Here is a 55346-nt window from a genome sequence, read left to right on the forward strand (position 1 = left end):
GGAGCGGCACGCTTGTACTGGACGTACCAGGGTGCTGCGACAACGCGGCGAGGCGCCGTGCCGGGCGGCGCGGGGGCGTGCCCCACTTCCCCGAGGCCGCTTAGAGCGAGGAAGCCCATGCCGCACACGGATCTCTCCGCAGTCGAGGACGACGTAAGAGCCTGGTTCGACCAGTACGTGAGCACCTTCATCGGCCTCGCATCCGCCGGCCGGACCGACCCAGCCCCGCTGCTCGGCTACTTCGCCGTACCGATCACCATGACCACCAGCGCCGCCCATGCGGCACTCACCTCCGGCGAAACACTCAGCGCCGGACTCGCCAACGAGCTGCAGTCCCTCCGCGACGCCGACTACGGGGGCAGTACCGCCCTCGATCGCGAGGTCCGCGCCCTGAACCAGCGGTCCGCGCTCATCGAGGTGACCTGGGTGCGCAACGACAGCGTCGGTGCCGAGTTCCAACGCGTACGCGTGCTGTACCTCGTGGCCAAGACGGATGCCGGATGGCGCACCACCGCCTCCGTGATCCTCTCCCCCTGACACGCCGGGTCCCGGCTGCGGCGCCGGAGTGCCCTGCCGACGCCCCCGCATCGTTGCGTCTTCACCCGGTCGCCGTGTCACCGTGCCGATGGGCCACCCTCCACTCGCCGTCCTCGCGGCGGTACACCTGGGTGGCCCGCAGGGTATACGTGCGCGGCTGTCCGTCGACGGAGGCGGAGGTGTGCTCGAGGCCGGCCGTATAGGCCATGTCACCCACGACGTCGTACACCTGCAGTTCGAACACGTACGACGTGCAGTCGGAGAAGCTCGTCCCGAGGGCGGTGAACAGCTCGTCGAGCTCCTGCCGACCGCTGGCGTTGCGCCACGCCCCCAGGACGCTCACCGGCTCGTTGCGTGACCACAGCGCCCGGCGGGGAGCGGCGTCGCCGTTGTGCAGCGCCCGCTCCGCCACGTACAGGGCGGTCTTGACCCACACCAGGAAATCTTCGCGGTCACCCACACGTTCATCATGCACCCGCGAACGTGACGGGGACCCGCGCCACGGGCTTGCAGATCATGAACACGTTGTTTTGATCTTGTCGTCCGTGCCGCTCTGGGCCTGGACCCTGACCTGGAGGGCAGCGCCGGTTGTGGGGCGGCGTTGTCGCGGGTGGGATGGCGATGCCGTGTGTCTCGAGAAGTCGCCGGTTCTTGAGGAGAGTGCGATGCATGGCGGTGCGGCTGGGGAGGCCATCCCCTCCGCAATCCGCCCTCGCTGTCATCATGGCGGGCGTGAGTTCCTTCGACGCGATACCCAACACTGACCAGGTACACGAACGTTGGAGTGCCCGCGAGGCGCCCTTCGGAGACTTCATCATGTTCTCCGACGGCTCGCTATCAGTGATGAGCCTCATGCGGTTCTCCCTGCCCGACCGACGAGATGCCCCCCGGGCCGAGGACTGGCAGTGGTGGGAGCTCCTACGAGCCGCCGCGTGGACCCCCACAGACTGGATGAGCATCGACAGTACCGACGCCTCGTGCACCTACCTCGGAAGCCGTGCCCTGAGCGGCGAGGGACTGGACCACGGAAGTATCGGCTGGGTCGCCCTGACCCGGGACGACGACGAAGGCACCCTGGAGTGGCTGGCAGTCTCCTGCTCCTCCAACCCGTTCACCGAGGTCACCTTGGACGCGACCTCGGTGACCGCCACCAGTACCGCAGGCCGCATCTGGACCTTCCCCCGAGACGCCCCGCAACAGGTGAGGATCACCGAGGACCCCACCTACCCCTGGCCCCGCCGTTGACGCACGGATCGCCGCCGACGGTGCCCGCCCGACGGACGCTCCAGTAAACGAGCATCACCGGGGGCACCATCCCCGTCTCCGGCAGCATGCGCTACCGCCACGCGGTCTTCGCCGCTGACCCGAAACCGGCCGGAGCCGCTGCTCAAGGTCAGCGAGGAGTGAGGGGGCAGAACTCGTTGCCTTCCGGGTCGGCCATGACCGTCCAGGGGACGTCGCCCTGCCCCACGTCGGCGAGCGTCGCGCCGAGATCCTTCAAGCGCGCGACCAACTCCGCCTGATGGGCGGTCGAGGTGGTGGCCAGATCAAGGTGCACCCGGTTCTTCGCGGTTTTGGCTTCCGGGCGGGCGACGATGTCGATGCAGACGGCCACGGGGTCGGGGTAGGCGAAACCCACGGGTTCGAGGTTGGTCACACCGGGTCCCTCGCTGTCGACACCCCAACCGAGTGCCTCCGCCCAGAACCGACCGAGCACGGAGTCGTCCTGGGCCTTCATATTGATCTGCACGAGTCTTGTTGCCATGCGCAGATCCTAGAAGCTGCCGCGATCAGACATGTGCTCGCCCCGTACTGACCGTGGTGGCCCTCGTCGAGACTGCGCGAGTCCTTGTGAACGAAGGCGAGACCCGACCACGCCGCCTGCATCCGACCGGCCAGCGGCACGGAGCCCGAACTCAATCGGATGCTGATCAAGCCCCGCGCCCCTGACCGGCCGACTCGGCCCGCACAGGCCACGGGCGGGCGGAGATGAGTGTCGGTCCGTCCGTCTTCCTCCAGCTCGCTGGCGAGCGCGGCTGTCCCGAGGTGGTCGTAGAGACGAGTCGGGATCTATGGTCACCGTGCGGGTGCCGCTCGTTCCTCGGGACGACTGGATTGCTGACCACCGGCAGCGTTTGCAGCAGGTGACGAATCGCTGGGGTCCGATGCTGTCAGCGTAGAGAGACAAGCCGCCGCCAGCAGATGAGTGCGCATCCGAGGGCGAGGAAGGCTTCATGGATGTCGTCGCGGGTCTCCCAGCGGATCCGGAGGCGGCGGAACCCGTGCAGGTGGACGAAGGCTCGCTCGACAACCCGGCGTTGAGTGCCGAGTCCGGAGCACGTGCTCGGTGCCGCGTCGCGCGATCAGCGGCTTCACTCCGAGCGCGCGGACGAGGCGGCGGTACTTGTCGTGGTCGTAGCCGCGGTCACCGAGCACGACGTCGGGGCGGCGCCGGGGCCCGCCGCGCTTGCCCCTCACGGGCGGCACGGCCTGAAGCAGTGGGATGAGCTCAGGAGAAGGGCTGTTCGTCCGTCGGGCACGTCGTCCCCGGCGGCGGGAGCGTGCCGTCGACGAAGTAGCGGCTCTCGTAGGCGTTGACGCAGCTGCTGGCGTTGTTGAACAGGGCCGTGTGACCGTAGCCGTCGTGGGTGAGGAGACGGGCACCGTCCAGTTCCTTGGCCATGGCCTCGGCGTCCGCGTAGGGGGTGGAGGGGTCGTACCTGGTGCCGACCACCAGGACGGGGTGCGCGGTGGGCGTGTTCCACGGGCCCTCGTACCGGTTGGCCGCCTCGGCCGGCCAGGTGGCGCACGGTTCTCCGGACCAGGTCCAGTAGCGGCCGGCGTCGCCCGCCCGTCGCGCGCTGTCCTCCTCCAGCCCCCGGTACACGGCGGGATCGCGCGGGTTGGGGCTGTCGCCGCACCACACCGCCATGGCCTGCTCCTCCCCGAGGTACGGGGAGGGATTGGCGACGGGGGGCGGGGCGGGGAACACCGGCGGCTTCGGCGCCTTGCCCCGCCACAGTTCCTGGAGGCGGGCGGCGAGGTTCGTCCAGCCTGGGTCGACGATGTAGAGGCTGCTCACCGTGTCGGCCACCGTCGCTGCGTACGTCCACGGGCCTACGGGGCGCTCCCGCAGTCGCTGCATCAGCCGGTCGAACTTGTCGCGGGTCCCCTGCGGGGTGCCGGCCGAGAAGGCGCAGCGGTCCGTGGGGGCGGACCCGCACAGGTCGAGGAACCGGTTCAGGGTGGCCGCGGCGGTGCGGTCGGAGCCCATGCGCAGGAGTGTCGTGGTCTCCGCGTCCGGGCGGCCGTCGTTCGTCCAGGCCCTGGGGTCGATGTTGCTGTCCAGGACCATGGCGCGGACCTTGTCGGGGAACAGGTTGGCGTAGGTGGCACCCAGGATCGTGCCGTAGGAGACGCCGAGGTAGTTGAGCTGCTCCTCGCCCACCGCCCGGCGGAGCAGGTCCAGGTCCTGGGCGGTGTCAGCGGTCGACACGTGGCGCAGGAGGTCGGGGTCGCGTTTCTCGCAGCGCCGTCCGAGGTCCTCGTAGGCGTCGATCCACGACTTCCGTTCCTTCTCCCCCACGGGGAAGCCGGTCGGTTTGGCCTTGCCCCAGGCCTCGGCCTCGGCGGTGTCGTCGAAGCAGTTCACCGCCGTGCTGCTGCCGATGCCGCGCGGGTCCCAGCTGACGATGTCGAACCGCTCCCTCAGCGTCTTCGGGAAGGAGTCGTAGTTCTGCGGCACCTGGACCGTGCCCGGGCCGCCGGGGCCGCCCGGGTTCACGAAGAGGGTGCCGATGCGGTGGGCGGTGTCGCTCGCCTTGCGCCGGACGACGGCCAGGTCGATGGTGCGGCCGGCGGGATCGGCGTGGTCGAGAGGGACCCGGGCGGTGGCGCAGTCGTACGGGCTGCCGGGCGTGCAGGGGCTCCAGTCCAGCCGCGGGACGCTCGGCGAGGGGGACGGCGACCCGTACGCGGTGGCGGATCCGGGGGCGGCGAGCACCGCCGAGCAGATCGCCGCCGTCACGGCGAGAGCTGCGGCGACGCCGCGGCGGCGGCTGCGGTCGGATGTCGGTCCGGGTCCGGGCATGGCGCCCTCCTCCGTCGGGTCCGGGGCGTACCGCGGCGCCGAGGCCGCCGCACGGGCACGCCCCTCTGCACCCACCCAACCGCGTTTCCGGGCCGCCTGCGAGCCGGGGCCGGCTGCGGCGGGGCCCACACCCACGGTGTGTACGGGGGCGGTGACGCCACGGATCGGCGCTCCTCCCTCTGTGGCTGGGCCCGCGTCAGCGGGGCCGTCCAGTCCGGACGGGCCGGCACAGTCGGGCGCACGTGACGGAGCACCGCACCGGCCTTCCGGCCGAGTACGGCGCTCAGATCCCCGACCGCCCGGCAGGCGGGCCGCGCGGACATCATCCGCGGGCGATCGATTCGGCCCGCTGCCACGTCATGGCACCCGGTCCGCAAGAGGCGCGTGAGATTCCGTGATCTACGCGCCGCCCCTATCAGACGGCGGCCCGGCGCCTGCCCCGTCGGCGGCGCGGGTACGGGAAGAGCCGCGGCGAGCGCTTGGCGGCCACGTCCTCGACCCAGCCGAAGGTCAGCACCAGCAGGCCGAGCAGCACGATCGCCACCAGCAGCGTGAACCATGGGCTGGCCAGCAGCCACTGCAAGTTCTTGTAGAAGAAGTGGACGGACCAGAGGGGGTCGATCAGCGGGACGGCGACCACCAGCGCGACCTCGTGCCAGAGGTAGACGCTGACAGCACGTGCGTTGAGCAGGCTGACCAGGCCGTTCCAGCGTTCCAGCGGCCGGGGCCACCGCTCCCAGGACGGGCTGACGTGGAGCAGGATGGCGACGAAGCCGAGGGACCACAGGGCCTGGGCGATCGGCCAGGACTCGATGTCGGTCGGTTCGCTCGGATCGGCCGGCCGGGTCTGCAGGTACCAGAGGCCGGCCACCATGATCAGCGGCGCGATGGACGGCAGTACGTACTGCGGGATCTTCTTGAGCAGCCCCTCCTGGTGGGCCATGCCGAGGATCCAGCAGGCGCCGAAGGTGGCGAAGTCGTTGGCGGTCTCCCAGACCCGGCTGTAGATGAACTCCTGGTCGGCGAAGAACGCGTTCATGACGATCACCAGCGCCAGGGGCGCGGACAGCGTCACCACCGGAAATCGTCGCAGTGCCCGGAGCATCAGCGGTGAGAGCAGGACGTACCACAGGTAGGCCCGGAGGTACCAGAGCGGGACGATGATCTGCGCGGCCCAGGTGTGTTCCACGTGATGGTGGAAACCGGGCAGGTCGTCCGCGTACGGCGGAGTGCTCAGCGGCAGGATCCAGAACGCCAGCTTGGCCCACCACCAGGTGGGGTGGCCGTCGGAGTAGGGACCCCAGGTGTCGAGGATCTGGAGGGCGATCACGATGGCGCCGAACAGCCACATCGGCGGCAGCAGTCGGCGCAGTCGGCCGCGGATCACGCCGAGAGCGGGACGGCTGAGCGAACGGGTCATCAGCGAGCCGGCCAGCGCGAACATCACGCCCATCGACGGGAAGACGAGGGGCAGCCAGAACCAGCCGAAGTTGTGGTACAGCACCACGCGGACCAGCGCCAGCGCGCGCAGCAGGTCGAGATAGCGGTCTCGGCCGCCCTTGCGCTCGGATGGTGCCTCCGGCTCCGGCTCCGGCTCCGGTCGCAGACCGGCGGGGATGCTCAACTGGAGGGTGTCCTGGGTGCGCCCGAGCTCGATGGATGCAGTCACGGTCAGGCCTCCACGGGTACAGCGACCTCGCCGGTGCGCCGCAGCTTCTGCCAGCGCAGTCGGCCACCGGTCATCGCCGTGATCGCGGACTGCAACAGGACGATGTACATCAGCTGCCGGTAGACCAGTTGCTGGATCGGCAGGCTGATCAGATGCCAGGGCTTCTCGCCGTCGAGCCGGAAGGCGTACCAGGACAGTGCGGCCTGGAGCAGAATGAAGCCACCCCAGCTGGTGAGGGTGATCGGGGCGTCTCCGAACAGCACGCCGTACAGCAGGAACATGTCGACCAGCGGCGCCAGCAGCGGCGCGACCACGCCGAACAGCACGACGAGCGGCAGCCCGAGTCGGCCGAAGCGCCCGGCCGGGCCGCGGGAGGTCACCGCGCCGCGGTGCTTCCACATCGCCTGCATGCTGCCGTAGCTCCAGCGGTACCGCTGGGACCAGAGCTGCTGGAGGCTGGCGGGAGCCTCGGTCCAGGCGCGGGCGCGCTCGGCGTAGACGATCCGCCAGCCGTCGCAGAGCACCGCGATGGTGATGTCGGTGTCCTCGGCGAGGGTGTCGTCGCTCATCCCGCCGACCCGCTGCAGGGCCTCCTTGTGGAAGGCACCGACCGCGCCGGGGATGGTCGGGATGACGCCCAGCATGTCGTACATCCGGCGGTCCAGGTTGTGGCCGAGGACGTACTCGATGTGCTGCCAGGCGCCGATCAGGCTCTCGCGGTTGCCGACCTTGGCGTTGCCCGCGACCGCTCCGATCGCCGGGTCGCCGAAGGGCTGGACCAGCTCGCGCACCGTGGACAACTCGAAGACGGTGTCGCCGTCCATCATCACGATGATGTCGTGCGAGGCGGCCGCGATGCCGGTGTTGAGGGCGCTGGACTTGCCGCCGTTGACCTTGCGGATCAGCCGGACGAACGGCAGGTCCATCTCCTCGACGATGTCCGAGGTGCCGTCCGTGGAGCCGTCGTCGATGACGATCACCTCGATCGGATGGTCGCTGGCGGCCAGGGAGTTGAGGGTGTTGGCGATGCACTCGCGCTCGTTGTAGGCCGGGACCAGTACGGTGACCGGCTCGGTGACGGGCGGTCCCCAGGCGTCCCGCCGCTTGGAGCGGCGGGCGTGGATCGGTGCGAGAACGAGCATCAGCGCGAACCGGCCGAAGTTGAGGAAGCCGACGAGGGCCAGCAGCCCGACCAGCACCGGCAGGGTGAGCACGGCGACGTGGGTGGCCCAGATGAATCCCTTGCCCGCCCACAGTTGGAAACCGTGCACCGGCACGGTGGCGCTGGAGGCGCCGAGTGCCTCGGAGAGGGTGGTGAAGCGGTAGCCCTGGGCCTGCAGCTTGTCGATGATCTGCCCGAGCGCTGTGATGGTCTGGGTGCGGTCGCCACCCGCGTCGTGCAGCAGGATCACCTCGCCCGCACCCGGCTTGGACGGCATCGCCGCCTTGACGATCTCCTCGACGCCGGGACGCTTCCAGTCGTCGGTGTCGCGGTCGATGAACGCGGTGAGGTAGCCGCGCGCGCCCACGTACTTGATCACCGGGTAGTTCCAGTCGTCCAGCGCCGAGGCGTCGGAGGAGTACGGCGGGCGGAACAACGCGCTGTGGACGCCCGCGACGCCGGCCAGCGCCAGCTGCGTCTGCGCCATCTCCCAGCTGATCCGGGCGTGGGACTGGTACACGAGATCGGGGTGGGTGAAGGTGTGCACGCCGACTTCGTGGCCGCCCGCGACGAGCTGCCGGATCAGCTCCGGGTTGCGCGTGGTCATCGCGCCGGTCACGAAGAAGTCGGCGCGGATGTTGCGGGCCGCGAGCACCTCCAGGATCTTCGGGGTCCACTCCGGCGAGGGACCGTCGTCGAAGCTCAGAACCACGGTGTGGTCGGGGATGTGATAGCTCACGGGGTGCGCGTTCTTGGTTCCACGCGCGTCGATGATCGGACCACCCTTGAGCAGGTTGTCCGGCACGGTTGTCTTGTCGACCGAGATCGCGATCCGGGCGTCGTGGAACGCCTCGTTGGTGGCGAGGCCACGGAGGACGAGGAGCGCAAGCAAGCAGGCCAGCAGGGACAGCGGCATGAAGAAGCGCAGCGGCGGCGCTGCCAGTCGGCGCGGCCTCAGCAGGGACTGCCGGCGGCGCTGGTGGCGGGACCGGGACAATGACGCTCCTGAAAATGGGTGGTGCGGACGATCAGGGGTGCTTGGCCGGTTGGCCCGAAGGCTTTGCCCCGTGCGGCGCGGTGGTCGTGGGCTTCGATGTGGTGGCCGAGCGCTTCGATGTGGTGGCCGAGGTCTTCGTCTGGGGTGTCGCAGACCGCGCGGCCGTCCGAGGCGATGACGACGAGGACGACGTACGTGACGGGGTGGGCGACAGCGACCGCACGGGTGCGGGCGACGGGGCGGCCGACCGCGAGGGCTGCGCCGGTATGCCCATCGCCGGGGCGTCCGCCTGCACGCCGATCAGGCTGCTGCCCATGGCGACCGCCAGGACCGCGCCGACCACCGAGACCGGCCAGCCGAAGCCCCGCAGCAGACGGCCGCGCAGCCCCGACTGGTCGACGAACACCGGTGCGGGAGCGAACTCCTCAAAGCTTGACTCAGACATGTCAGGCTGCGCCTGGTGCGCCGATCCGCGGTCGATGGAAGTGATGGCAGGGCGCACCTTGCGAGGCCTTTCAGTGCACGGTACATAGACCGCGGGATGGCAGGGCGAACGCTAGTGCACGGGCCTGAATCGAATTTGGCTCGATGTATGCATTTGGCGCGATCTGCTCAAGTGTTGTAATCGGATCGAAATGCCAATTGGACGTACCGGCCAGTAAACGAGATACACGGTCGCCGGGTACTCGACCTCGGGCTTGAGCCCCGACCGGATCCCGACCACGCACGGGGTGGTAAAGCCTGCACACTTCGTTTCGCTACGATGCCCCCCTCGTGTGATCAGTCATTTGATCCTCACGCAAAGGGCGTGTCCAGATACCGCCTCTTCGCCCCAAGGAGCCCGTGTGAGCCAGCCCCGCCGCACCTCTCGACGCCGCGCGTGGACCGTACTCACGCTGCCTGCCCTCCTGTGCGTACTCGCCGCGTGTTCCGGCGGCCCTGCATCCGGCAGGGGTGCCGATGCCGCCGCCCCCAGCTCCTCGCCGACCCCGTCCGGACCGCCCGGAACCCTGTTCGACGACTTCCACTACAGCGGCCCCGCCGACCCCTCGCTCGCCGCCCACGGCTGGCAGGTCCGTACCGACGGGGGCGGTCCAGGGATCAAGGACACCTGGGCCACCGCTGGTGCCGGCTTCCCCTCCGACACGACCGCCCAGGGGGGCAGGGTCCTGCAACTGCAGTCCTCCACCGACGGCACCAAGCAGGGCACCCAGCAGGTCGAGGTGCAGAGCACCGGCACCAGTCTCTTCACGGGGACCTTCGCCGCTCGGGTCTACCTCAGCAACAAGCCCGCAAGCGGTCGCAACGGCGACCACGTCGTCGAGACCTTCTTTCCGATTTCCCCCTCGGACTCCTCGGCGAACTACAGCGAACTCGACTACGAGTACCTGCCGAACGGCGGATGGGGTTCGGTGGGTCCGCAACTCGACACCGTCAGCTGGTACAAGGCCGATCCGCCGGACCGGGTCAGCCACACCCTCAAGCAGCGCCTCGAGGGCTGGCACATCATGATGGTCACCGCCGTGAACGGAAAGGTCACCTACTCCCTGGACGGCAAGGATCTGTTCACCAGCTCCGGCAAGTACGTCCCGCGCGAGAAGATGGACATCCATTTCAGCAACTGGTTCATCGACCTTCCCTTCGCCGGCGGTCAGCGCACATGGGACATGAAAGTCAACTGGTTCTACTACAAGGCCGGTGAGGCCGTTTCCCAGGCGGATGTCCAGAAAACGGTGGACGGCTTCTACGGTGCCGGCACCAACTACATCAACACCGTGCCGAAGTCCTGACCCCGGTCCGGGGCCTGCCCCCTGAACGGCTCTGTCCTCCAGGAAGAGGTGTCACACCTCCGGGAAGACCGGGGCGATCCCGAGCACGGGGGCGATGGCCTGCCAGATCGTCGACCGGGCCGTGGCGAGGTCGACCCGGGGGTCGTCCAGCATCAGGCGGATGCCGAGGCCGTCGCAGAGGGCCAGGACCAGCGTGCTGACCGCGGCGACGTCGCACTCGGTGAACTCGCCCGAGTCGATGCCCCGTTCCACGGCTCCGCCGACCCAGGCGTGGAGCTGGTCGTACAGGTCCACGGCGAGGTGACGGGCCGTCTGGTCACGCTGTGCGCGCACCCACAGCTCCTGCCAGAGCTTCCAGTCCTGGCGCAGATCCGCGTCGCTCGGCAGCATGCTGCGCAGGATACGGGCCAGGACGACCGTGGCCGGGACCGTGTCGCCGCCGTCCTCGGTATCCGTGCCGGTCTGGGCGAAGGAGTGCGTCATGGCCATGAATCCCGCCCGGTCCTGGGCGCGGACGACGTGCTTGCCCAGGACCTCGGAGGCGAAGGCGTGTGTGCGCCGGGCGGTCCCCTCGTCGGTGAGCAGCGAGGGCACGAGCTCGACCAGGGGGAGCACCGGAACGGGGTTGAAGAAGTGAAGGCCGACCACCTGGCCGGGTCGCGAGGTGGCGGCCGCCAGCCGGATGACGGGTATGGAGGAAGTGTTCGTGGCCAACACGGCGTCCCGGCGCTCCACCACCCCGTCGAGCCGGGCGAACACCTCCAGCTTCGCCCGCTCGTCCTCCGCCACGGCCTCGACCACGAGGTCCCGGTCCGCCATCAGGGCCATGTCCGTGGTCATGGTGATCCGGCCGGCAGCGGCGTCCCGTTCGGCCGTGGTCAGTTTCCCGGTGTCCGCGGCGCGCGCCAGGGAGCGCGTGATCCGCTTCAGGCCGGCGTCCGCGGCCGTCCCGCTCGTCTCCACCACCACGACGTCGCGGCCTGCGCGGGCGCAGATCTCGGCGATGCCGGATCCCATCAGGCCGCAGCCCACGATCCCGACCCGTTCCACATCGGTCATCGGTACTCCCTTCACATGCAGGATGGGTGCCGTACGCGGCGGCGGCGGTCCGGGCCCCGCACCGGGGCCCGGACCGCCGTACGGTCACACGGAGGACGGCATGTGCAGCACGCCCGTGCCGCGCTTGACGAGTTCACCCGCGATGATCAGGCGCTGGATCTCGGAGGTGCCCTCCCAGATGCGGTCGACGCGCAGTTCGCGGTAGAGCCGCTCTACGGGGTACGAGCGGTCGTAGCCGCGGCCGCCGAAGATCTGCAGGCAGCGGTCGATGACGCGGCCGGAGGCCTCGCTCGCCGCCAGCTTGGCGATCGCCGCCTTGGCGTGCAGCGTCTTGCGGTCGATCCGGCCCTCGTCGACCTCCCAGGCGACCTGGTGGGTGTAGGCCCGGTTGACGGCGATGTCGACCGCGCAGTCGGCGAGCATGCCCTGGATCAGCTGGAAGTCGGCGATGGGCGAGCCGAACTGGCGGCGCTCCACCGCCCAGTTGCGGGCGAGCTCCAGGGCCCGCTCGGCGGCGCCGATCGTCCGGGCGGCGATCATCAGCCGTTCCTATGTGAACCAGGAGCGCGTGATGTCGTAGCCGTTGCCCACCTCCCCCAGCACGGCGTCCTCGGGCACGCGCACGTCGGTGAAGGTGAACTCGGGGTGCTCGTAGACGAAGGTGTGCATCCAGCGCGGCACCCGGGTCATCTCGATGCCCGGCATCTCCTTGTCCACGAGGAACAGGGTCGGGGCGCCCTCCTCCCCGGCGGCGGCGAGCACGATCATGAAGTCCGCGTGGTCGCCGACGGTGACGAACCACTTCTCGCCGTTCAGTACCCAGCCGCCGTCGGTCCGCGTCGCCGTGGTCCGCAGGCTCTGCGGGTCCGAGCCCGCCTCGGGCTCGCTCACCGCGTAGCAGTCGCGCCGCTGCCCCCGGATGACGGGGACGAGGTAGCGCTCTCGCTGCTCGGGCGTGCAGAAGGACAGGGCGTTGGCCGGGCGCCACACCATGTCCCACAGTGCGCCGGTCAGCCGTCCGAGCTCCGCCTGGACCGTGACCTGTTCCAGGATGGTGAGCCCGGCGCCGCCCCATTCCGCCGGCATGTTGACGGCCTGCAGGCCGCTGTCGAGGACGGCGTCGCGGATCTCGGTGTGGGCCCGCGGGCCTCGCGGCCTTCGCGGCATCGGCGCGAAAGCTGCGCACGGGCCCGCCGAGCGAACCGGACGCCGACTTCGGGCCCCTCAACAACGCGGCCCAGCTCGCTTCGGTACGGGCCAAGCTCGACTGCCTCCCGGCCCACTCCGAGATCGTCACCGGCGGCGCGCGGCTGGCCCGACCCGGCTTCTTCGTCGAGCCCACCGTCGTGGCGGGCGTGCGCCAGGACGACGAGATCGTGCAGGAGGAGACCTTCGGCCCCGTCGTGACCGTCCAGCCGTTCACCGACGAGACGGAGGCCCTGCGCCTGGCCAACGACGTGCGTTTCGGCCTCGCCGCCAGCGTCTGGACCTCGGACCACGACCGCGCCATGCGCGCGACCCGGATCCTGCACACGGGCATCGTCTGGGTGAACACCCACGGCACCACCGTCTCCGAGATGCCCCACGGCGGCGTCAAACACTCCGGCTACGGCACCGACCTCTCCTTGTCCGGCCTCCTTGACTACACCCAGGCCAAGCACGTCATGCTGTGAGCTCCATCCGGGTGACGCCGGTGTCCACGCAGTCCCTCGACGTCGCGGCGGTGAAGTTCCAGACCTACCGCCCCCGACTGCCCGGCAAGGACCGGCCCGCGCACGCGGTGTGGCCCGACCACGCATTCCCCGCACCGTGTTCGTCGAGAGCTCGGATATGCAGGGCTTGCCGTGGTCGACCACGAAGGTCTCCGGCACCAGCGCCGGGCCCGGTTCGGATCACCGGTGCGCCTATCCGGGTCACTTCCGGACGTCCCCCGAGCGAGAGACGCTCGGTCGGGGTAGGTCGTTTCGCACAAGGTGACCTCGGGATTCATGAGGAGATCAGCTGTGTACGCAGTGATTCGGCGTTACGAAGGAGTGACTGACTCTGCCGAGGCAGGACGCCGAGTGGACGAGGGATTCGTGCCTCTCCTGCGCCGAGCCCCCGGTTTCGTGGCTTACTACTGGGTGGACGCCGGGGACGGAGTGATGGTCTCCACCAGCATCTTTGAAGACCGATCCGGTGCCGAAGAGTCGATCAAGCGGGCGGCGGACTTCGTGAGGGACAACCTCGCGTCGCTGCTGCCCAACCGTCCTCAGGTCACGGCCGGCCCGGTTGTGGCTGCTGGGTAGCAACATGCGAAGTGGGCTAGATGAGTCTCGGCGTAGGTATCGCGGCGTCGGTACGGCCCTTCTCATGTCACGGCCCGACCACGACGATCCCCATGTCCGCCGAGGCCGTAATGCGGTGGACGGCCCTCTGGTGCTGGGCGAGCATCTCCGCGATGAACAACGAACCTCTCTCCATCCCCAAAAGCGTCCGCTTCGTCGGGCCGCGGTGTCCGAACCGGACGGGGCCGTCGTCACTGTGCGGGCCCGTATCGGGCCCGACAACGACGCCTCCCTGGCCACCATCGCGGGCTTCGGTTTCACGCGCGTCGGCGAGCAGGGCAACGAGCGTGACGGGCTCGTGATCGTCTTCGAGGTCCCGGCATGCGCGCCTCAGGCCGAGCAGCTCTACCGCCACGGTGGACATGGTGATCGTCCCGGTCGGGCCGTTGACATGAGAAGGGCCGTACGGGGCCAGAACTTCACCTGCTGCCGTAGCTGCGGCCGGACTCCGCCGCAGCCGCCGCTCTCGAAGCGGTCGGCCTCCCCTGCCCAGTGGGACCACGACCCCGGTCGTGCCATCACCATCACCCCCTGGACCCTTTTGTCCCCTTGGCCGGAAGATGCGTGTGGTGGAGTCAGTCGAGCGGCGTCGCCAGGCGGTCCAGCTCGGCCGCAGTGAGCACCAGATCGGCAGCCAGGGCTGAGTCCCGGATCGAGGCGGGACGGGTGGCACCGGGGACGGGGATCATCGCCGGTGAGCGGGCCAGCAGCCAGGCGAGCGCGACCTGCTGCGGGCTGATCCCGCGTTCGGCCGCGACATGGTGGAACGCCGTGCCGGCCTCCGGCAGCTGTGGGGCGTCGTCGAGCGAGCTGCGGGAGACGCCGCCCAGCGGGCTCCACGGCAGGAAGGCCAGCCCCAGCTCCGTAGAGAGCCGCAGTTGGTCCTCACTCGTGCGGACGGCCGGGGAATACCGGTTCTGCACCGAGACCAGGGCCTGACCCAGGATCTCGTGAGCGTGTCGGATCTGCTCGACGGTGACGTTGGAGATGCCGGCCATCCGGATCTTCCCCTCGTCCAGCAGCTCCTTGAGCGCGCCGACGGACTCGGCCCACGGGACCTGGGGATCGGGCTTGTGCAGCTGGTACAGGCCGATCGCCTCCACGCCCAGCCGACGCAGCGAGCCCTCGGCCGCGCGTTTGAGGTACTGGGGCGCGCCGGTGACCGTCCACGACCCGTCACCCGGTCGCCCGCGGCCGCCCTTCGTGGCGATCAGTACGCGGTCACGGTCGCCGCCACGCGTCTCCAGCGCGCGGGCGATCAAGAGCTCGTTGTGGCCGAGCTCATCGGCGTGCCAGTGGTAGGAGTCGGCGGTGTCGATCAGCGTGACACCGCTGTCCAGCGCGGCGTGGAGAGTGGCCAGGGCCCGAGCCTCGTCGGGGCGCCCCTCGATGGAGAGGGGCATCGCTCCCAGCCCGATCGCGCCCACTTCTACATCGCCGATGCTGCGCTCGCGCATGTCAGACACCGGCCTTCGTGGTGGCGAGCACCTCGTCGACGGCTTCCGGGAACCAGCTGCGCTCCGCTCGGAAGCGGAAGCTCGCCGCGGTCCGCGACGCGCGGTCGGCGCGGTCGGCGCGGTCGGCGCGGTCGGCGCGGTCGGCGCGGTCGGCGCGGTCGGCGCGGTCGGCGCGGTCGGCGCGGTCGGCGCGGTCGGCGATCAGCGGCGCCACACCATCCGGCGCCGGGACGGGGCCACGGTTGAGCAGGGCGACGCTGGTGCCGGCGTCGGCGTCGGCGTCGGCGTCGGGGAGCAGGGTGACCAGGTGGCGGCCGAAGTAGCGGCTGCCACCGATGACAAGGACGTTTCGCATGCCCCCACTCTGACCGCCTAGGCTGCCCAGCAGAACTGATCACTTACTGAACTGGTGTGAAGGAAATCTGGTGACCGGATGATCGACGTCCAGCGGCTGCGCATCCTGCGGGCGGTGGCTGAGCACGGCAGCTTCAACCGAGCGGCTGCCGCCCTGCACCTCACCCCGTCCGCGGTCTCCCAGCAGGTCGCCGCCCTGGAGCGCGGCCTCGGCGTGCCCGTGGTGGTCCGCAGCACCCGCGGCGTCACGTTCACCGAGGCCGGGCGGGTTATGGTGGAAACCGCCACCGCGATCTCCGCCGAGCTGCAGCACGCCCGCGAGCGGATCGACCGGCTCACGGCAGAACGACCGAAGCTGACGATCGCGACATTCACCAGCGGGGGCCGACTGCTGCTGCCCGCCGCACTCTCGGCGTTCACAACCGATCACCCCGAGGTCGAACTCCACCTGCTGGAGCGGGAACCCGAGGACAGCCTGCCGATGGTCCGGCAGGGCGTCGCCGACCTCGCGCTCGCCTACCACTTCGACGGCCCGCTGCCCGCCCGTCCCGGCGACCGCTCGGGCCTCGACTGGTTGGCGCTCACCGACGATCCGCTGTCCGTGGTGCTCCCCACCGGCCACCGGCTGGCCGATCGCACCTCGCTCGACCTGGGCGAACTCGCCGCGGAGCGCTGGGTGCTGGGCTGCTCGAAGACCGAGGCGTTCCTGCGCCGCTACGCCGAGCGAGCCGGCTTCGAGCCACTGGTGCGCGGCAGCACCACCGACTACTTCTTCGCCCGGTCGCTGGTCGCGGCGGGGGTCGGCGTCTCGCTGGTCCCGTCCGTCGCCCTGACCCCCGAGCAGCCCGGCACCGTCGTGGTCCCCGTCCAACCACCGCGGCCGGCAAGGCACATCGGCATCGCCACCGCCCGGCGGCAGGCGTCGGGGTCGTACACTGCGGCCCTGATACAGGCGCTGCAACGCGCGGCCGAATCAGAGGCGAACTCACCTGCATGACGCCACATCATGGCGTCGTTGTGGTGGCCGCGCGGGCTCGTGTGTCCTGTACTTCTACGACCGTGCCGCCCAATGGGCGCCAGCCTGACCGGCGACGGACCCATGCACGCATACGTCACGTCCTGCTCCGAAAAAGCCAGGCACCCGACCCCGCCCACGTCCCCGAACTCTTCGACCGGTACGGAAACATCGGCCGCGATCACTGATTCGCAGCCCCTGCGGGCGGCCGGTCGGCGGGTGCCCCGATAGCGCGAAGGAGCTTGCGAGGCCGGCCCTCGATGAACTCGTTCATGTGTCTACGCGACAGCTTCCTGACCTTCGACGATGGAAGTCAGGCCGTCGAGCAGTGCCTTGAGGCCGAATTCGAAGAGTGCGTCGAGATGCACGTCGTAGCCGTCCTCGAAGGCTCCGACCACCTTGCTGAAGGTCGGGAAGCGGCCGGATTCCACCCGAGGACGAGACCGGCGTGCGCGTCGACTTCGCGCACACGCCGTCCCGCACCTTCGACCTGGTGGTCGGGGCCGACGGACTCCACTCCACCGTACGGCGCCTGGCCTTCGGTCCGGAGGAGCGTTTCGCCCACCACCTGGGCAGCTACCTCTCGGTGTTCAGCGCGGACAACTTCCTCGCCCTGGACGACTGGCAGATATGGGCGCGGGACGGCGACACGGGCTTCGGCATCATGCCCGTACGCAGCAACACCGAACTCAGGATCGCCTTCGGCTTCGAGTCAGCCCCCCTCCCCCACGACCTCCGCAACGGCGGGGCCCTCCGGCAGCTCGTCGTGGACAAGCTCGCGTCGATGCGGTGGGAAGGGACCCGCCTGGCCGAGGCCGCCCGGAAGGCGCCCGACTTCTACTGCGACGCCATGGCCCAGATCCGCATGGACCAGTGGTCGCGCGGCCGGGTGACCCTGCTCGGAGACGCCGGCTACTGCCCTTCCCCCCTTTCGGGGCAGGGCACCAGCCTGGCCCTCGTAGGCGCCCACGTGCTGGCCGACTGCCTTGCCCAGGCCAACGGCGAGCACAGCACCGCGTATGCCCGCTACGAACGGCGGATGCGCCCCTTCGTCACCCTCAGCCAGGCCCTGGCCACCCAGAATCCCGGCGGACCCGCCTCGGTGGAATCCGTCGCGCACGCCAAGAACGCACTCTCACTGGACAGCTGATCCCTTGGCCCCGAACGGACATCAAAGCAGACAGGTACAGCACAGAATCGCACCCGCGCTCACCAACCTGCTTTCGCCGGGGCCGGCAAGCTGGCTGGTGTTCACTCGCAGATCGGCCCGCTACTCGTACCGGTACTTCAGCGAGTCCGCCTCCGCCTGCTCGATGTCGGCGATCGTCAGCTCCGGCATCCGCAGTTGGGCCAGCGTCACCTCGGCCGAGGTCGGCTGGGCGTCCGCCGGCAGCCAGTGCTCCGGCTTCCAGGCCGCGCTGCGCAGGAGCGACTTGGGGCAGTGCGGGTAGACCTCCTCGATCCCCAGCACCAGCGCACTGGCCGGCGGCTTTCCCACGGCGGTCAGCTGCGACAGCAGCTCCGGGCGGGTGGAGACGACAGCCCGGCCGTTCACCCGCAGGGTGGTGGTCCGCCCGGGGATGACGAACAGCAGCCCGGCCCGTCCGGAGGCGATGACGTTCTGCAGGGTGTCCAGCCGCTTGTTGCCGGTCGCGTCCGGAATCGCCACCGTCCGTGCGTCCAGTACGGCGACGAACCCGGCGGGGCCGCCTCGCGGCGAGACGTCGCAGTTGCCCTCGGCGTCCGCGCTGGCGATCAGGACCAGCGATGAGCAGCCGATCAACCGCCGGGTGTGCTCGGTGAGTTCGGTCATCTGCTTGCGCACGGCCGCGTCGCTGGGGAGTTCGTACGCCCGGCGCAACGCCTCCCGGTCGCGCACGGCGTCGAGGCGGAGCGAGTCGAAGGCACTGCCGGCAAGGGGTGTCGTCATGCCTCCGACCCTAACGAGCCGACCTGCGGTTGATCTTGGCCGGTGGGGGCGGGGACATGGAGACGGCCGCGCAAGTTGTCTGGTGTGTGACGATCAAAGAGGCCCGCGCGGCCATGTCCCATCCTGCCTTCTGCGGGCTGTCGCGCCAGCATCTGGGCGAGTTGGCCGCGGAACTCGTCCCGCGCTGGGTAGCGCGCTGCGAGTCCGGAGAACACGGGCAACGTGAGGACGACCGTCGGCGGGAGGCGGGGGCCGGGCCGAAATACGAACTGGTCTTCATCGACCGGCACCTGGTGATCCTGGTCCATCTGCGGACCGGGCTCACCCATAAGGCGTTGGGCGTGCTCTACGAGGTGGGATCCTCCACGATCGGCCGGGCTGTCCGGGAGGTCCGCCCGCTGCTGGCAGAGCGTGGGTTCGCCGTCCCCGACCGGCCCGGCATCCGGCTGCGGACCCTGGAGGACGTGTTCGCCTATGCCGCGGCCGAGGACGTCACCTTGCGGATCGACGGGATGGAGACCCAGGTACGCCGGGTCAAGACGTGGACCGCCGACGGCCTGCCGGCCGACTGGAAGCAGCAGATGAACCGCTGGGACCGCTTCCACTACGTCCGCGTCGCCGTCATCATCACCGCCTTCACCCTGCTGGTCGCCGCCCTCGCCTGAGCCCGCGGGGCCGAGACCGCGCAACTGGCGCGCACTCCCCTACAGAAACCTGTTGGTGGACCACGACGACCACTGCTACCTTCCTGGAGGCCGTGCGAAAGAACGAGGAGGTGGTACCCGTGAACGCAGTATCGACATGGGTGCTCCCCTCCGGGGTCACGGTCGGACGATAGGTCGTCCGGGAGCGCCGCTCTGAGCACTCCCGAAAGGCATGACCATGCACTTCACTTCCGAGCAGCGCCTCGACGACGGCGTCCTCGAACGCGAATTCACCCTCGGCGATATCCCCGGCACCCTGTGGACGCCTGAATCCGCCGCACCGGCCCCGCTGATCCTCATGGCCCACAACAACGGCCTGCCCAAGGGGGATTCCCGGCTGGTGGCCCGGGCCCGGCAATCCGCGGCGTACGGCTACGCGGTGGCCACCATCGACGCCGCCGGGTGCGGTGACCGGCCCCGTTCCGCCGCCGACGAGCAGGCCCGCGCCGACCTCCGCCGGGCGATGCAGGCCGGCGAGCCCGTCGATGAGATCTTCGAGTCCTTCATCGGCCCGCTGGTCGAAAAAGCGGTCCCGGAATGGCGGACCACCCTGGACGCCCTCCTTTCACTGCCCGAAATCGGCGGCCCGGTCGGCTACTCGGGGTGGACCGCCGTCGGCATTCGGCTGGCGGTGGCCGAGCCGCGCATCGCGGCCGCCGGCTTCTTCGCCGGGGGTTACGTGCCCCGCGCCCAGCGCGAGGAGGCCCGGCAGGTCACTGTTCCGCTGCTGTTCCTGCTGCAGTGGGACGACGAAGGAAACCCCCGGCAGCGGGCCCTGGACCTGTTCGACGCCTTCGGTACCAAGGAGAAGACGCTGCACGCCAATCTGGGCGGGCACACCGGCACCCCGTGGTTCGAGGTGGAGGACGGGAACCGGTTCTTCGGCCGGCATCTGAAGTGACGCCGGGCCGCCAGGCGGCCGGCAGCAGACGGTAAGCGGCGTCGGCCATGATGCCGCTCGTCGAGGACAGGCCCCGGCCCTCCTCGATGACGGCGCCCGGCAGATGCACAACCGCCCCGATCGCGGCGGTACCGGCCATCGGCGGTACCGGCCGGTCGGGGCGGCGCTCCGTCTCGGCGATCAGGTGGGCGCGCGCGGCTTCCTGGCTCTTGTCGCCCTGGCCCTTGAACTCCCGGCTGAAGTGCGGCTTGAGTTGGGTCCACCAGCCGTAGTCCAGCGCCGCCCATGACTGCGGGCACAGCGGGGCGCGGGTTAAGACCATCGCGGCCGCCAGGGACGGATCCGGTCCGATCTCGTTGACGGTGCAGAACGACGCGAACCCGTCGGCGGCGTCCTCTTCGAGGCCGAGGTTCGGCAGGGCAAGCTGACGCTGCAGCGCATGCCCCATCTCGTGGCCGAAAATGAACTGGGTCGTCAGCGCGGTCAGGTCGGCCTTGTTGAACTGCTCCTCGGGGAACAGGGCGGGACGCTTCACGGATTTGACGACTTCGCCGACGAACCCTTCGATCTGGGTCAAGAACGCCGGGGGCCACGAAGATCGTCCTGCCGTCGGGCTGGGTGACCGCATCCATGACCCCCGGGGGAACTTTGTCGGTGACCTTCACGACCAGGTCGTGCGGGAGGGCTACCTATGTGTTGACCCAGTCGGCGCCCTGCTCGAGCACTCGGGACGAACAGACGCGTCCGTCGGCGCGCGGCGCCTCCTCAGGAGGGAGCGACGACGATCTCACGCTTGAGGATCTTCCCCGTGGGGCCCTTGGGGAGTTCGGCCGTGAAGGTGACGATCCGCGGGTACTTGTACGCCGCCACCCGCTCCTTGACGTAGTCTCGGATCTCTTCGGCCGTCGCGTCGGCGCCCTCTCGCAGGGCGATCACCGCCGCGACCTCCTCCCCGTGCACCTCGTGCGGCACGCCGACCACTGCGGCCTCGGCCACGGCGGGGTGCTCGTACAGAACTTCCTCGACCTCCCGCGGGTACACGTTGTAGCCGCCGCGGATGATCAGATCCTTCTTGCGGTCGACGATGAAGTAGAACCCTTCCTCGTCGACGCGGGCCAGGTCGCCGGTGTGGAACCATCCGTCGCGTACGGCTTCCGCCGTCTCCTTCGGGCGGTTGAAGTAGCCGTTCATCAGGTTCTCGCCGCGGATCGCGATCTCGCCGACCTCGCCCGGGCCTGCCTCGGAGCCGTCCTCGGCGACGAGCTTCATCTCGACCCCGCGGATCGGAACGCCGATGGAGCCGGCCTTGCGCGGGCGGTCCGGGTGGTTGAAGGAGGCCACCGGCGACGTCTCGGAGAGGCCGTAGCCCTCCAGCACCGTGGCGTCGAAGCGCCGCTCGAATCCTTGCAGCACCTCGACGGGGATCGCGGCACCGCCCGAGACGGCGAGGCGCAGCCGGGAGCCGTCGAAGCTGTCGGGGAGTTCGGCGTGGAGGAGCGCCGAGTACATCGTGGGTACGCCGAGGAACACGGTGACCCCGTCACGGTGCATGACCTCCAGCGCCCGCTGCGGATCGAACCGCGGCAGCAGGGTCAGCGTCGCCCCCGCGGCCACGGACGCGTTGAGCGCGCAGGTCTGCCCGAACGCGTGGAACAGCGGCAGGCCGCCGAACAGGATGTCGTCGGGGCCGACCTGGATCAGGGTCTCGGCGGTGGTGGCCGTGTTCGAGACCAGGTTGCCGTGCGTCAGCTCGGCTCCCTTGGGCGTGCCGGTGGTGCCCGACGTGTAGAGGATCAGCGCAGGGTCCCCGTCCTCCCGGCCGACGACGCCGGACAGCGGTTCTGCGGCCGTGAGCAGGTCATGGAACGCCGAGGGGTCCGTCACCAGGCACTCGGTCCCCAGCTCGGCAGCGGCGTTCGCGACCTCCTGCGCGAACAGCGGGAACGCCACTGCGACCCGGGCCCCGGAGTCACGCAGGACGTACGCCACCTCCCGGGCCTTGAGCAGCGGGTTCATCGGCACGACCACGCCCCCGGCCCACAGGACCCCGTAATAGACGACGGGGAACAGCGGCACGTTTGGGCATGGTCATCGCTACGCGGTCACCCGGCCGCACTCCGCGGCCCTGCAGCACCGCGGCGAACCTGGCACTCGCGTCGTCCAGTTCGGCGTAGGTCAGGGTCGTGTCGTCGTGGCGCACGGCGACGGACCTCGCCGTCCAGGACCGGTGGATCTCCGGCCCGGCCGCCGTCCGCCTCCTGGAGCTCTCCGCGGCCTGCTCGCACCACGACGACTTCGGCTTGCGCATGGCCGAGCTGCGCCGCTTCTCCAACCTGGGCCCCATCAGCCTGGTCGTCCGCGAGGAACCCGACGTACGCAGTGCGCTGGCACTGCTGCTGCGCCACGAGCACATGTACAACGAGCTCCTGCACACGCGCCTGTCCGAGGGGAACGGCCTGGCCACCATCAAGGTGGACCTCAGGGTCGGCGAGACGGTGCCGGCCCGGCAGGCCACGGAACTGGCTGTGGGTGCCTTCTCCCGCATCCTGCGAGGATTCCTCGACACTCGGTGGCAGCCCCTCTCGGTGTGGTTCACCCACAGCCCTCCGGCGGACTCCGGCAGGCACCGCCGCCTGTTCGGCCCCGGGCTCGAGTTCGACCGCGAGTTCAACGGCATCGTCTTCTACGCCGACGACCTCGACGCCCCCAACGCCATGGCGGACCCGCAGCTCCGGAACTACGCCCGGCAGTACTTCGACGCCATCGCCGCCACTCCCAGGGACACCTCGGTGGCGGACCGGGTGCGCGAACTCATCGAGGCCCTGCTGCCCACCGGCCGATGCTCCATCGAGCAGGTCGCCCGCAGCCTCGGCGTCGACCGGCGCACCGTCCACCGTCATCTGGCCCACTCGGGAGAGACGTTCTCCTCGCTGCTCAACGCCACACGGCTGCGGCTCGCGGAGCAGTTCGTGGCCCATCCCCGCCGCTCTCTGACGGAGATCTCCGACCTCCTGGGCTTCTCGTCCCTGAGCGCGTTCTCCCGGTGGTTCCACGAACAGTTCGGGTGCAGTCCGAGGCAGTGGCGCAGGGAAAAGGGCGAGGAGCAGCACACGGGCCTGTCCTGACGCCCGCGGCAGCACGCAGCGCGAACGGCGCCTCGGCCGCCGCTCGCTCCTGTCCCCAAATGACAAGTCGCACGTCACCACGGGTCAAGCAGCCGTACTCACCCGGCCCTACCTTGGCTGCACCGCTCAAGGCGGTCGGCTGCCGGAGGTGAGACGGGCCGTTTCCCCTACGGCTCGCTCTCCTCCGGACCAGCCGAACACACCCGGGCCCGCACGCCCGATGTCCTCCCCGACCCGCCTGCGCCGGTCCCTGCCGCCAGAAGATCCGACTCCGCAGGTACCGACTGCCAGGGCCGGTGATCACCCGTACGCGAAGGAGAAGGACCGTGCATTTTCACGACGACTCGCTCTTCCCCGAGAACCAGGAGAAGCTCGTCATCCAGGCCGCCCCGTACGGGCCGGAGTGGCTGCCCGGCGACGCCGACGACCTGCCCCTGACCATGGACGAGCACGTCCAGGCGGCCGTCGACTGCTACAACGCCGGCGCCACGGTACCTGGGAAAGGGTCACTGTCGGTGACCCGGGTCCGGGCGAAGTGCGCATCCGGCACGTCGCCGTCGGCCTCAACTTCGCCGACACGTACTTCCGTACGGGTCTCTACTCGGTCCGGCTGCCCGACGGCATCGGCGTCGAGGCCTCAGGAGTGGTCGAGGCCGTGGGCGAGGGCGTCACCCACGTCGCCGAAGGCGATCGTGTCACGTACACCGGCAGCCCGCTGGGGGCGTACAGCACGGAGCGGGTCATGCCCGCCTCGCACCTGATCAAGCTGCCGGACGAGATCGGCTTCGAGACGGCCGCCGCCATGACCATGCGCGGCCTCACCTCGGCGTATCTGCTGCGCCGGATCCACCCGTTGAAGGCCGGTGACACCGTACTGCTCCACGCGGCGGCGGGCGGTGTCGGCCTGATCGTCAGCCAGTGGGCCAGGCTCCTCGGCGTCACCGTGATCGGAACGGTGTCCAGCGAGGAGAAGGCGGAGCTCGCACGCGCACACGGCTGCGAGCACATCATCCACTACCGGCGCGAGGACGTGGCCGAACGGGTGCGCGAACTGACCGACGGCGCCGGCGTGCCGGTCGTCTTCGACAGTGTCGGCAAGGACACCTTCACCGGCTCGCTGGCCTCGCTGTCGCGCCGCGGACTGCTGGTCTGCTTCGGCACGGCCTCCGGTCCGGTGCCACCGATCAACGCCATGCAACTCGCCATGAACGGTTCGCTCTTCGTCACCCGTCCGGCGCTGGCCGACTACATCGCCGAACCGGCGGAGCGCGACGCCCTTGCAGGTGAACTGTTCGGTCACGTCGCCTCCGGACGCATCACGATCGAGATCAATCAGCGCTACTCCCTCGAGGGCGCCGCACAAGCGCATCGCGATCTGGAAGCCGGGCGGACCACAGGGTCCTCCGTCTTCGCCCTCTGAGGACACCCCGCCACACGCCACCCGAGGAGTGAGCACCATGCCCGAAACCCTCCGGCCGAAGCAACACGCTCTGGCCCTGGTGCGCCCGCAGGCGCTCCGCACCTCCCTCACCGTCGAACCGTTGACCTGTTCCATCGGCGCCGAGCTCTCCGGCGTGAGCCTCGCCGACGCCGCTCGCGACGACGACCTGTTCGCCGAGATCAAGATCCTGCTGCTCGAGTACAAGGTGCTGTTCCTGCGCGACCAGGACATCACACGGGCCGACCACGTCGCCTTCGCCGAACGCTTCGGACCGCTGGAGGACCATCCGGTGGCCGGCAGCGACCCGGAGCACCCGGGGGCCTGGTCCGCATCTACAAGGCCGGTGCGACCGCGAAACTCTTCGCCCTGATGATCGGAATCGGCATGATCACCGGCGGAATCGCCTCGGACCGGTTCAGCCGGCGCTACCCGATCCGCAAGTGGTCCGTCGCCATCTGCTGCAGCGTGGGCTTCCTCGTACTGCTGATGACCGCGTTCCGCCTGCCTGCCGGCCCGGTGCAGCTGCTGGTGCTTGCGCTCGGAGCCCTGCTGTGCGCCGGTACGGCCGGGCCGGGAGCCGCCATGGTGGCGAATCTGACCCCCACGGCCATCGCCGCGACGGCGTTCGCCACGCTCACGCTGGCCCAGAGCCTGCTCGGACTGGCCCCCGGCCCCGCCGTCACCGGCATGCTCGCGGACCGGCTCGGTCTGCTCGGCGCGCTCCGGCTCGTCCCGCTCGTGGCGATAGCGGCCACCGCGGCCTTCCTGATCGGCCGCCACCGGTACACACGCGATCTCCACCGCCTCACCGCGCCCGCCGCGACGGCGGAGGCCGAGGAACCGGAGACGTCTTCATGACCGGGAGCGCTGTGCCGACGATCGTGATCGTTCCCGGCATGCGGGAACACGTCGAGGACCACTGGCAGACCGTTCTGGCCGAGCGGCTCGGCGATGCAGGCCGCACCGTCCACACCGTTCCCCCGCTGGTGCGCAACCGGCTCAGCCGCGACGCCCACGTCGCCAACGTGGTCGAGGTGATGGTGCAGATCACCGGGCCTGTGATCATCGTCCCCCACAGTGCGGGCGTCATGACCACGGTGCAGTCGGCCCAGTGGCACGACGCGGACGTCCGGGGCGCCCTGCTGGCCACTCCCCCGGATTTCGGGACGCCGCTGCCGGACGGCTACCCCACCCCCGACGAGCTGGCGACGCACGGCTGGACACCGGTGCCCAGGAAGCCGCTGCCCTTCCCCAGCATCGTCGCGGCCAGTTCGAACGATCCCCTGGGATCCGCGGGGCGCGTCGCCGAACTCGCGCGGGAGTGGGGGAGCCGCCTGGTGGAACTCGGCCCCGTCGGACACCTCAACCCCGCCTCCGGACACGGCCCGTGGCCCCTGGCCGAGGAACTCGTCGAGGTGCTCGAACGCCGCTGGTGCCACAGGGCCCCACAGCCCGCCTCGTAGTCCGCAGCACTCCCGCCCACGCGCCGCCGCCCGTGCCGACACAGGCCATCAACCAGCTCAAGAGCGTCCTGGTAGCGGCGCACGCTGAACCGAGGCGGCAACCGCCGGGCGAACGCGGCTCTTTACCGGATGGCCCTGGTGGAGCGTATGGGCGTGTGCCTATGGCCGCCCCTGACTCGTTCAGGGGGCCCACACCATCCATGGAATCCGCGGGAGCTGTCACGGTGGATTTTGGAGTGGTCGGTCCGCCGCGGGATCGGCCTCCAGCCCGAGGCGTACGACCTGCACCCTGACGTCGACGTCAGCCCGCTCCCCGGCGACAGTCCGCGTCCTCGGACGGCTATGGGCACGCAGCGTGACACCGAGCGAACCTCGCGCCGCCGCTGGGACAGATTGGACCCCGTTGTGCTTGTGGGCGGTGCTGGGCGCCCCGACGTACGCTCAGCAGTCAAACACCGACCAGCAGATGTCGTTCCGCAACCGCTGGTCGTCAAGTACGAGTTCCCGGATCGCCTCCGGAAGCTGGTCACGCTGCCACTGGCACTCGAGTCGCCCTGCCGCCTCGCCCTCGCCTTCAGGCGCGGCAGCACGTGCGGCCTTGATCGCATAGGCGGCCGCACCGAGCTCGTGCGCGGCGACGTGTGCGACAGCCCCGGCCTGGCCCGCAGCGTACGCGGCATGCCGTGCTGCCCCACACAGGTCTCTGGCCGCACCCATTGCATGGCCGCCTGCCGCACGTGACTGGGTCATCTTGACCTCGCCTCGCCTCGCCGGTGGCATTGTCGTCCGCTGGCATCGAGCGCCCGGGCGAGGACGTACTCGGCGCGGTCGTTGAATAGGGCTCCGCTGCTTGTGCGGGCCGCGAAGTCCTTCCTCTTCGGCTCCCACCGCTTCGGGTCATGGGTTTCGAGGCCGCCGAGCAGGTTCTTGAACGCGTAGAGAGCGGGGGCGTGGTCATCTTCGTGCCAGGCGTCAGTAGCGACAACGGGCCGATCTTGGTTCGGTTCGGCGACTCTGGCTAAATGCACTGGTCAGCGGCCCTACGTTCCAGTTCTATGCCAGTTGTTTCCCGTCCGGCGATCAGTTGCCCGCTATGGCCGGTTCGCGGCCGAGCCGACGCCCGGTGAGCTGGAGCAGATCTTCCGCTCGGACGCGGCCGGGTTGGAGGCGGACCGGGCCCAATGGGGCGCCGGCGAACCGGCAGCGGAGACGCCTGCGGCGCGCATTCCGCACCGTCAGCCGGTAACGCCACACCACGCGTTCGGGGCGGTCAGGACAGCCGGCACGCGTGGAAACGGTTGGAGTGGATGTTCCCGAACGACGCGGGGATCCGGGCGATGCCCTGGTCCGGGCGGATGGTCCGACTCTGGCCCCGGTACTCGGTGCTGCTGTACACGGTGACGCACCGGCCCCACAGCCGGCCGTTGCGGCGCCACGTCCGGGCACTGTTCCACACCGACTCACCGCCGTTGAATCCGACGTACGCGGTCGTCTCCGGGTACCGCGGCATGTCCTGCGAGACGAAGCTCGCCACGCCCGTGTAGCCGGGGCCGGTCCAGCCGCACACCCAGCCGGAGGTGCAGGGCTCGGACGGGACGGGGACGGCGGCCTGCGCCGGCGGGGTGGCGGGGGCGAGGGTGAAGGCGACGCAGACCGCACCGCTGACGACCACGGCGGCCAGGGCGTGTACGGTCACGGGGATCACCGCCGCTCTCCGGGAGGCCGCAGGCCTCGCGGCGGCCTGCGGGGGCTGCTGTTCCAGCGCACCTCCGTTCCGCCTTGATCGCATCACCGGACGTCGTGCCCGGTGCCGGTCGTAGCCGCCTGCGACCGGCCGTCGGCGCAGTGGCACCACACCCCTGGTTCCGCCTTGATCCCCCGGACAGAACCAGGCGGGCCCGGCCCTTCCCGGTATCGGCACGTTCAAATCCGGCTTCGCGTACTGACACGCCCGCCCCCGCAGGCCGAGCTCGAACAGTGCGCACTCTGCCCGAGACACGGGCGTCGGCCGGGCCGCTGAGCGGCCCGGACCTTCAGCGGATCAGGCGTGGACCGGATGCCAGGGGGTGCACTTGCGCTCGCTGCCCTTCACGACGCACCCACGCAGCTTGTACTGGTGCCCCTCGGGCAGGTTGCCGGAAGCGACCTTCATGTAGATCGCCTTGTGGCCGCGTGTGGAGGCGATGCGGCCGTTGCTCAGCTCGGCCTCGACCGCCCAGCCGTCGGGGCTGATGTCCTTGGCGATGAGGGAGTCGCCCGGGATGTCGGGCGCGGGCTGCGGGTCGGCGTTCCACCGGGCGAAGCCCATCTCGTGGCCGTCCCTGGGGCTGAAGATGTTGATCGTGAACGACCCGTCCGCCGACATCGCGGTAAGGCCCGTGACCCCGGTCGTGGACACGGAGACGTCAATGTCGGGCGTGAGGTCGCCCGTCTCGTCGGCGCTGGCGGTTCCAGCCCCGGCCGTGAGCGCCACGCCGACGAACAGGGCGGCCGTACTGAGGACCGCGCCGACGCGCTTGTGTATCGAACCCATGATTTCCTTCGTTCCCGCGCGCGACGGCACACCGCCGCACGCACGCTCTCCCGCCGGCCTCGAACGTCGCTGGCGGTCAGTCAAGAAAACTGTAACCAGGCCCTGTTGGGAACCTACTGGCGGGTACCTCTCGAGTCGGCACGCCCGACGGGCGGCTTCGGCGGTGTCCAGGAACAGCGGGGTGAGTACGTCTGAGCGTGCACAGCGATCCGCAAGCTCATTGCGCGAGGTCAGGGCCACTCGATCGGCAGCGCCAGGACTTCACGCGCGGCGTCGCGTACGTCCGCTTCCGCGTCCACGTCCGTTGTGAGTCGTTCAAGCGCGGCTCAGGGCTCAGGGGCCGCTCTGCTCGCGCTCGGAGCCCTCTGCGGCCCGCCGGCCGCGGCCGGGCGCCACGGAGATCCGGCCCGCGATGGTCACCGGCGCGGCCTTGTGCTTCGGGGCGCTCGAGGTCGCGAGTGCACTCTCGCCCTCCTTCGTACTGTTCTGCGCCCTGCTGACCGCCGCAGGTCTGTGCGGGATGCTCTTCACGTCCGTAGTCAGTGCCAGGCTGCAGCTGACCGGCGATCCGGAGATGCGCGGCCGCATTGCTCGCGGCGTGCGGCGCCGTCGCCTGGCGCCACCGGATCACGGGTCGGCGATGCACCGAAGCCACACCGGACGCGGCCGTACCGCTGCGGCTCGACGATCACCTCGACTGACCGTCCGGCCCGCCCGCCGGGTCCCGGGGTGGGTGGGCTTTCCTTCGCGTCCTGGTACGGAGGTGAGGGCGTGGTTCCGTCCTGGTGAAGCAGTTGTTCGTCGTGGCACGAGCGCGCCTTCACGGTGTCGTGCCGGACGGATGCGGACCACGTCTGTTCTTGGTTGTGATCTACGGTTTCCGGCCGTGTGCGAGCCGGTGGTCCGGCAGGACTCTGGCGCGACGTGCGCAACTGGCCGATCCGGAGTGGAAATTCATCGAGCCCTCCCTGCCGATCGACAGGTTCGGCCCGTATCCCGTGCGGCTGCGTGAGCAGTTTCAGGGGGTGATCTTCGACCCGAGGGGGGAGCGTTCGAGGGACCGGGCCTGAGCGGACTGCCTATCGGTTCCAGCGGCCGAGCGCTGATGCTGCTCTCCGGCGGCTACGGCTCCCCCGTCGTCGCCCACCGGGCCACGCGAGGCCCAGACCCGCCCCCGCGCCGCGCTGGGCGTCGCCGAAGCTGGGAGGGTTCGACGATCTTGTCCGGTCTCAGCGGGGCCGGTGCGGCGGCCGACGGTGACGGCGCCGGAGAGCGGGGCGAGGCGGGTGCCGGCGCTCTGGCCAGCAGGGGGCGAATCATCATTTAAGATTCAAGGCTGGTCCGGACAAGGACCACATGACGCTGATCATGAAGATCCCGGGGAATCGCGTGACCGCCGGCGTGCGTCTCAGTGGCGTGGGGTGCCCAGCCCACCCGTGCAGGAACAGATGATCCCCAGGGAGAAGTGAGGTATGCCAGTGATCTGCGTCGGAGGCATGATCGGCATCGGCAAGACGAGTGTGGCCGAACTGCTCGCCAAGGAGCTGGGCAGCGAAGTCTTCTACGAGAGCGTGGACGACAATCCGGTCCTTCCGCTCTTCTACACGGCGAGCCCCGAGGAGATCCAGGCCAAGCGCTACCCCTTCCTGCTCCAGCTCTACTTCCTGCAGACGCGGTTCGCCTCGATCAAGGAGGCGTACAAGCAGGGCGACAACGTCCTCGACCGGTCCATCTACGAGGACTGGTACTTCGCCAAGGTCAATCACGACCTGGGCCGGATCAGCTCCCTCGAGATGGGGGTGTACGAGGGGCTGCTCAACGAGATGATGCGCGAAATCGACGGCCTGCCGTACCGCAAGGCGCCCGATCTCATGGTCTATCTCAAGGCGGACTTCGAGACAGTGCTGCACCGCATCGGGCTGCGGGGCCGCAATTTCGAACAGGACGAGAGCCTCGTCGAGTACTACCGGACGCTGTGGTCCGGCTATGACGACTGGGTGCACAAGCACTACTCGGCCAGCGAGGTGCTTGTCGTCGACATGAACCACACAGACGTGGTGAACAACCCCAAGGATGCGGCCCGCGTGGCTCAAGAGGTCAAGAACGCCCTGGCGGCGGTCCAGCGCCGGGGCTGAGCTTTCCGTCAGGTCCGCCGCCGAACGGGGCTCACACCTGTTCGGGACTTCCCCGGGGCCGGGGCGGGCGGGAACGTCACCGTCCGGGCACGGGTCCGGGCGGCGGCGGCCTCGGGGCGAAGCGGTTCGTACAAGACCGGGGCCGCCCGGGCGCGCCGGACACTGCCGTCATGACCCCATCCAGCGAAACTGCTGCCGCGCGCCGCCCGTGCGTTCACACGCGCTGCCGGCCTCTTCGCCCCACAGGCCTCAACGACCCCGTGGCCGCGCTGGTGCGCGAGCGGCTCTGGCGCGGCCTGCCGGCCATGCATCATGTGGCTCCGCGGCCGGACGAGGTGATCGTCGACGTCGGCTGCGGCACCGGCTCCCAGGCCCTGCACCGGAGGCGGAGACGGACGGGGGTGCCGGAGCCGAAGGTCAGCTGGTACGCGCCCGGGTCGGCGCGCCGGATGTCCGCCCAGGTGCGCCTCAGGTGCGCGGGCGGGCTGCGGAAATCCCCGGAACGCGTTCACGTCGAGGGTATTTCGTAAAACCGGAAATCCTCCCAGCCGCACTGTTCTCTTTGGGCAGCGGAACGCCCACCGAGGACCGATCAGCCGTCGTACCACCCGTACTTCGTGATCGTTCCATGACCGCTACAGCTACCGCCAAAGTCCCAGAATCCCGGCCCCTGCAGCGGGCCGTGGATGTCCGTGCCGTCGCTGCAGTGGGTCCACGCTCCGGTACGGCCGTAGTCGACGGTGACGGTCGCGCGCCACGAAACGCCGTTGAAGGAGTACGTGTTGAAACCGTGGTTCGGGACGTGCATCGGGGTGACCTTCCCAGGTACGGGAGCCTCCCAGACGACGTGCTCCGTCACTTTGGTACCGGTCGGCTCAAGCGTCGCGGCCTGAGCCGTGCCGCCGAACACGACGGTCCCGGCCAAGGCCGTGGCGCCACCGAGCACGAGGGCGATCGTCTTCTTGCTGCGCATGGACTGGTTCCCCCCTGGTTGGGTTTGTTGTCGGAACGCTATTTCAGGTTCCCCAGCAGGGTCAATGGCGCCTGACGGGCCCGAATTAGCCAAAAAGAACAGCCGAGTAAATGGAACCTGTTCCGCCAATGCCCGCAGATCGGCATTTCCCTGATGGGTGATGCGCGCCATGGCTATCAGGACCCCGGGATCGGAACCCGACGCCCGGGTCGCCGTGATGAGGACGCATCTCCCGGCCTCTTGTCCGGGACACTGGCTGGGCTCGCGGAGCGCGACGCGCTGTCCCTCGCGCACATCATGCGCACCGACCTGCCCTTGCACCGCTCGCTGCCCGACGACAGCGAGCTCCCCCGCGCCATCGCGGTCCTGGCCCGCGCCGGCAGGACGCGGTCTGTCGCGCCTCCGGCGGCCAACGTGCCTGAAAACCCTCGGATACTCGTGAGGCGGCGGCGAGGATTGCGTGCGGCGCGTGAGGAGTTCCGAACCGCCCCGTGCCCACCGAACGGCCGCGGTGGACCAACTCGGCGATCAACGAAGCCGCCGTGCTGGTCGACTGATGGCCGGTATCCCTCGGATTCACCCAGAACGCGATCTCCGCCACGACAACTCCGTGGGATGGAGCGCGGTCCGGCGCTCCGCTCTCCCCCTCGAAGCCGGGCCGCAGCCAGTCGGGTGCCGCCCCCGGGCCGGGGCCCGGTCGGCTGACACCCTTAAGATCGCGGCCCTGGACGAACGGGGGCCGGCGTGCCCTGGCACGTACTCGAAGGCGTCCCGGCCGGGCGGGAGGAGATACCCGGTCTGTTGCGCGGTTTGGCGATCCCCGGGCGGCGCCGCGGCGCATGGCAGCGACTGGAGGAGAGGCTGGGCTGGAACACCGCCAGCCTGGTCTTCGCCCACGCGGCGGCCCGCCTGTTCGCCCTGATCCCGGAATTCGACCGCCGGCTGCGCTGCGAGGTGCCAGAACTCCTGGCCGGGCGCGCCTGGACCTGTCCGCGTCCGGTCGGCGTCCACTTCATGTCCCACACGGTGTTCGCGTCCAGCGGGCACCACGTGGTGCCCTTCGTGGCCGACCGGGCGGCGGCGGTACGGACCAGCGCGGCCTGCGTCCTGCGCGAGCTCCCGGACGACGGCCCCGCGCCCCTCGACGCCCTGCGGCGCCAGGCCGCCGTGGAGAGCGACCCGACGGCCTTGGTCTCCGGACTGCTCGCGGTGGGAAGGTATACAGGATCCGGCACTGGCGCCTGGGATCCGGCGGAGGTCGCGGCGTGGCTGCCGCCGTGGCTGGACCACAGGAATGCCCACGTCCGGCTGGCGACTGCGAAGGCGCTGCTGACGGCGGGCATCTGGCTCGATCGGCACCCCCGCGGCCGCCGCTCTCCCCACCCTCCACGCGGTGACGGCCTCGAACCGCCGCTACGGTGGAAGCATCCTCGTGGACGAGGACTGTGCCGGATCGTCCGAACGGCGCTGGCCCGCATCAGCTAGGCCGTTTCGTTTGGATCCAGCAGAGGCGCACAGCGCACCGCTCTTCCCTGGGTCCGCGGTCGAAAAAGCCACCGGCGTGCGCTGCTGCCTGATGATGTTGACTACCATCGTGGGTAGTTGACATGCGGACCGGCCTGGGGGGCTTCTTGTGAATGATGCGGTCGAATTGGCGGACATGATTGCGCAGCTGCGCAGCGAGCTGAGCCGCGCGATGTCCGCCGGCGAGGAATCCGACCTGAAGTTCAAGGCGGAGCGCGTGGAATTGGAACTGACCGTGGGAGTGGAGCGGACCACCGAACCGGGCGTGAAGGTGCGGTTCTGGGTCTTCGACGCCGGCGCCTCGGCGAAGCGCTCGGCCACCGTCACCCAGAAGCTGACCCTCACGCTCCAGCCCGTACGGGCGGACGCTCCCGAGCAGATGGCCCTGATCTCCGGGGACGAGCTGCTCGGTGAGCGCTGAGGCGGCCACCGGGCGCGGCGGGCTCGACCCGCACCGCATCGCCGAGGTCATCGTCACCATCGCCGCCGGAGGCGGGCGGCGGGGCTCGGGGTACCGGGTCGGCGACACGGCGGTCCTGACCGCCTTCCACGTGGTGGCGGGGGCGGCAGAGGTGCTGGTGCGCTTCGACGCCGACCGGCCGGGCCAGTGGGCTGCGACGGCGGAGCTCGCCTGGTCGGATCCCGGGACGGACGTCGCGGTGCTGAGCTTCACGGCCCCGCCGGGCGCGGCGCCCGTCCCGTCCGCGCGGTTCGGCCGTATCGGCGACGACCGCCATGCCGTCATAGACGTCCACGCGGCGGGCTTCCCCCTGTGGAAGCGCCGACGCGGCGCCGACGGCATGCAGTTCCGGGAACTGCACCAGGCCGACGGAACCGTGGCCGCCCTGTCCAACCTGCGCACCGGGACCCTGGAGATCACGGTCCCGGCGGCGGCCGCCGACCCCGACCCCGCGGTATCACCCTGGTCGGGGATGTCCGGGGCCGCCGTGTGGGCCGGGCCGTACCTCGTCGGGGTGGTCGCCGAACACCACCGCGGAGAAGGCCTCGGCCGGCTCACGGCGGTCCGCATCGACCACACCCTGCAGCGGGTCGCCGATGGCCCCCGGGCGGAGCTGGCCGCGCTGCTCACCATCCCCGGTCACGCGGCGCTGCCGGAGGTCGGCGCCGAGCCGGACGCCCCGCCCCCGGGCCCGCCGGCCTCGTCCAAGGTCATCGGGCTGCCGGTCGCGCACGGCCTCGAGCTGTTCAAGGACCGGGCCGAGGCCCGGGACCTGATCGGCCGCCACCTCGCGGACCCGGGCATCCGGATGGTCACCGTCACCGGACGCCGGGGCATCGGCAAGAGCGCGGTCGCCGCCAAGGTCATGGAGCTGCTGGAACGCGGAGAGTGGCCGGGCCACGCCCAGGCGCCGCTTCCGGCGGGCCTGGTCAACCTGAGTACCCGTACCTCCGGGGTCTCCCTCGAACGCCTCTACTTCGACTGCGCCCGCGCCCTGGGCCCCGCGCACGAAGCACGCCTGCTGGACGTCTGGGCCGCCAACCGCCCCGTGCCGGACAAGATCGATGAACTGTTCGCCGCGATGGGGGACCGGCTCTTCGTCATCCTGGTCGACAACCTGGAGGACCGGCTCCTGGACGACGGCCGGCTCGACGACGAGGAACTCGACACCTTCTTCGACTGCCTCTTCCGGGCCCGGGGCACACCGAGGCTGCTGGTCACCTCGTCGCTACCGCTGCGTCTGCCGCCCGAGCTGCGCCGGTTCGCCGCCGAGGTCGAGCTGTCCGACGGTCTGCCGCCCGCCGAATCCGTCGCGCTGCTGCGCGAACTCGACCAGGACGGCACCCTCGGTGTGGCGCAGCTCTCGGACGAGGAGCTGCTGCAGGCAGCGGTCCGCGTCCACGGGGTTCCGCGCGCCCTGGAGCTGCTGGTGGGCGCCATGGCCGACGACACCCTGATGCTGCCGACGCTGGAGGACGTACTCGAGGACTTCACCCTGCGCGGTGACGTGGTCGCCGGCCTGGCCGAGGACCGCTACCAGCGCCTGGGTGCCGACAGCCGCAGCGTGCTGAACGTCCTCGCGGTGCTGCGCACCCCGGCGCCGCGTGAGGCGGTCGAGTGGATCGTCGGCGGCCTCGGTCCCGCCCTCGACGTCACCGCCGCCCTGTCCGGCCTGCTGCGGATGCGCATGCTGTCGGTGGACCGGGGAACCCGTACGTATGCCCTGCACCCGATGGACGCCGACCTCGCGTACGGCACCCTGCCAGCCGAAGGCCTGCTGGCGCGGCCTGCGTTGGAGCGGCGCGCGGCCGAGTGGTACGCGCGGATCGCCCCGCCTCGCCGGGACTGGCGCACGCTGGACGACATACAGGCCCACCGGCGGGCATTCGACCACCGGGTGCGGGCCGGGGACATGGACGAAGCGGCGCTGATCCTGGGCGCCATCGGGCAATGGATGGTGTGGCACGGCTCCGTGCTCGCTGCGATCTCGATGCACCTGACACTGGAGGAACAAGTGACCGACGACCGGGCACGCCTCGCCCACCTCATCAGCTTCGGGCACGCCCGGTTGAGCGCCGGCCCGCTGCCGCACGCGCTCGAACTCTTCACCGAGGCCGCGGAGTTGGCTGAGCGCATCGAGGACCGTCGTGTGCTCCAGGAGGCCATGTTCGGCCTCGGCGACGCGCACCGGCAGCTGGGCCGCCTGGAAGACGCGACGATCCCGCTGGCCCGGGCCGGCGCACTGGCCCGGGAGAACGGTGATGCCGAAGCGGAGGCCCACGCCGTTCTCAGCCTCAGTCTCGCCCACAGCACCCTCGGCGACGGGGAGGCATCCCTGGCGGGCGCCGACCGGCTGGGCGAAATCGCCGCGGCCTCAGGGGACCAGCTCACCGAAGCCCGCTCCTGGAACGCCCGCTTCACGGCCCTGCTGGCCCTGGGCCGCTGGGAGGAGACCATCGCGGCGGGCGACCGGGCCGTACGCGCCTACGCGGCCGCCGGCGTCCAGGAGGCGACGGACTACGCGCTGAACGCCAAGGGCGTGGCCCTGCTCGCCCTGGACCGCCCCGAGGAGGCTCTGTCCTGCCTGGAGGAGGCGCTGCGCGCGGCCTCGGCCATGGAGAATCCGCGGACCGAGGGCGTCTGCCTCTACAACACCGCCTGGGCGCAGTGGACCCTGGGCCGGTACGGACAGGCAGCCGAGGCGGCCGAGCGCTCGGCCGCCTCCCTGCACCGCGCCGGGGCCGCCGAGGCCGCGGCGGCGCAGGCACTCGGCGAAGCGGCCCGCGCCAGGATGGTGCCCGCTGCGCGTGCGGCGGCCGATGCCCTGGACCGGGCAGCGCAGGGCGCCGGCAGCAACGTGGAGATGGTCCGCGCTGCCTGGCTGACCGTGCAGGCCGAGCACTTGCGCGACCACGCCTGACGCCGCTCCGCCGAACCGCCCTGTGCGGCGAGGTACGGAAGCGTTCGGCCGACCCTGACCGGCCGTTGGGATGAGTGGGTCCGGTCCCCGTCGAACTTGGGCTCGTACCACCGCACGCCGGTCTCGCCAGATGACCCGCCCGGGATGCGCAGGCGCGTGCGGCGTGCATTCCGCACCGTCAGCCGGTAACGCCACACCACGCGTTCGGGGCGGTCAGGACAGCCGGCACGCGTGGAAACGGTTGGAGTGGATGTTCCCGAACGACGCGGGGATCCGGGCGATGCCCTGGTCCGGGCGGATGGTCCGACTCTGGCCCCGGTACTCGGTGCTGGACGTACGGGATGTGCTCTGCGGCGCCACGCTGGAGGAACTCCCCGAGCGGGCCCGGGTCGGCACCGGGGCCCCGCGTCGCTCAGCTCTTGGCGTTGCGGCCAGACCTGGAAGTGGTGCCGATCAGGGGCAACGCCCCCGGCCGACTCGCGCGCGTCCGTGGCCGGGACCGCCTGGACGCCGTGGTTCTCGCGGCGGCCGGGCTGAACCGGCTCGGGATGATGCCCGAGGTCCACCAGGTGCTCGATCCGGCTGCCTTCCTCCCGTCGCCCGGCCAGGGCGCGCTCGGTATCCAGGTCCGTGCCGACTCCAAGGCCGCTCGCCTGCTCGCCGGAACCGGTGACGTGCAGGTGGATGCGTGCGTGCGGGCCGAACGCGCTGTGCTGGCCGAGCTGCACGGCGGGTGCTCCGTCCCGGTCGGCGCGTGGGGAAGGATCAGGGAAGACGGGCTGCTGCATCTGTCGGCGGCTGTCACCTCGCTGGACGGCTCGAGGCAGGTGACCGCGGACGGGGCAGGTCCGGCGGAGGACCCGGAGAAGCTGGGGTCCTGCCTCGCCGGCGACCTTCTCGCGCAGGGCGCGGCCGGCATTCTCGCCCAGATCAGGAAGCCCTGAGCGTCCGCCACGAGGGTGTCCACGGTGTGCAGGGCCGGCTCGCTCAGGATCATGTCGGCGCCTTCGCCGCCCGCGTCAGCCTGCGACGACCAGTGCCCGTACGGGGCCGCCGATCCGTAGCCAGGCCGCGCCGCTGCGCTCCCAGACCGCCGAGCGGTCCTTGTCCAGGAGGTACAGGCGCTCCCCGCGTGCGCCGAATGCTGTTCCGGCGTCTCCGACGCGGGTCCAGGCGCCCGCACGGTAGCGCCACAGGCCGCTGTCGGCCCCGTTGGCGGCGTACAGCTCCGAGGGGCTCGCGTACAGGGCGGCTGCCGGACCTCCGACCGGGCTCCACACGCCCGCTTCACCGCTCCACCGGAACACCGCGCTCCGTTCTGGGTTGAGCCCGTACAGATGCTGGTCGGTCACGACGAAGTCGGCGCCCGCGGTCCCCGCGTACGACCAGGCTTCGCCCTTCCCTCCGTACGCGAAGATCCGGCCGTCCACCGGGTCGGTGGCGAACAGTCCCGCTCCCCCGCCGTAGAGACGTGCCGCCGGGCCCCCGACCCGAATCCAGGTGGCGTGCGCCCGGTCCCACCGGTGGACGGCGCCGCGGTCCTGGGCCAGCCGGTACAGGTCCGGTCCGCTGACTGCGAACCCGGCGGCACGGCCGCTGACGGTGCGCCAGCGGCCGGGAACGCCGCTGTAGCCGCGCAAGTCGCCGGACACCGGATCGGTCGCGAAGACCCCGGCCGGGCCGGCGTAGAGCTCTGCCGCCGGACCGCCGATCCTCACCCATTCGGTGCCGTTGCCGCTCCACTGGAGAACAGCCGAACCGTCCTCCGCTATCGCGTAGACGCCGCTGCCGGTGGCGGCCGGTACGTCGGCGGTTCCGCCGGGGGCGGTCGGCGCCGCGTCCGGGGCACCGGGGCTCGGCACCCCCGGGGAGGAGGACGAGGTCGGTGGGGATGTGGTGGTGCCCTCGGAGGGGGCGCTCTGTGGCGGCGCGCTCCCCGGCGCCGGGGAGCCGGCCGGGGGCGGGGAACCCGCCGAGGACTCCAGGGGGCCGAGAGGGAGGGTGGCCACCGGCTCGGCCACCGAGGGCGCCGTCCGCTGCCGGACCTGCTCCAGGGAGGTGGCAGGTACCGAGAGGGCCAGGGCGACCGCCGTGAGCAGCAGTACCCGGCGCAACCGTCGCGGATCCCGGGCGCCTCGGAGGATGCGGGAGCGCAGCGGGAGGGCCGGCAGCTTCCGGTGCTCCCGGCCGGCCGGTACGCGGGATTCCCGCAGTACCAGGCCCCCACTGACCTGCGCGCGAAACGGTTCCCGCAGGTGGCGGACCTCGTCGCGCAGGCGGCCGATCTGCCGCCTGCGGTCCTCCACTTCAGCGCCGATCCGGGCCACGGCGCCCTCCAGGCCGTACAAGGCGGGAGGACGCGGTACCCACAGGACGAGCTCCGTCCCCGGCAGGTGGGCGGCGCGGTCTGCGGGCGTTGCGTCCCCGCGCCGCTCCTCCTGCTGTGGCTCGGGTTCGGCGCTGACGGCCGGCCCGCCTTCGGCTCGGGCCATGGCGTCGTCGAGTTCCTTCTGGAGCCTGGCGGTCAGCCCCAGAAGGGTGCGTAACGCTTCTTCCGACTGGGCGAGTTCGGCGTCGGCCTGGCGCCGGGCGCGCTGAAGCGTCTCCCACGTCTCCGGAGCGGTTTCCCTTCCGTCCGACGCTCGGGCCCCGCCCTCCTCGGCCGCGCAGGCGGCGCCATGCAGTTCCCTGGCGCGGGTCCACAATTCGGCGCGGCCCCTCTCATCACGGACCCGCCCGGATATCACCCGTTTCAGGAGATCCAAGGGAATGATCTTCACTCCCGAGCGGTAGTCACTCCAACTGGTCTTTCCCGCCCCGTACGACTTCGCCAACTCCCGGACCGTACGGCCCTCCGTCACGCCCCGCAGGAACACCGCCAGCGCATTCGCCTGGGCGGTCTCCCCCTTCGGTTCCCCTTGCAGACGCCCCGCCCTGCCCATCCGTGCGGCTCCTCAGTGTCCGCGGGGCGCCCGGGTTTCCGCCCGCCCCGTTCCGGTCGACGTACCAGCAGATCAGGTGATGCGCCGGGCTTTCCACTGGTTGTCGGACAACCTGACGGTCCGTGGCTCGATTCCGCACGGCTCATCCGGCAACGGGGCGATGCGGACAGCGATGGATCTTTCCCTGTCCGCGGACAATGCCGATTGTCCGCGGCTGAACTGCTATTTCCCCGATTTCTGTGGACGGACAATCGGGCCGCCCGAAATCTGGGAACACCCGGCGGAACCCACCCGTCGGGACAACCGGAACTCTGCCGAAAGAGACGAATCACATGCGAAAGAAGCTCGCTCTGCTCGCCGTCGCCACAGCCGCGGTCACCGTGGTGACCGCCGCGACCTCGGCCAGCGCCGACACCCGCATCATCAAGGGTGCATACGTGTACTTCGACCCGTCCCGGAACATGTTCGGCATCGGCGACACCGAGGCTGACGGACACACCGCGTACCTGGACGTCAGGGTCAACGGTGGTCCTCAGCAGACATTCGGGAACCACAACGGCAACGGCACCTGGCGCGACGTGTACTCCAACGAGACCGGCATCCGGGACGGAAACACCCTCGCGTGGCGGGCCCGGGTCGGCGGCGGCGCGACTTCCGGCTGGGTGTACGAGACCGCCTGAGCCGGGGCACGAGCTGCAAGGCACGACAGAACACCGCTTCTGCTGCTCCATGTCGTACAAACCGAGGCGCCGAACTGTCGGTCTGCCCGGTGACCGTGTGAGGGGGAACCTTGAAATCAATCAAGAAGATCGCAGCGCGGGGTGTGCTCACCGCAAGCCTCATGCTCGGCAGCGTGATCGTCGGAGCATCGGAGGCGTCGGCTGCCGATGCGTACGTGCCGTGCCCTCCGGACTACTACAGGTGCCTCACCGCCAACACCGCACACGGCAATCTGGTCATGTGGACCAGGCTCGGGAGCGACCATCACGAGTACGCCAACTACCGGGCTGCTGGATGGCAAGGCGACAAGGTCTGGATGAACTGGACCAAAGACAACGGCAAAACCTGGTACGAAGAAACCGAGGTGACGGATTGGATCGGCGCCACCGACATCCTCGTACACGACTACTCGGACGTCTGGGACGGCAGCCCCTACAAGGTGCAGGTATGCACAGCTGACGCGTTCGGGAACTGGCTTCCCAACTGCACCCCCTGGCACTGACAGCCGGCCAGAGCTACGTGCACAGCACCCATCCGGGACGCCGAGACGGCGCCCCGGATGGGTGTCACGACGTGGTATGCCCGGCTCAACGCTCGTTTCCCTTCGTGGGCTTCTTCTCGAGCTGAGTACGTTCGGCCGTGGCGAGAGTGCCCGTGACCACGGCGCCGATGGCCAGGACGGCGACGAGGGGATTGCCATAGCCGGCCGGCGCCACACCTCACTGGATCTTCACGAACAGTGGCCGGATCCGGCCTCACCGCCGGACATGGGTGGTCGCGGACCGTTCCCATTCCCGCCTGATTGCCGCGGAAGCCGGCGCCAGACGCCTCGCGCTGTTCGGCGAGACGAGCATCGACGCGGGGCGTCTGGCCCGCCTGCTGGCGCAGCACGACCGAGCCGCCGACCTGATGGCCGCCGCGCACGAGATCGCAGGCAGCTTCCACATCCTCCACACCGACGGCCGCTCCACCCACATCCAGGGCAGCGCCTCGGGCCTGCGCCAGGTGTTCTACACCCGGCGGCAGGACGGCTCGTACGCCGCATCCGACTCGGCCGAACCACTGGCCCGGCTGAGCGGTGCCACCCCGCGCATCGAGATGGTCGCCTGGGGGATGCTGCACCCGGGATTCGACTACGGGCTGACCCACGGCACCTACTGGCACGGGGTCCACCGGCTCCCCGCCGACCAGCGGCTGCGCATGACCATTGACCGGGTCGAGTCCACCACCTGGTGGCGTCCCCCGGCGCCGGAGCTGTCGGTCGCCGACGGCGCGCCGAAGGTACGGGCCGCGCTGGAGGAGGCGGTGGCCGTCCGGCTCGCCACGGCCGGCGGCCTCTCGGCGGACCTGTCGGGCGGCATGGACTCCACGTCCCTCTGCTTCCTCCTGGCCGGCCAGGGCGCCCGGTTCCAGTCCTTCGTCGAGCAGACCGTCGACCCCAACCACGACGACGCCCACTGGGCGGCGATCGCCGCCCAGGAGATCGACCGGCCCCTGACGGTCCTCGGCCCCGAGGACGTCCCGGGTCCGTACGACGGCATCTGGGAACCAGACCGGGGGCTCGTCCAGGACGTCCCCTACGGACTGGGCGAGCCGTACACCCTCATCCGGAACCGGGCGCGGAAGACCACGATGTCCAGGATCTTCGCCGCCACCGGGTCCGACGTGCACATCGGCGGATTCGGCGGGGACGAACTGTTCACCATCGCACCGTCGTACTTCGGCGACCTCTACGCAGGCGCACCCCTGCGGGCGGTCCGCGGCATCCGCGACCTCGCCCGGCTGAGGCGCTGGAGCCTGCCCTCCGTCCTGCGCGCGCTCGCCCGGCAACAGACCTACCAGGGCTGGCTCGCGGAACAGCTGAGCAGCCTACACCTGCCCCGGCCGGACGTCCTCGGCCCCGGCCTGAGCTGGGGCCCGCAGGTCCGCGTGACCCCGTGGTCGACACCCGCCAACGTCGAGGCCGTCCGCACGGTCGCCGCCGCCGGTGATGCCGGCCGGACCCCGCAGGCGGACACCCGCTCGGTGCACACCAGCATCGCGGGACACCGCATCGGCGGACAACGGCTCGGCCCGCTGCGCGCACTGATGGAGCACCAGGGGATCACCCTGTCGCTGCCGTACATGGACGACGCGGTACTCGAGGCCGCCCTGTCGGTCTCGCGAGCCGAGGCTCTTCCGGGCACCGGATTCAAGCCGGTCCTGAAGGCCGCCATGCGGGTGGACGCGACGCCGGACTCCCGCGCGGGCGCGCTCTCCCGCTCCACCAAGGGCGAGTTCAGCATGTCGGTGCACCGCGGCCTGGCCCGCAACCGCCGCTCGCTCCTCGGCCTGTTCGAGGACTCGCTGCTCGCCGAGCACGGCCTGGTGGACATCGACCGGCTGCGCGCCGCCCTGCGGGACACGATGCGCCCCGAGTACGAGACCAACGCGCTGGAGCTGACCGTCGCCGCCGAGGCCTGGATGCAGGCCGTCGCGGCGGCCCCCGCCCACGCTCCCGAACGCCCCCTCACGAACCGACGACTGGCCTCACCATGCTGAAGATCTCCCCTCACGTCGTACTCACCAGGACCGAGGACGCGGCCGTTCTCCTGGACAAGAAGTCCGGCACGTACTTCCGTATCAACCCCATGGGGACGGCGGTGTTCGAGATGCTCGCTGCCGGATGCACCCAGGACGAGGTCGTGCGCGAGCTGTCCACACGCCACCCGGCGGCCGCCGACCGGATACCCGGCGACGTCGCGAAGCTGATCGACACCATGCGGCGCGCGAAGGTGCTGGTGTGACGTGACACTGCCCATGACCCTGGAGCCGCGCGCCCGGCTGCCCCTGCGCCGGCTGCCCCTGCGCCGACGGCCCCTGCCGATGCTGGCCGTCGCGGCGAGCCGCCTCCTGACCCGGCTGAGCCCGCATGCGTTGGAGCGGGTACTGCGCCGGGCCGGCGGCGGCGCCCGCCCCGCCACCCACGCCGAGGCTGCGGAATATCCCGGACTGTACGAGCAGGAGCGGCCCGTGGAGGCCGAGGCCGGCTCGCTCCTGCTGTTCGTCGGTGACATCGTCCACCGGGGGTCGGCCTACAACGAACTGCTCGGACGGCGGCTCGCGCTCTTCTTCAACATGCACGGCGCGCAGGCCCGTTGGACGGACAAGCACCTGTGGTCGATGCGGCCGGCCCACCCGAACTGGAACACCCTGCACGAGCTCATGGTCGAACTGGACCCGCGCCAGCGCCATCTCCTGGGCTTCCCGCCCCCCGGGGACGACTACTGGACCGACGAGACGATCGGGCACCTGGAGCGGATGTACCCCGGGATCGACTCCAAGCCCTACCTGCCGCCGACCCCGGCTCAGGTCCCGGCCCCGGTCGCCCCGTGACGACGGAGCGGTCCGGGTACGCGGGACTGGCCGTCGACGGGCTGCGCTACCTCGGAGCGGTACTGGAACTGGGGCACGGCTTCGACGCGGCGGCCGAGGAATCCGTCCGCACGCTCTTCGACGGCTGGGGCCACCGGGTCTCGCGGGACATCGGCGGCGGCGGGACCAGGCAGGACGCCGTGTCGACCGCCCCGTTCGAGTACTCGCTCGTCCTGCGGGAGGACCGCGTCGACGTCCGGCTCTTCTTCCGGCCGCTCCCCGAACGGGGCCCCGCGACGGTGCCCGGGAGCTGGGAGCGCGGCCTGCGGACACTGACCGAGCTGGAACGCCTGGGCCTCGCACGCCTGGAGCGTGCCCGGGAGGTCGCCGACCTGTTCCGGCCGCGCAGCGAGCGGGCGGCGTTCGGGATGTGCCTGGCGGCTTCGGTCCGCGCCTCGGGCATCGCCCGACCCAAGGTGTACTTCGACACGCTGGCGGCGGGCACCGAACGCAGCCGGGAGACGGTCGGGACGGCGCTCGACCGGCTCGGCCAGGGCGGGGCGTGGAGCTGGCTGCAGCGCCACGACCCGCAGGGCATGGCGCACCTGATGCCGGCCTTCTTCGCGCTCGACGTGGACGAGTCCCCGCGCGCCCGGATCAAGTTCTACACCACGGTCGCGGAACGCTCGACCGCCGAACTCGAAGCACGGCTGGCCCCTTTGGGCCGCGGTGCGGAGGCCGCCGCGGCCGGCCTGGTCGCGGACACCGCCCCGCAGGGCGGGGCGGCGCTGGCCACGCCGGGCGTACGCCCGACCCTGTGCTGGAGCATGACCTCGAGCGACGGGGCACGGCCGGACGACGCCACGCTGTACCTGCCGTTCAACCTGTACGCCCCGCAGCAGCAGGAGACGCACAGCCGGCTGCGCAGGAGGCTCGACCCCGCGCTTCTGGCCCGGGTGGGGCGGCTGGTGAGCGACCACGCCGCGGCCGTGGAGCGGCGGGCGAACCCGTTCCACTGGGCGGCGGCGAAGCTGGTCCACGGCGGACGGGCCCTCACGCTCTACACCTCGGCCGCGGCGGTGGAGGCGGCCCGGACGGCCCGGGCTCCGGCGCGACCCCGCCCGGACGCCCTTCCGGTCGCGACGTAGCCGCCGGTGCACGTCGTACCGGCGGGGCGGTCGAAGGCGCCCGCCCGGGGGATGCGCACGAGCCGGTCCTCCGTTCCCTGCGCCAACAGCCGGAACCTACGGCCGCGTCTGCCGGTCGGTGGCCGCCTGGCGCTCCGTCTCGGAGGCATCGGGCGGCCCAGGCCCAGCACACCTCACTGCACCCGCACGCTGAGTTGATCCGGAGTATGCCCGGCATGGGCGCGATGCCCGGCGCCGTGCCTGCTGTCAGATTTTCACTCGAAATCAACTAGGCTGTTCTCAGCCATTTATGGGGGATTTCGTGGACATAGACATCAAGACGCAGTACGTGCGGCAGAGCGCAGGCGGAACCAACGAGGCCGCCACCAAGGCGCTGGAGAACCTCCGCCGGTCCCTCGATTCGAGCGACACTGCAGCCGATGGTCACCACGGCTGGGCCTCGGCCGCGGCGTTGAAGCGGTGCGCGACGGCCTGGGAGGACCACATGGTCGACCTGGGGAAGCAGATGGACACCATGGCCGACAATCTCCACACCACGGCCAACGCCTACGACACCACGGACGCCCAGGCGAAGGACGCCTTCAGCCGGCTCCAGCACGGCCTCGCCGACTTCGGGAGGAACTGACCCGTGGTCTCGTATCACGACCTGCACGACTGCCGCGTGGACCAGTGGCAGAAGGCCGCGGACGACTGGGTCGACCTCGCCCGGCGCTCCTCCTCCGCCTGCGAGGACATCCGCGCACAAGGCAAGAAGCCGCTGGACGACCACTGGGCGGACGCCACCGGCAAGACGGCCGGCAAGCGCGTGGAAGACCTCGCCGACCGCCTGGAATCCGGCGGCGACATCATGAAGGGCGTGGCCATGGTCCTCGACGCCCTCGCCCATTCCATGGGCTACGCCCAGCGCACCCTCTCCCACGTCATCGAGCTGGCGAACGAGCACGGGCTGGGCATCCAGGACGGCCGCGCCATAGGCGCGTACACGGGCGCCGCACCCGTGGGCCCGAACGTCCCGCAGAACGTGCGCGACGCCTACACCACGGAACAGGGGCACATATCCACGGTCAACGGGCTGATAGACGAAGCCTTGCGCGAGGCTTCGCAGGCGGACGCGAAGGCCTCCGCCGAACTGGACAAGCTGGCGACGACCATCAACGTCTCCGACACCTCGCAGGCGCACAACGAGATCCTGGTCGAGGCGTCCCACATCGAATTCGAGATACTCAGGGCGGACATCCCGGTCGGGAAGGACCCGCAGCTCGTCCGCGGCTGGTGGGACGGCCTGACGCCGCAGCAGCAGAAGGACCTCATGCGGGCCGATCCCGTCACCCTCGCCGACCTCAAGGGCCTGCCGCCCGAGGTCGGGCGCGAGCTCCGCGGCCCCGACGGCAAGATAGACCGGGTCGAGATGGTGCGGTACGCCCTCGACCACTGGGACAAGAAGGACGACCTGGACTACGGGGAGGCCGGCAACTGCACCAACTTCGTGTCGTCCAGCCTGGAAGCGGGCGGCATGAAGAAGAAGCTCTCCCCCTGGACGGGGCTGATGGGCGACGACACCTGGGGCCGCCAGAGCGGCATCGGGTGGGACTGGTTCGACCAGAACGCGTACCACTCCGAGTCCTGGGCGCGGGCCGAGGGGCTGCAGAACTTCCTCCTGCGCCACGGCAGCAAGGAGGTCCCGAGGGCGGATGCGCGGCCCGGTGACATCATCTTCTACGAGCAGGTGGCGCCCGGCACGGAAACCGCCCCGGGCGAGACCCATCATGCCGCCGTCGTCACCTCGGTCACCCCTGACGGGGACATCAAGCTGACCCAGCACACGAGCTCCTTCCAGAACGTGAGCCTGGACAGCCGGGAACACATCGCAAACAGGAACGGGGGCGAGCAGCGCATCCGCATCGTCCGCCCGGAACCGGATTGGTACTGATGGCCGCCACCTCGCCCTCCCCCGCCACGAGCGACGGCACCGCGCGCCCACGCGCCGTCACGTTCGGCACCGTGACGGCGGCACTGGCGGTGCCGCTCCTGGTCGTGGCCGGCGTGGCCACCTCCCTGCACACGCAGGACATCCAGCACGCGTGGGCCGACCGGCAGCGGGAAGCCTGCCGGCATCTTCCCTTCCCGATGACGGAGTACGTCGCCGGGTGGGCCGGTGCAGTCCTCGGCGTGGCGGCGGTGGCGGTGTGCGTGCTGCTCGCGCGACGGTTGCGCGGCCGGTACGGCCTCCGGCTCGGGGAGACCTGGCCCGGTCTGCTCGCCGGCACCACCGTGTGGTTCAGCGTTCTGGCCATTCCGATGGAGCTGATCCAGCTGTACGTCGTGTACTCGGCGGCCTCGTCGGGGATCAAGCTCGGCGACGGGTGTTAGGGCCAGTGTGACGTTGTGATCAGTCGGTAGATCTCACGTGCGACGTAGCGTTTGAGGCAGCGGAGTGCTTCGTGTCGGGTCTTGCCTTCGGAGACGCCCGTGTCGATGTAGCCGCGGGTGCGGGTGTCCCAGCGCGCTGCGATCACGAGCTGCCCGATCAGCTCCCCGGCATGACGTCAGGCAGTCGAACCGCCGGGTGCGTGAAGAGCCCGGCGGACGGCGTTGCGCAGCCAGTGATGGCCTCCGTCGGAGGCGTGGCGGGGGTGCCACGCCATGCCGATGGTCAACGGCGGCAGGGGCAAGGGGATATCGAGGAGGCGAAGCCCCAGGGTGGTGGCGGCGTCGGTGAGGGGGGAGGGAACGCCGCCGGGGGGTGCGGTGGGGACGAGGCAGACGATGTCACTGCAGGCAGCGAGAGTCATCGCGGCCATGTGGCTCGGGAGGACGACAGCGACTCGTCGACGGAGGTTCAGCTCAGCCAGAGCGGCGTCCAGAGGACCGGTGAACCGGCCACGGCGGCTCACCACCACATGATCGGCGGCAGCGAGCCGGTCCGGGGTCAGGGTCCCTTCGGCGAGAGGGTGGCCGGGCCGGACGGCCGCCGCCATCCGAAGGGTGACCAGTTCTTCGATCCGGGTCTCGGGGTCCACGTGGCCGATGGACCCGATCTCCAGGTCGATCCGGCCGTCGCGCAGCGCCGGTCCGGCTTCCAGTTCCTCGGCCCGGAACCGCAACGAAATCCCCGGCGCCTCCTGCCGGGCCAGCCGCAACATCCCCGGGGCCAACGCCGCACCGACCAAGTCGGCCGCCTGGAGGGTGAAGGTGCTGCGCAGGACGGCGAGATCAACTCCGGTGCCGGGAGCCAGCAGCGCTCCCAGGCGGCGCACCACCGCCGCCGTCTCCTCGCGCAGAGCCTGGGCACGGGGAGTGGGGACCATGGTCTGGCCGGCCCGGACCAGCAGAGGGTCCTGGAGGATGCGCCGCAGCCGGGCGAGTGTGCGGCTCATGGCGGCCGGCGACGTGTGCAGGCGGGCAGCGGCACGAGTGACGCTCTGCTCGGTCAGCAAAGCGTCCAACGCGACGGCGAGATTGGCGTCGATGACAGGCTCTGCACTGCTGCTCATAGGCGTTATTCCATTTCAGGCAATGATCCCGTGCTCAAGTTCCCATTGTGACAACACCCTGGTCTTCCACAGGATGAGGGTCGTCCCGATCCGGCACGACCCATGAGGTTTCCATGATCGTCATCACCGCTCCCACCGGGAACATCGGCAGTCACCTGCTGTCCCTGCTCCTGGAATCCGCCCCCGCTCACGACGAGCAACTACGCGTGGTCGTACGTGACCCCGCCCGGCTGCCCGACGCGGTGCGCGACCGCGTCGAGGTGATCACCGGCTCGCACGGCGACGCCGAGGTCGTCGACCGCGCCTTCGAGGGCGCCGACGCCGTGTTCTGGCTCGTCCCCCCGGACGCATCCCTGACCCCCGAGGACGCCTACTGCGGCTTCACCCGGCCCGCCGCGAAGGCCCTCGTCTCCCACGGTATCGGCCACGTCGTCGGCGTCTCCGCGCTCGGCCGCGGCACCTCCGTCGCCCACCGCGCCGGACTCGTCACCGCTTCCCTCGCCATGGACGACCTCATCGCCGGCACCGGCGTGGCCTACCGCGCCCTGGCCAGCCCGTCCTTCTTCGAGAACCTTCTCGAGGACGCAGACACGATCCGAGAGACGGGCGTCTTCACCGACGCCATCGACGCCGACTGCAAGGCCCCCCGCGTCGCCGTCGCCGACATCGCGGCCGTCGCCGCCGACCTGCTGCGCAGCCGCTCATGGTCCGGCAACGACAGCGTCCCCGTTCTCGGACCCCAGGACCTTTCCCCCAACGACCTGGCCCACATCATGACCGAACAACTCGGCCGCCCCGTCCGCTACGAACGCCAGCCGCTCGACGAGCTGTACACCGACCTCCTCGGCTACCGCCTCAACGAGGCGTTCGCCCGGGGCGTCGTCGACATGAAAAGAGCCAAGAACGAGGGCCTCGACGCAGGCGTCACCCGCACCCCGGCCACCGTCTCCCCCACCACCTTCCAACACTGGTGCGCCCAGACCCTCAAGCCCGCAGTTCTCTCGGGAGGCACCCGTCATGCCCGCTGAGAACACCACACCGCCGGTCACGGCGTTCATGCTCATCAAGACCATGCCCGAGTGGCTCGCCATGACCCCCCGGGAACGCATGAACGCTTTCACCACCCAGGTCGTCCCCGCGATCGAAGGCAAGACCACCGGCGTTCGCTCACGCTTCTACGACACGGAGTTCTACTCCACCCGCGTCACCGACGTCTGGGTCTGGGAAGCCGACGACCACGACGCGTACCAGCTCCTCATCGACGCACTGCGCGAAACCCCGTTCTGGGACCGCTACTTCAAGGTCGTCGACCTCCTCGTCGGCACCGAGAACGGCTACGCCCGCACCTACGGCCTCGAGGCCGTCACCACCATCACGACCTGACACACCACCCGGCCTGCGACGCCGAATGCCCTCGGGCCTCAGTTGGGCCAACCGGCGAGCTCGCACAGCGTTGGGGTATCCAGCCGGGCCGCGAGTGCCTCGGCAGCGATCACCGGCAGGTTCTCCGGACGGATCTCATCCGCCCGGTAGCGGCACGCCACCTCGCCCGGAGACGTGAGGCCGCTCTGCATCAGGGTTTCCGGTTGCGGTGTTCCACCATCGACCGCCACCGGGCCCGGTGCAAGGTCAGCCCCGGGCAAGGAGGCGGGCCGCGTTGCCGCCGAGGACCAGGTCGCGGACCGCCGGATCGGCGACGGCGGCCTCGACCGTGTGCCGCGCCGCGACCACGTCTCCGTAGCGGGTGTTCGACCCGAACAGGCAACGCTCGGGCAGCTCACGGACCGCAGCCCGGACGGCAAACACCTGAAGCGCGCCGGAGAGGTCGATGTGGAGGTTCGGCGTCTCCCGGGCCAGATCGGGCAACTCCAGCCAGTTGAGCCCGCCGAGCACACCGACGACGACCGGGACCGTGCGATATCGCGCAGCCGGCGAAGCGTACGTCCGCAGATCGTCGGCGGTGTTCGGCGCGAAGCCGTGGACCAGGACCGGCACACCGCCGTGGTCGGCGCTGACCTCGAGCGCCGGCTCGATGAGGTGCGCCGGGCCGGGAGCGGGGGTCAGTTCGCCGATTCCGACGAAGCCGGGGCGGGCGAGCATGTCGTCGAGCCAGGCCCGGGTCTGGCCGGCGGTCGTGGTCAACCGCAGATCGGCCAGAGCGACGGCCTCGCCGGGATGGGCGTCGAGGGCATCCCGGAGCTCGTCCACCGCCGCGTGGAACTCGTCCTCGGCACTGACCTCACCACCGCTTCGGGCACGTTCTCAGCCTGCCTGGGCCACATCGTCCGCCGCGATCACGGCAGTCGGATCGCCAACGAGGTCGCCCGCTCCTGCGTCGTACCTGATCGCCTGATCGGAGCACCGTCGAATCCGGTGACGATGCGTGCACCAGCCCGGCGCATCCATGGATGAGGGAACTAGGACGGAACCTGACCTGGTTCGGTCGTACTGTCGTCACGTCAGCAGGAATCAGGCAGAGAGGACGTACCGATGAAGCACAGCGCGCCCGAGGGCTACACCAGCGTCGCACCGTGGGTCGTCACCGACGACACCGGCAAGCTGCTCGACTTCATCACCGCGGCGTTCGACGGCGAAGAGCTCGCTCGGGTACCCCTCGAGGACGGCACCGTCGGCCACGGCGAGATCCGCATCGGCGACACGGTCGTACTGGCCTTCGACCGCCGGCCCGACTGGCCGGTAATGCCCGCGCTGCTGCGCGTCTACGTCCCCGACGCGGACGCCGCCATGGCCGCCGCCGTGACGAACGGGGCAACGGTGATCACTGACGCCACCGACAGCGCGTGGGGCGACCGGGGTGGCAGGGTACGCGACCCGTTCGGCAACATCTGGTGGGTGTCGAGCCGGGTCGAGGACGTCGCACCGGACCGGGCCTGGCAGCGGATGTCCCAGCCGCAGTACGCAGAGTCGATGCGTATCGCCCAGGAAACCCTGGACGCCGAACTCAGCGGGCGGGAGGCCGGGGTGGCCAGCGCCCCACAACACCCGGCCTCCTGATCCCCTCGTCCGGCCGGGGCATCGGCGAACGTGGGGGCGTACCCCCGTCGACGACTCCCTTACGCCGCCGAGGCGGCCGGCCCGGCGTGACGGAGCGCTCCACCCGGCGGCGGTCGCCAAGGGGAGCGCTCGTCTGGGAAAGGTGCCGTCGAACGGGATCCGGCGCGGCCGCGTTCGCCTCAGACGGCCCGCCTGGTCATGCGAACTGGCCGGGCCGGCAGTCACCTGCGGGCGTCTTGAGCATGACGTTCCCGCGATGGAAGGTATCGATGAGGGTGATCACTCCCACCAAGGCGGCGAGCTGCTCCCCGTCGTAGTGCTTGGCGGCGTTGGCCCAGACCTCGTCCGGGACACCGCCGGCCCCATCGGCGATGCGGGTGGCCACTTCCACCAGCTCCAGCGTCCGCCGGCTCCAGCGCCGCGCTGGCGGGTGACGCCGCGCACGCGACCTCATTCCTCTCCGGCCAGGGCTCGAGCGTCTCGCCGGTCGGCGCGTACGTCTTGGCGGGCGAACTGGCCACGCACGCGGATCACGGGGACGCTTTCGCCGCCTACGAGCGCCGGATGCGGCCTTTCGCGGAACGCAACCAGGCACTGGCCACCGAGGGCGGCACCGTGGTGACACCGACGACGCAGGAGCAGCTCGACGCCCGCAACGCGGTGGTGCGCGACCCGCAGGCGGGGAGGGAGACGGCGAGCGCCGATGAAAGGGCGCGCGGCGCACTCGGAGCTGGTGCTGCCCGACTACGCGGTGGCCGTCCGAGAAGGAGCATCGGGCCGCGCGGGCGGGCGACGGTGAACCGTTCCGCTGACCACATTCATACGCCGCGACCAACTCCTCGACTCGCTTGTCCTGCAGATCACCGACCTGCACCAGGAGAGTCTCTTCGTCGCCGACTACGAACGGCTGTGCCGTGAGGCAGAGGCCCGGGCCATCCCGGCCACCGGGGAGACGCTGCCCGAGCGACTCCGGGAAGTCCGCTTCGAGAAGGTCACGTTCACCTACCCGGGCAGCGGCGGCGAGCAGCCGGAAACCACGCTGCGGGAGGTCAGCCTCTCATTCCCCACGGGGAAGATCACCGCTCTGGTGGGCGAGAACGGCTCGGGCAAGTCCACCCTGGTCAAGCTCCTCGCGGGCCTGTACTTACCGGACCCGGACGGCGGCACGATCCGCTGGGACGACGTGGACGCCCGTGTGGCGGACCGGCGCCAGGTGTTCTCCCGGGCCGCGCTGATGTCGCAGAACTTCTTCCACTGGCCCTTCACCTTCCGCGTCAATGTCGGCATCGGGCAGCCCGGCCGGCCGATCGACGATCGGTCGGTGGAGGAGGCGGCCGTCTACTCCGGCGCCGACGAGGTCCTGGCCGGCCTGCCGCGCGGGCTCGGGACGCTGCTGGCGCGCGGCTACGGGGGTGGGCACCAGATCTCCGGAGGGCAGTGGCAGCGCGTGGGGATCGCCCGTGCGAAGTACCGGGAGGCAGAGATCCTGATCGTGGACGAGCCCACCAGCGCGCTGGACGCGGTCGCCGAGCAGCGGGTCTTCGACCAGATCAGGGCGCTGGCCGCCACGACCGGGCAGACGATCGTGCTGATCACCCACCGGCTTCACTCCGTACGGCATGCCGACCTCATCCACGTACTGAAGGGCGGCCGGGTCGCGGAATCGGGGACCTTCGCCGAGCTGATGGACGAGAAGACAGGCGCCTCAACGCCCTTTCGCGGGCGGCGTCCGCGGCGCGGTCATCCGGGGCTGGGGTAGGCATCCGCATGCGTGCCCCGGCCGTCAGCGGTCAGCGGAAGTCCGGACACTCCCCAACGAAGCCTTCCGAAACGGGCTGCCACGCGCCACGGCTCTCATGTCTGCTCAGGCGCTGCGCCTCTTGAAGGCAGTCGATCAGCTGGGCGCCGGTCAAGGGGACGGCGGCCGCGAACACCCTCCCGACGTGGCGGCAGAGCAGCACTGGGCGGAAGTCCAGCGTCGAGGCGCGGCAGCGAGCGCACGAAGTCCTCCAGCGAGGCCAGTTGCGCGTGGTCGCAGTGGCTGACGCGCGGTAGGCGAACTGCTTCATGACCGCGGCATCGCGCTCCGGCGGCAGAAGTTCCGCCGACACCGGGTGGCCCGCGATGACGAGCAGGTCGGCGGGCGGTATGCCGAACTCGGCCGCGAGTTCGCTGAGAACCTCCGGGGCGGTACGAGTCCGGCTCGCGATGAGCTTGCTGAGGATGTCTGCTCTTTCCATACGAAGAAGGTAAGTTCCGCGACCGCCCTCACCCTCCACGGGAGGCCGTACACACCGACGAAACCACCGCGGTACGTGACGGCCGGATCGTAGGCTCCGCCTCGTACCCGTACCCGCCTGACGGCAGCCGACGGCGGGCGTCCGTCGCCCGTGTCCGCACGGGACTTCACGAAAGTGCCCCATGAGCCTGGAAACACTGATCAGTTCTCTCACCGCGGCCACCGCCGACGAGGACGCGCCGCTGCGGCCCACGCTGTACGCGCTCGACGACCCCGCGCAGCGTACGGCCCTCGGTGCGCTTCTGGAGCGCGGCGAGGTGGCCGCCGTCCGGGACGCCCTGGCCGGGCAGGTGGCGGAGATGCTGACCGCACGCAGGCCGGACTGGTCCCGGGACGCGGATGAGCTCGCCGCCGCCGTGGAGGCGCACCTGGGCGGGCGGCCGGCGAGCGCGTACGGGTCCTGGGCCTGGTACCCGTGGTCGCGGCAACTCGTCCACGTACTGCCCCGGGACGAGTACCGCGAGCTGCGGCAGTCCCGCAACCGGTACAAGATCACGGCAGAGGAGCAGGAGCTCCTGACGGGCCGCACGATCGCCGTGATCGGCCTCTCGGTCGGTGCGGCGAGCGCGGTCACGCTCGCCCAGGAGGGTGTGGGGAGCCGGTTCCGGCTCGCCGACTTCGACCGGTTGTCGCTGTCGAACCTCAACCGCCTGCGGGCCTCGGTCGCCGATGTCGGCCTGCCCAAGGTGGTGATCGCCGCACGCCAGATGTACGAGATCGACCCCCATCTCGACATCGAGGTCTGGCCGCAGGGGCTCACCGAGGAGAACGTCGACGCGTTCCTGAGCGGCGGCGGGCGCGCCGATCTCCTGGTGGAGGAGTGCGACGACCTGTACATCAAGGTGTACGCCCGCGAGCGGGCCCGCGCGCTCCGCATCCCGGTGTTGATGGAGACCAACGAGCGCGGCATGCTGGACGTCGAACGGTTCGACCGCGAACCGCACCGCCCGCTGCTGCACGGGCTGCTGAGCGGCGTGGCGTCCGCCGACCTCAAGACGCTGTCCACACGCGAGAAGGTGCCGTACGTCCTGCGGATCCTCGACCAGGAACGGCCGTCGGAGCGGTTCGTACCGTCGCTGGTCGAGATCGGGCAGACCATCTCCTCCTGGCCGCAGCTCGCCTCGGGGGTGGCGCTCGGCGCCGCGCTGGTCACCGACACGGCACGTCGTCTGCTCCTGGGGACGTTCACGGCGTCGGGGCGCTACTTCGTCGATCCCGGGGAACTGGTCCGCGACGGCACGGAAACGGTTCTGCGGTCCGAGGAGCCTCCCCCGGCCGGGGCCGCGCGGGAGGTCGCCGCGCGGGAGGTCGCCGCGCCCCTCCGCCTTCCCGAGGCCGGACGTCCGCTGGACGAGGAGGCGGTGCGCCGTCTCGTCTCGTACGGGATACAGGCCCCGTCCGGCGGCAACGTCCAGCCGTGGCGGTTCGTCTCGCGGGGCCGGGTGCTGGAGTGCCGGATCGACGACGACCTGGCGCCGACGCTGCTCGACTTGGAGCGGTCGGCCAGTCATCTGGCGATCGGTGCGGCGGTGGAGAACATAGACCTGGCCGCCCGCGCCGCCGGATGGGCCTGCCGAGCCCGCATCTTCCCGGATCCGGCCGATCCCGGCCTGGTCTGCGAACTCGCCTTCACGGATGACGGGGACGACGGGGACGACGAGGCAGGCGCGACGCACGGGCCGCGGGTGCCGCTCGCCGAGTGGATCGGGCACCGTACGACCAATCGCGCCCCGGGCGCGGACACTCCGCTCGCGGGTCCGGACGCCGACGAGCTGACGCGGTGCGCGCAGGAGAGCGGAGCCCTGCTC

At 70.4% G+C, this 55346-nt stretch carries 57 protein-coding genes and 8 pseudogenes (1 of these 65 running past the window's edge); 37 read left to right on the forward strand and 28 right to left on the reverse strand.

Features of this window, described 5'->3' with window-relative positions:
- Window positions 1-117 precede the first annotated feature (117 nt).
- On the forward strand, window positions 118-537 hold the full coding sequence (locus AB0M76_RS35970) for a hypothetical protein (protein WP_365956958.1): 420 nt from the start codon (window positions 118-120) through the stop codon (window positions 535-537).
- A gap of 61 nt (window positions 538-598) precedes the next feature.
- On the opposite strand, the gene AB0M76_RS35975 is transcribed toward AB0M76_RS35970, so the two are convergent.
- Window positions 599-997: a nuclear transport factor 2 family protein gene (locus tag AB0M76_RS35975; RefSeq protein ID WP_365956959.1), complete on the reverse strand. Its 399-nt coding sequence runs from the start codon at window positions 995-997 to the stop codon at window positions 599-601.
- A 263-nt stretch (window positions 998-1260) separates the two neighbouring features.
- Here AB0M76_RS35975 and AB0M76_RS35980 point away from each other — a divergent pair, with 263 nt between their 5' ends.
- Window positions 1261-1782 (forward strand): hypothetical protein, encoded by a 522-nt coding sequence (locus AB0M76_RS35980; protein ID WP_365956960.1) that lies wholly within the window; start codon window positions 1261-1263, stop codon window positions 1780-1782.
- 151 nt (window positions 1783-1933) lie between these two features.
- On the opposite strand, the pseudogene AB0M76_RS35985 reads toward AB0M76_RS35980, so the two are convergent.
- A pseudogene (locus AB0M76_RS35985) lies at window positions 1934-2302 on the reverse strand (VOC family protein); the annotation flags it as partial.
- Between the two features lie 271 nt (window positions 2303-2573).
- Between AB0M76_RS35985 and AB0M76_RS35990 the strand changes: the two are divergent.
- Window positions 2574-2717, forward strand: a complete 144-nt coding sequence (locus AB0M76_RS35990; RefSeq protein ID WP_365957023.1) for a DUF5959 family protein — start codon at window positions 2574-2576, stop codon at window positions 2715-2717.
- Here AB0M76_RS35990 and AB0M76_RS35995 read toward each other — a convergent pair.
- The 4 genes and pseudogenes from AB0M76_RS35995 to AB0M76_RS36010 all read right to left on the reverse strand — a co-directional run.
- A pseudogene (locus AB0M76_RS35995) lies at window positions 2709-3048 on the reverse strand (transposase); the annotation flags it as partial. The gene AB0M76_RS35990 and the pseudogene AB0M76_RS35995 sit on opposite strands and share 9 nt — an antisense overlap.
- Complete coding sequence (locus AB0M76_RS36000) at window positions 3047-4627, reverse strand: alpha/beta fold hydrolase (RefSeq protein WP_365956961.1); 1581 nt, start codon at window positions 4625-4627, stop codon at window positions 3047-3049. The pseudogene AB0M76_RS35995 and the gene AB0M76_RS36000, both read right to left, overlap by 2 nt.
- A 415-nt stretch (window positions 4628-5042) precedes the next feature.
- Window positions 5043-6296: an acyltransferase gene (locus tag AB0M76_RS36005; protein ID WP_365956962.1), complete on the reverse strand. Its 1254-nt coding sequence runs from the start codon at window positions 6294-6296 to the stop codon at window positions 5043-5045.
- Window positions 6297-6298: 2 nt separating this feature from the next.
- Entirely contained in the window at window positions 6299-8374 is a 2076-nt protein-coding gene (locus AB0M76_RS36010) for a glycosyltransferase (RefSeq protein ID WP_365957024.1), read from the reverse strand.
- Window positions 8375-8454: 80 nt separating this feature from the next.
- Here AB0M76_RS36010 and AB0M76_RS36015 point away from each other — a divergent pair, with 80 nt between their 5' ends.
- Both AB0M76_RS36015 and AB0M76_RS36020 read left to right on the forward strand, forming a co-directional pair.
- A complete protein-coding gene (locus tag AB0M76_RS36015; protein ID WP_365956963.1) occupies window positions 8455-8988 on the forward strand; it encodes a hypothetical protein in 534 nt (177 codons plus the stop codon).
- Between the two features lie 312 nt (window positions 8989-9300).
- On the forward strand, window positions 9301-10245 hold the full coding sequence (locus AB0M76_RS36020; protein WP_365956964.1) for a glycoside hydrolase family 16 protein: 945 nt from the start codon (window positions 9301-9303) through the stop codon (window positions 10243-10245).
- A gap of 51 nt (window positions 10246-10296) precedes the next feature.
- Here the strand turns inward: AB0M76_RS36020 and AB0M76_RS36025 are convergent, their stop codons facing one another.
- From AB0M76_RS36025 to AB0M76_RS36035, 3 genes are all read right to left on the reverse strand, one after another.
- Window positions 10297-11304, reverse strand: coding sequence for a 3-hydroxyacyl-CoA dehydrogenase NAD-binding domain-containing protein (locus AB0M76_RS36025; RefSeq protein ID WP_365956965.1), 1008 nt, complete (start codon window positions 11302-11304; stop codon window positions 10297-10299).
- Window positions 11305-11388: 84 nt separating this feature from the next.
- Window positions 11389-11844, reverse strand: a complete 456-nt coding sequence (locus tag AB0M76_RS36030; protein ID WP_365956966.1) for an acyl-CoA dehydrogenase — start codon at window positions 11842-11844, stop codon at window positions 11389-11391.
- A gap of 9 nt (window positions 11845-11853) precedes the next feature.
- Window positions 11854-12471, reverse strand: coding sequence for an acyl-CoA dehydrogenase family protein (locus AB0M76_RS36035; protein ID WP_365956967.1), 618 nt, complete (start codon window positions 12469-12471; stop codon window positions 11854-11856).
- An 11-nt stretch (window positions 12472-12482) separates the two neighbouring features.
- Between AB0M76_RS36035 and AB0M76_RS36040 the strand changes: the two genes are divergently transcribed.
- On the forward strand, window positions 12483-12977 hold the full coding sequence (locus AB0M76_RS36040) for an aldehyde dehydrogenase family protein (protein WP_365957025.1): 495 nt from the start codon (window positions 12483-12485) through the stop codon (window positions 12975-12977).
- Window positions 12978-13367: 390 nt separating this feature from the next.
- Entirely contained in the window at window positions 13368-13592 is a 225-nt protein-coding gene (locus AB0M76_RS36045) for a hypothetical protein (RefSeq protein ID WP_365956968.1), read from the forward strand.
- Window positions 13593-13659: 67 nt separating this feature from the next.
- Here AB0M76_RS36045 and AB0M76_RS36050 read toward each other — a convergent pair whose 3' ends face one another.
- The 3 genes from AB0M76_RS36050 to AB0M76_RS36060 form a co-directional block, all read right to left on the reverse strand.
- Complete coding sequence (locus AB0M76_RS36050; protein ID WP_365956969.1) at window positions 13660-13986, reverse strand: hypothetical protein; 327 nt, start codon at window positions 13984-13986, stop codon at window positions 13660-13662.
- Window positions 13987-14206: 220 nt separating this feature from the next.
- The gene (locus AB0M76_RS36055; protein WP_365956970.1) at window positions 14207-15088 is read right to left on the reverse strand and encodes an aldo/keto reductase; all 882 of its coding nucleotides are present in this window, start codon (window positions 15086-15088) and stop codon (window positions 14207-14209) included.
- 1 nt (window position 15089) lies between these two features.
- Window positions 15090-15443: a hypothetical protein gene (locus AB0M76_RS36060; RefSeq protein ID WP_365956971.1), complete on the reverse strand. Its 354-nt coding sequence runs from the start codon at window positions 15441-15443 to the stop codon at window positions 15090-15092.
- Window positions 15444-15521: 78 nt separating this feature from the next.
- On the opposite strand from AB0M76_RS36060, the gene AB0M76_RS36065 reads away from it, so the two are divergent.
- Complete coding sequence (locus tag AB0M76_RS36065; RefSeq protein ID WP_365956972.1) at window positions 15522-16439, forward strand: LysR family transcriptional regulator; 918 nt, start codon at window positions 15522-15524, stop codon at window positions 16437-16439.
- 296 nt (window positions 16440-16735) lie between these two features.
- Here AB0M76_RS36065 and AB0M76_RS36070 read toward each other — a convergent pair whose 3' ends face one another.
- Complete coding sequence (locus AB0M76_RS36070; protein WP_365956973.1) at window positions 16736-16888, reverse strand: TetR/AcrR family transcriptional regulator C-terminal domain-containing protein; 153 nt, start codon at window positions 16886-16888, stop codon at window positions 16736-16738.
- Window positions 16889-16905: 17 nt separating this feature from the next.
- Here AB0M76_RS36070 and AB0M76_RS36075 point away from each other — a divergent pair, with 17 nt between their 5' ends.
- The gene (locus tag AB0M76_RS36075; protein WP_365956974.1) at window positions 16906-17607 is read left to right on the forward strand and encodes an FAD-dependent monooxygenase; all 702 of its coding nucleotides are present in this window, start codon (window positions 16906-16908) and stop codon (window positions 17605-17607) included.
- 120 nt (window positions 17608-17727) lie between these two features.
- Here the strand turns inward: AB0M76_RS36075 and AB0M76_RS36080 are convergent, their stop codons facing one another.
- A complete protein-coding gene (locus AB0M76_RS36080) occupies window positions 17728-18387 on the reverse strand; it encodes an MSMEG_1061 family FMN-dependent PPOX-type flavoprotein (protein ID WP_365956975.1) in 660 nt (219 codons plus the stop codon).
- A 113-nt stretch (window positions 18388-18500) separates the two neighbouring features.
- Between AB0M76_RS36080 and AB0M76_RS36085 the strand changes: the two genes are divergently transcribed.
- A complete protein-coding gene (locus tag AB0M76_RS36085; RefSeq protein WP_365956976.1) occupies window positions 18501-19052 on the forward strand; it encodes a transposase family protein in 552 nt (183 codons plus the stop codon).
- Between the two features lie 217 nt (window positions 19053-19269).
- Window positions 19270-19992: an alpha/beta hydrolase gene (locus AB0M76_RS36090; protein WP_365956977.1), complete on the forward strand. Its 723-nt coding sequence runs from the start codon at window positions 19270-19272 to the stop codon at window positions 19990-19992.
- Window positions 19993-20407: 415 nt separating this feature from the next.
- Here the strand turns inward: AB0M76_RS36090 and AB0M76_RS36095 are convergent.
- The 3 genes and pseudogenes from AB0M76_RS36095 to AB0M76_RS36105 all read right to left on the reverse strand — a co-directional run.
- Window positions 20408-20620, reverse strand: a pseudogene (locus tag AB0M76_RS36095) (hypothetical protein); the annotation flags it as partial.
- A 137-nt stretch (window positions 20621-20757) separates the two neighbouring features.
- Window positions 20758-22068, reverse strand: coding sequence for a long-chain fatty acid--CoA ligase (locus AB0M76_RS36100; protein WP_365956978.1), 1311 nt, complete (start codon window positions 22066-22068; stop codon window positions 20758-20760).
- A complete protein-coding gene (locus AB0M76_RS36105; RefSeq protein WP_365956979.1) occupies window positions 21962-22192 on the reverse strand; it encodes an AMP-binding protein in 231 nt (76 codons plus the stop codon). Before AB0M76_RS36105 ends, AB0M76_RS36100 begins: the two co-directional genes overlap by 107 nt.
- Between AB0M76_RS36105 and AB0M76_RS36110 the strand changes: the two genes are divergently transcribed.
- The 6 genes and pseudogenes from AB0M76_RS36110 to AB0M76_RS36135 all read left to right on the forward strand — a co-directional run bounded on the left by AB0M76_RS36110 (window position 22176) and on the right by AB0M76_RS36135 (window position 26021).
- The gene (locus AB0M76_RS36110) at window positions 22176-23117 is read left to right on the forward strand and encodes an AraC family transcriptional regulator (protein ID WP_365956980.1); all 942 of its coding nucleotides are present in this window, start codon (window positions 22176-22178) and stop codon (window positions 23115-23117) included. The genes AB0M76_RS36105 and AB0M76_RS36110 overlap by 17 nt on opposite strands.
- Window positions 23118-23443: 326 nt before the next feature.
- Window positions 23444-23551, forward strand: a pseudogene (locus tag AB0M76_RS36115) (3-keto-5-aminohexanoate cleavage protein); the annotation flags it as partial.
- 101 nt (window positions 23552-23652) lie between these two features.
- A complete protein-coding gene (locus AB0M76_RS36120) occupies window positions 23653-24537 on the forward strand; it encodes a quinone oxidoreductase (RefSeq protein ID WP_365956981.1) in 885 nt (294 codons plus the stop codon).
- A 37-nt stretch (window positions 24538-24574) separates the two neighbouring features.
- Complete coding sequence (locus AB0M76_RS36125; protein ID WP_365956982.1) at window positions 24575-24928, forward strand: TauD/TfdA family dioxygenase; 354 nt, start codon at window positions 24575-24577, stop codon at window positions 24926-24928.
- Window positions 24928-25416, forward strand: a complete 489-nt coding sequence (locus AB0M76_RS36130; RefSeq protein ID WP_365956983.1) for a hypothetical protein — start codon at window positions 24928-24930, stop codon at window positions 25414-25416. Before AB0M76_RS36125 ends, AB0M76_RS36130 begins: the two co-directional genes overlap by 1 nt.
- Window positions 25413-26021 (forward strand): alpha/beta hydrolase, encoded by a 609-nt coding sequence (locus tag AB0M76_RS36135; RefSeq protein WP_365956984.1) that lies wholly within the window; start codon window positions 25413-25415, stop codon window positions 26019-26021. Before AB0M76_RS36130 ends, AB0M76_RS36135 begins: the two co-directional genes overlap by 4 nt.
- A 441-nt stretch (window positions 26022-26462) precedes the next feature.
- On the opposite strand, the pseudogene AB0M76_RS36140 reads toward AB0M76_RS36135, so the two are convergent.
- The 4 genes and pseudogenes from AB0M76_RS36140 to AB0M76_RS36155 form a co-directional block, all read right to left on the reverse strand.
- Window positions 26463-26786: pseudogene (locus AB0M76_RS36140) on the reverse strand (putative immunity protein); the annotation flags it as partial.
- 505 nt (window positions 26787-27291) lie between these two features.
- Complete coding sequence (locus tag AB0M76_RS36145; protein WP_365956985.1) at window positions 27292-27717, reverse strand: peptidase inhibitor family I36 protein; 426 nt, start codon at window positions 27715-27717, stop codon at window positions 27292-27294.
- Window positions 27718-28062: 345 nt separating this feature from the next.
- Complete coding sequence (locus tag AB0M76_RS36150; protein WP_365956986.1) at window positions 28063-28554, reverse strand: hypothetical protein; 492 nt, start codon at window positions 28552-28554, stop codon at window positions 28063-28065.
- A gap of 333 nt (window positions 28555-28887) precedes the next feature.
- The gene (locus tag AB0M76_RS36155) at window positions 28888-29085 is read right to left on the reverse strand and encodes a hypothetical protein (RefSeq protein WP_365956987.1); all 198 of its coding nucleotides are present in this window, start codon (window positions 29083-29085) and stop codon (window positions 28888-28890) included.
- Between the two features lie 941 nt (window positions 29086-30026).
- Between AB0M76_RS36155 and AB0M76_RS36160 the strand changes: the two genes are divergently transcribed.
- Window positions 30027-30689 carry a deoxynucleoside kinase gene (locus AB0M76_RS36160; RefSeq protein WP_365956988.1) on the forward strand — a complete coding sequence of 221 codons (663 nt, stop codon included), beginning with the start codon at window positions 30027-30029 and terminating at the stop codon, window positions 30687-30689.
- Window positions 30690-31281: 592 nt separating this feature from the next.
- Here the strand turns inward: AB0M76_RS36160 and AB0M76_RS36165 are convergent.
- Window positions 31282-31662 carry a hypothetical protein gene (locus AB0M76_RS36165; protein WP_266670986.1) on the reverse strand — a complete coding sequence of 127 codons (381 nt, stop codon included), beginning with the start codon at window positions 31660-31662 and terminating at the stop codon, window positions 31282-31284.
- Window positions 31663-32406: 744 nt separating this feature from the next.
- Here AB0M76_RS36165 and AB0M76_RS36170 point away from each other — a divergent pair.
- The 4 genes from AB0M76_RS36170 (at window position 32407) to AB0M76_RS36185 (ending at window position 37510) form a co-directional block, all read left to right on the forward strand.
- Window positions 32407-33147 (forward strand): hypothetical protein, encoded by a 741-nt coding sequence (locus AB0M76_RS36170; protein WP_365956989.1) that lies wholly within the window; start codon window positions 32407-32409, stop codon window positions 33145-33147.
- Between the two features lie 166 nt (window positions 33148-33313).
- Window positions 33314-33607, forward strand: coding sequence for a trypco2 family protein (locus tag AB0M76_RS36175; RefSeq protein WP_365956990.1), 294 nt, complete (start codon window positions 33314-33316; stop codon window positions 33605-33607).
- Complete coding sequence (locus AB0M76_RS36180; protein ID WP_365956991.1) at window positions 33597-36566, forward strand: tetratricopeptide repeat-containing serine protease family protein; 2970 nt, start codon at window positions 33597-33599, stop codon at window positions 36564-36566. Before AB0M76_RS36175 ends, AB0M76_RS36180 begins: the two co-directional genes overlap by 11 nt.
- A gap of 419 nt (window positions 36567-36985) precedes the next feature.
- Window positions 36986-37510 (forward strand): hypothetical protein, encoded by a 525-nt coding sequence (locus AB0M76_RS36185; protein ID WP_365956992.1) that lies wholly within the window; start codon window positions 36986-36988, stop codon window positions 37508-37510.
- A gap of 75 nt (window positions 37511-37585) precedes the next feature.
- Here AB0M76_RS36185 and AB0M76_RS36190 read toward each other — a convergent pair whose 3' ends face one another.
- Window positions 37586-39508 (reverse strand): hypothetical protein, encoded by a 1923-nt coding sequence (locus AB0M76_RS36190; protein ID WP_365956993.1) that lies wholly within the window; start codon window positions 39506-39508, stop codon window positions 37586-37588.
- A gap of 332 nt (window positions 39509-39840) precedes the next feature.
- Here AB0M76_RS36190 and AB0M76_RS36195 point away from each other — a divergent pair, with 332 nt between their 5' ends.
- The 9 genes from AB0M76_RS36195 (at window position 39841) to AB0M76_RS36235 (ending at window position 47100) form a co-directional block, all read left to right on the forward strand.
- Entirely contained in the window at window positions 39841-40188 is a 348-nt protein-coding gene (locus AB0M76_RS36195) for a hypothetical protein (protein ID WP_365956994.1), read from the forward strand.
- A gap of 110 nt (window positions 40189-40298) precedes the next feature.
- Window positions 40299-40730, forward strand: coding sequence for a hypothetical protein (locus AB0M76_RS36200; RefSeq protein WP_365956995.1), 432 nt, complete (start codon window positions 40299-40301; stop codon window positions 40728-40730).
- Between the two features lie 269 nt (window positions 40731-40999).
- Entirely contained in the window at window positions 41000-42769 is a 1770-nt protein-coding gene (locus tag AB0M76_RS36205; RefSeq protein WP_365956996.1) for an asparagine synthase-related protein, read from the forward strand.
- On the forward strand, window positions 42763-43014 hold the full coding sequence (locus AB0M76_RS36210; RefSeq protein WP_365956997.1) for a lasso peptide biosynthesis PqqD family chaperone: 252 nt from the start codon (window positions 42763-42765) through the stop codon (window positions 43012-43014). Before AB0M76_RS36205 ends, AB0M76_RS36210 begins: the two co-directional genes overlap by 7 nt.
- Window position 43015: 1 nt before the next feature.
- A complete protein-coding gene (locus tag AB0M76_RS36215; RefSeq protein WP_365956998.1) occupies window positions 43016-43603 on the forward strand; it encodes a hypothetical protein in 588 nt (195 codons plus the stop codon).
- A complete protein-coding gene (locus AB0M76_RS36220; protein WP_365956999.1) occupies window positions 43600-44730 on the forward strand; it encodes a hypothetical protein in 1131 nt (376 codons plus the stop codon). The genes AB0M76_RS36215 and AB0M76_RS36220 overlap by 4 nt, the downstream gene beginning before the upstream one ends.
- Before the next feature lie 301 nt (window positions 44731-45031).
- A complete protein-coding gene (locus tag AB0M76_RS36225; RefSeq protein ID WP_365957000.1) occupies window positions 45032-45355 on the forward strand; it encodes a type VII secretion target in 324 nt (107 codons plus the stop codon).
- 3 nt (window positions 45356-45358) lie between these two features.
- A complete protein-coding gene (locus AB0M76_RS36230) occupies window positions 45359-46660 on the forward strand; it encodes an amidase domain-containing protein (RefSeq protein ID WP_365957001.1) in 1302 nt (433 codons plus the stop codon).
- Window positions 46660-47100, forward strand: a complete 441-nt coding sequence (locus tag AB0M76_RS36235) for a hypothetical protein (RefSeq protein WP_365957002.1) — start codon at window positions 46660-46662, stop codon at window positions 47098-47100. The genes AB0M76_RS36230 and AB0M76_RS36235 overlap by 1 nt, the downstream gene beginning before the upstream one ends.
- A gap of 176 nt (window positions 47101-47276) precedes the next feature.
- Here the strand turns inward: AB0M76_RS36235 and AB0M76_RS36240 are convergent, their stop codons facing one another.
- Complete coding sequence (locus AB0M76_RS36240) at window positions 47277-48224, reverse strand: LysR family transcriptional regulator (protein WP_365957003.1); 948 nt, start codon at window positions 48222-48224, stop codon at window positions 47277-47279.
- 113 nt (window positions 48225-48337) lie between these two features.
- Between AB0M76_RS36240 and AB0M76_RS36245 the strand changes: the two genes are divergently transcribed.
- Window positions 48338-49252 (forward strand): NAD(P)H-binding protein, encoded by a 915-nt coding sequence (locus AB0M76_RS36245; RefSeq protein ID WP_365957004.1) that lies wholly within the window; start codon window positions 48338-48340, stop codon window positions 49250-49252.
- On the forward strand, window positions 49242-49607 hold the full coding sequence (locus AB0M76_RS36250) for a darcynin family protein (protein WP_365957005.1): 366 nt from the start codon (window positions 49242-49244) through the stop codon (window positions 49605-49607). Before AB0M76_RS36245 ends, AB0M76_RS36250 begins: the two co-directional genes overlap by 11 nt.
- Window positions 49608-49645: 38 nt before the next feature.
- Here the strand turns inward: AB0M76_RS36250 and AB0M76_RS36255 are convergent, their stop codons facing one another.
- Both AB0M76_RS36255 and AB0M76_RS36260 read right to left on the reverse strand, forming a co-directional pair.
- Entirely contained in the window at window positions 49646-49837 is a 192-nt protein-coding gene (locus AB0M76_RS36255) for a hypothetical protein (RefSeq protein WP_365957006.1), read from the reverse strand.
- Window positions 49838-49853: 16 nt separating this feature from the next.
- Window positions 49854-50438 (reverse strand): annotated as a pseudogene (locus AB0M76_RS36260) (amidohydrolase family protein); the annotation flags it as partial.
- Window positions 50439-50714: 276 nt separating this feature from the next.
- Between AB0M76_RS36260 and AB0M76_RS36265 the strand changes: the two are divergent.
- Window positions 50715-51239 carry a VOC family protein gene (locus AB0M76_RS36265; RefSeq protein ID WP_365957007.1) on the forward strand — a complete coding sequence of 175 codons (525 nt, stop codon included), beginning with the start codon at window positions 50715-50717 and terminating at the stop codon, window positions 51237-51239.
- A gap of 196 nt (window positions 51240-51435) precedes the next feature.
- On the opposite strand, the pseudogene AB0M76_RS36270 reads toward AB0M76_RS36265, so the two are convergent.
- Window positions 51436-51639: pseudogene (locus tag AB0M76_RS36270) on the reverse strand (carboxymuconolactone decarboxylase family protein); the annotation flags it as partial.
- Between the two features lie 20 nt (window positions 51640-51659).
- Between AB0M76_RS36270 and AB0M76_RS36275 the strand changes: the two are divergent.
- A pseudogene (locus tag AB0M76_RS36275) lies at window positions 51660-52038 on the forward strand (FAD-dependent oxidoreductase); the annotation flags it as partial.
- A 240-nt stretch (window positions 52039-52278) separates the two neighbouring features.
- Entirely contained in the window at window positions 52279-52998 is a 720-nt protein-coding gene (locus AB0M76_RS36280) for an ATP-binding cassette domain-containing protein (protein WP_365957026.1), read from the forward strand.
- A 31-nt stretch (window positions 52999-53029) separates the two neighbouring features.
- Here AB0M76_RS36280 and AB0M76_RS36285 read toward each other — a convergent pair whose 3' ends face one another.
- Window positions 53030-53479 (reverse strand): hypothetical protein, encoded by a 450-nt coding sequence (locus AB0M76_RS36285; protein ID WP_365957008.1) that lies wholly within the window; start codon window positions 53477-53479, stop codon window positions 53030-53032.
- Between the two features lie 181 nt (window positions 53480-53660).
- Here AB0M76_RS36285 and AB0M76_RS36290 point away from each other — a divergent pair, with 181 nt between their 5' ends.
- Window positions 53661-55346, forward strand: partial view of an Rv1355c family protein gene (locus tag AB0M76_RS36290; RefSeq protein WP_365957009.1) — the 5' portion only. Its footprint extends 651 nt past the window's final position; only the first 1686 of its 2337 coding nucleotides appear in the window; the start codon lies at window positions 53661-53663; the stop codon falls past the right edge of the window.

This window comes from Streptomyces sp. NPDC051364, from assembly GCF_040682115.1.
GTDB lineage: Bacteria > Actinomycetota > Actinomycetes > Streptomycetales > Streptomycetaceae > Streptomyces.

Excerpts from the sequence above, each read along its gene's own strand:
- AB0M76_RS36195 (WP_365956994.1), top strand. The coding sequence starts at position 39,841 with ATGCGAAAGAAGCTCGCTCTGCTCGCCGTCGCCACAGCCGCGGTCACC.
- AB0M76_RS36250 (WP_365957005.1), top strand. The coding sequence starts at position 49,242 with ATGCCCGCTGAGAACACCACACCGCCGGTCACGGCGTTCATGCTCATC.
- AB0M76_RS36015 (WP_365956963.1), top strand. The coding sequence starts at position 8,455 with ATGACGCTCCTGAAAATGGGTGGTGCGGACGATCAGGGGTGCTTGGCC.
- AB0M76_RS36025 (WP_365956965.1), bottom strand. The coding sequence starts at position 11,304 with ATGACCGATGTGGAACGGGTCGGGATCGTGGGCTGCGGCCTGATGGGA.
- AB0M76_RS36090 (WP_365956977.1), top strand. The coding sequence starts at position 19,270 with ATGCACTTCACTTCCGAGCAGCGCCTCGACGACGGCGTCCTCGAACGC.
- AB0M76_RS36245 (WP_365957004.1), top strand. The coding sequence starts at position 48,338 with ATGATCGTCATCACCGCTCCCACCGGGAACATCGGCAGTCACCTGCTG.
- AB0M76_RS36210 (WP_365956997.1), top strand. The coding sequence starts at position 42,763 with ATGCTGAAGATCTCCCCTCACGTCGTACTCACCAGGACCGAGGACGCG.
- AB0M76_RS36055 (WP_365956970.1), bottom strand. The coding sequence starts at position 15,088 with ATGCGCGAGCGCAGCATCGGCGATGTAGAAGTGGGCGCGATCGGGCTG.
- AB0M76_RS36030 (WP_365956966.1), bottom strand. The coding sequence starts at position 11,844 with ATGATCGCCGCCCGGACGATCGGCGCCGCCGAGCGGGCCCTGGAGCTC.
- AB0M76_RS36085 (WP_365956976.1), top strand. The coding sequence starts at position 18,501 with ATGTCCCATCCTGCCTTCTGCGGGCTGTCGCGCCAGCATCTGGGCGAG.
- AB0M76_RS36130 (WP_365956983.1), top strand. The coding sequence starts at position 24,928 with ATGATCGGAATCGGCATGATCACCGGCGGAATCGCCTCGGACCGGTTC.
- AB0M76_RS36240 (WP_365957003.1), bottom strand. The coding sequence starts at position 48,224 with ATGAGCAGCAGTGCAGAGCCTGTCATCGACGCCAATCTCGCCGTCGCG.
- AB0M76_RS36285 (WP_365957008.1), bottom strand. The coding sequence starts at position 53,479 with ATGGAAAGAGCAGACATCCTCAGCAAGCTCATCGCGAGCCGGACTCGT.
- AB0M76_RS35980 (WP_365956960.1), top strand. The coding sequence starts at position 1,261 with ATGGCGGGCGTGAGTTCCTTCGACGCGATACCCAACACTGACCAGGTA.
- AB0M76_RS36165 (WP_266670986.1), bottom strand. The coding sequence starts at position 31,662 with ATGCGCAGCAAGAAGACGATCGCCCTCGTGCTCGGTGGCGCCACGGCC.
- AB0M76_RS36135 (WP_365956984.1), top strand. The coding sequence starts at position 25,413 with ATGACCGGGAGCGCTGTGCCGACGATCGTGATCGTTCCCGGCATGCGG.
- AB0M76_RS36000 (WP_365956961.1), bottom strand. The coding sequence starts at position 4,627 with ATGCCCGGACCCGGACCGACATCCGACCGCAGCCGCCGCCGCGGCGTC.
- AB0M76_RS36190 (WP_365956993.1), bottom strand. The coding sequence starts at position 39,508 with ATGGGCAGGGCGGGGCGTCTGCAAGGGGAACCGAAGGGGGAGACCGCC.
- AB0M76_RS36125 (WP_365956982.1), top strand. The coding sequence starts at position 24,575 with ATGCCCGAAACCCTCCGGCCGAAGCAACACGCTCTGGCCCTGGTGCGC.
- AB0M76_RS35970 (WP_365956958.1), top strand. The coding sequence starts at position 118 with ATGCCGCACACGGATCTCTCCGCAGTCGAGGACGACGTAAGAGCCTGG.
- AB0M76_RS36010 (WP_365957024.1), bottom strand. The coding sequence starts at position 8,374 with ATGCCGCTGTCCCTGCTGGCCTGCTTGCTTGCGCTCCTCGTCCTCCGT.
- AB0M76_RS36065 (WP_365956972.1), top strand. The coding sequence starts at position 15,522 with ATGATCGACGTCCAGCGGCTGCGCATCCTGCGGGCGGTGGCTGAGCAC.
- AB0M76_RS36060 (WP_365956971.1), bottom strand. The coding sequence starts at position 15,443 with ATGCGAAACGTCCTTGTCATCGGTGGCAGCCGCTACTTCGGCCGCCAC.
- AB0M76_RS36235 (WP_365957002.1), top strand. The coding sequence starts at position 46,660 with ATGGCCGCCACCTCGCCCTCCCCCGCCACGAGCGACGGCACCGCGCGC.
- AB0M76_RS36150 (WP_365956986.1), bottom strand. The coding sequence starts at position 28,554 with ATGGGTTCGATACACAAGCGCGTCGGCGCGGTCCTCAGTACGGCCGCC.
- AB0M76_RS36160 (WP_365956988.1), top strand. The coding sequence starts at position 30,027 with ATGCCAGTGATCTGCGTCGGAGGCATGATCGGCATCGGCAAGACGAGT.
- AB0M76_RS36265 (WP_365957007.1), top strand. The coding sequence starts at position 50,715 with ATGAAGCACAGCGCGCCCGAGGGCTACACCAGCGTCGCACCGTGGGTC.
- AB0M76_RS36080 (WP_365956975.1), bottom strand. The coding sequence starts at position 18,387 with ATGACGACACCCCTTGCCGGCAGTGCCTTCGACTCGCTCCGCCTCGAC.
- AB0M76_RS36035 (WP_365956967.1), bottom strand. The coding sequence starts at position 12,471 with ATGCCGCGAAGGCCGCGAGGCCCGCGGGCCCACACCGAGATCCGCGAC.